This window comes from Cellulomonas cellasea (genome assembly GCF_006538745.1).
Classification (GTDB): Bacteria; Actinomycetota; Actinomycetes; order Actinomycetales; family Cellulomonadaceae; genus Cellulomonas_A; species Cellulomonas_A cellasea.
In genome coordinates, this window is the sequence record NZ_BJLR01000003.1 from 1 (window position 1) to 55800 (window position 55800).

The 55800-nt window shown below is 75.4% G+C and carries 51 protein-coding genes and 2 pseudogenes (1 of these 53 only partly in view); 13 read left to right on the top strand and 40 right to left on the bottom strand.

What is annotated here, in order from left to right; genetic code table 11:
• Positions 1-92: 92 nt before the first annotated feature.
• A complete protein-coding gene (locus CCE01nite_RS21935) occupies positions 93-335 on the bottom strand; it encodes a carbohydrate-binding module family 20 domain-containing protein (RefSeq protein ID WP_246056273.1) in 243 nt (80 codons plus the stop codon).
• 184 nt (positions 336-519) lie between these two features.
• Positions 520-1566: pseudogene (locus tag CCE01nite_RS21940) on the bottom strand (alpha amylase C-terminal domain-containing protein); the annotation flags it as partial.
• A 611-nt stretch (positions 1567-2177) separates the two neighbouring features.
• On the opposite strand from CCE01nite_RS21940, the gene rarD reads away from it, so the two are divergent.
• Entirely contained in the window at positions 2178-3248 is a 1071-nt protein-coding gene (gene rarD / locus CCE01nite_RS01575) for an EamA family transporter RarD (protein WP_246056267.1), read from the top strand.
• A gap of 132 nt (positions 3249-3380) precedes the next feature.
• Here the strand turns inward: rarD and CCE01nite_RS01580 are convergent, their stop codons facing one another.
• The 19 genes from CCE01nite_RS01580 to CCE01nite_RS01670 form a co-directional block, all read right to left on the bottom strand.
• On the bottom strand, positions 3381-4121 hold the full coding sequence (locus CCE01nite_RS01580) for a PP2C family protein-serine/threonine phosphatase (protein ID WP_141371878.1): 741 nt from the start codon (positions 4119-4121) through the stop codon (positions 3381-3383).
• Positions 4118-5740, bottom strand: coding sequence for an RDD family protein (locus CCE01nite_RS01585; protein ID WP_141371879.1), 1623 nt, complete (start codon positions 5738-5740; stop codon positions 4118-4120). Before CCE01nite_RS01585 ends, CCE01nite_RS01580 begins: the two co-directional genes overlap by 4 nt.
• Before the next feature lie 64 nt (positions 5741-5804).
• The gene (locus CCE01nite_RS01590) at positions 5805-6812 is read right to left on the bottom strand and encodes a polyprenyl synthetase family protein (RefSeq protein WP_034634554.1); all 1008 of its coding nucleotides are present in this window, start codon (positions 6810-6812) and stop codon (positions 5805-5807) included.
• 47 nt (positions 6813-6859) lie between these two features.
• The gene (gene nuoN / locus CCE01nite_RS01595) at positions 6860-8629 is read right to left on the bottom strand and encodes an NADH-quinone oxidoreductase subunit NuoN (protein ID WP_034634555.1); all 1770 of its coding nucleotides are present in this window, start codon (positions 8627-8629) and stop codon (positions 6860-6862) included.
• A complete protein-coding gene (locus CCE01nite_RS01600; RefSeq protein ID WP_141371880.1) occupies positions 8626-10170 on the bottom strand; it encodes an NADH-quinone oxidoreductase subunit M in 1545 nt (514 codons plus the stop codon). The genes nuoN and CCE01nite_RS01600 overlap by 4 nt, the downstream gene beginning before the upstream one ends.
• Before the next feature lie 15 nt (positions 10171-10185).
• The gene (gene nuoL, locus CCE01nite_RS01605; RefSeq protein ID WP_034634563.1) at positions 10186-12090 is read right to left on the bottom strand and encodes an NADH-quinone oxidoreductase subunit L; all 1905 of its coding nucleotides are present in this window, start codon (positions 12088-12090) and stop codon (positions 10186-10188) included.
• Positions 12091-12193: 103 nt separating this feature from the next.
• Positions 12194-12493: an NADH-quinone oxidoreductase subunit NuoK gene (gene nuoK, locus CCE01nite_RS01610; protein WP_034634562.1), complete on the bottom strand. Its 300-nt coding sequence runs from the start codon at positions 12491-12493 to the stop codon at positions 12194-12196.
• A complete protein-coding gene (locus CCE01nite_RS01615) occupies positions 12490-13398 on the bottom strand; it encodes an NADH-quinone oxidoreductase subunit J (RefSeq protein WP_084142944.1) in 909 nt (302 codons plus the stop codon). Before CCE01nite_RS01615 ends, nuoK begins: the two co-directional genes overlap by 4 nt.
• Positions 13395-14177: an NADH-quinone oxidoreductase subunit NuoI gene (nuoI, locus tag CCE01nite_RS01620; RefSeq protein ID WP_084142945.1), complete on the bottom strand. Its 783-nt coding sequence runs from the start codon at positions 14175-14177 to the stop codon at positions 13395-13397. Before nuoI ends, CCE01nite_RS01615 begins: the two co-directional genes overlap by 4 nt.
• Positions 14170-15555, bottom strand: a complete 1386-nt coding sequence (nuoH, locus tag CCE01nite_RS01625) for an NADH-quinone oxidoreductase subunit NuoH (protein WP_084142946.1) — start codon at positions 15553-15555, stop codon at positions 14170-14172. Before nuoH ends, nuoI begins: the two co-directional genes overlap by 8 nt.
• Complete coding sequence (locus tag CCE01nite_RS01630; protein ID WP_141371881.1) at positions 15552-18215, bottom strand: NADH-quinone oxidoreductase subunit G; 2664 nt, start codon at positions 18213-18215, stop codon at positions 15552-15554. The genes nuoH and CCE01nite_RS01630 overlap by 4 nt, the downstream gene beginning before the upstream one ends.
• On the bottom strand, positions 18212-19558 hold the full coding sequence (gene nuoF, locus CCE01nite_RS01635; RefSeq protein WP_141371882.1) for an NADH-quinone oxidoreductase subunit NuoF: 1347 nt from the start codon (positions 19556-19558) through the stop codon (positions 18212-18214). The genes CCE01nite_RS01630 and nuoF overlap by 4 nt, the downstream gene beginning before the upstream one ends.
• On the bottom strand, positions 19558-20568 hold the full coding sequence (gene nuoE / locus CCE01nite_RS01640; RefSeq protein WP_141371883.1) for an NADH-quinone oxidoreductase subunit NuoE: 1011 nt from the start codon (positions 20566-20568) through the stop codon (positions 19558-19560). Before nuoE ends, nuoF begins: the two co-directional genes overlap by 1 nt.
• Positions 20568-21926, bottom strand: coding sequence for an NADH-quinone oxidoreductase subunit D (locus tag CCE01nite_RS01645; protein ID WP_141371884.1), 1359 nt, complete (start codon positions 21924-21926; stop codon positions 20568-20570). The genes nuoE and CCE01nite_RS01645 overlap by 1 nt, the downstream gene beginning before the upstream one ends.
• Positions 21926-22687, bottom strand: a complete 762-nt coding sequence (locus CCE01nite_RS01650; protein ID WP_141371885.1) for an NADH-quinone oxidoreductase subunit C — start codon at positions 22685-22687, stop codon at positions 21926-21928. Before CCE01nite_RS01650 ends, CCE01nite_RS01645 begins: the two co-directional genes overlap by 1 nt.
• Complete coding sequence (locus tag CCE01nite_RS01655) at positions 22684-23235, bottom strand: NuoB/complex I 20 kDa subunit family protein (RefSeq protein ID WP_141371886.1); 552 nt, start codon at positions 23233-23235, stop codon at positions 22684-22686. Before CCE01nite_RS01655 ends, CCE01nite_RS01650 begins: the two co-directional genes overlap by 4 nt.
• 12 nt (positions 23236-23247) lie before the next feature.
• Positions 23248-23610: an NADH-quinone oxidoreductase subunit A gene (locus CCE01nite_RS01660; RefSeq protein WP_141371887.1), complete on the bottom strand. Its 363-nt coding sequence runs from the start codon at positions 23608-23610 to the stop codon at positions 23248-23250.
• Between the two features lie 46 nt (positions 23611-23656).
• Positions 23657-24949: a geranylgeranyl reductase family protein gene (locus CCE01nite_RS01665; protein ID WP_141371888.1), complete on the bottom strand. Its 1293-nt coding sequence runs from the start codon at positions 24947-24949 to the stop codon at positions 23657-23659.
• Positions 24950-25158: 209 nt separating this feature from the next.
• A complete protein-coding gene (locus tag CCE01nite_RS01670; RefSeq protein WP_141371889.1) occupies positions 25159-25851 on the bottom strand; it encodes a demethylmenaquinone methyltransferase in 693 nt (230 codons plus the stop codon).
• 51 nt (positions 25852-25902) lie between these two features.
• On the opposite strand from CCE01nite_RS01670, the gene CCE01nite_RS01675 reads away from it, so the two are divergent.
• The 3 genes from CCE01nite_RS01675 (at position 25903) to CCE01nite_RS01685 (ending at position 28659) form a co-directional block, all read left to right on the top strand.
• Positions 25903-27303, top strand: a complete 1401-nt coding sequence (locus tag CCE01nite_RS01675) for an isochorismate synthase (protein ID WP_141371890.1) — start codon at positions 25903-25905, stop codon at positions 27301-27303.
• Between the two features lie 166 nt (positions 27304-27469).
• Positions 27470-28153, top strand: a complete 684-nt coding sequence (locus tag CCE01nite_RS01680) for a TetR/AcrR family transcriptional regulator (RefSeq protein WP_170223924.1) — start codon at positions 27470-27472, stop codon at positions 28151-28153.
• Entirely contained in the window at positions 28150-28659 is a 510-nt protein-coding gene (locus tag CCE01nite_RS01685; protein ID WP_141371892.1) for an SRPBCC domain-containing protein, read from the top strand. Before CCE01nite_RS01680 ends, CCE01nite_RS01685 begins: the two co-directional genes overlap by 4 nt.
• Positions 28660-28919: 260 nt before the next feature.
• On the opposite strand, the gene CCE01nite_RS01690 is transcribed toward CCE01nite_RS01685, so the two are convergent.
• From CCE01nite_RS01690 to CCE01nite_RS01700, 3 genes are all read right to left on the bottom strand, one after another.
• Positions 28920-30746: a S1C family serine protease gene (locus CCE01nite_RS01690; RefSeq protein ID WP_141371893.1), complete on the bottom strand. Its 1827-nt coding sequence runs from the start codon at positions 30744-30746 to the stop codon at positions 28920-28922.
• Between the two features lie 152 nt (positions 30747-30898).
• Positions 30899-32671 (bottom strand): 2-succinyl-5-enolpyruvyl-6-hydroxy-3-cyclohexene-1-carboxylic-acid synthase, encoded by a 1773-nt coding sequence (gene menD / locus CCE01nite_RS01695; protein ID WP_141371894.1) that lies wholly within the window; start codon positions 32669-32671, stop codon positions 30899-30901.
• On the bottom strand, positions 32668-33624 hold the full coding sequence (locus CCE01nite_RS01700) for an o-succinylbenzoate synthase (RefSeq protein ID WP_141371895.1): 957 nt from the start codon (positions 33622-33624) through the stop codon (positions 32668-32670). The genes menD and CCE01nite_RS01700 overlap by 4 nt, the downstream gene beginning before the upstream one ends.
• Positions 33625-33657: 33 nt before the next feature.
• Between CCE01nite_RS01700 and CCE01nite_RS01705 the strand changes: the two genes are divergently transcribed.
• Positions 33658-34629, top strand: coding sequence for a 1,4-dihydroxy-2-naphthoyl-CoA synthase (locus CCE01nite_RS01705; RefSeq protein WP_141371896.1), 972 nt, complete (start codon positions 33658-33660; stop codon positions 34627-34629).
• Positions 34630-34651: 22 nt separating this feature from the next.
• Here the strand turns inward: CCE01nite_RS01705 and CCE01nite_RS21130 are convergent, their stop codons facing one another.
• The 3 genes from CCE01nite_RS21130 to CCE01nite_RS01715 all read right to left on the bottom strand — a co-directional run bounded on the left by CCE01nite_RS21130 (position 34652) and on the right by CCE01nite_RS01715 (position 37288).
• On the bottom strand, positions 34652-34816 hold the full coding sequence (locus CCE01nite_RS21130; RefSeq protein WP_170223925.1) for a hypothetical protein: 165 nt from the start codon (positions 34814-34816) through the stop codon (positions 34652-34654).
• Between the two features lie 242 nt (positions 34817-35058).
• Positions 35059-36180 carry a DUF3048 domain-containing protein gene (locus tag CCE01nite_RS01710; protein ID WP_246056269.1) on the bottom strand — a complete coding sequence of 374 codons (1122 nt, stop codon included), beginning with the start codon at positions 36178-36180 and terminating at the stop codon, positions 35059-35061.
• 25 nt (positions 36181-36205) lie between these two features.
• The gene (locus tag CCE01nite_RS01715) at positions 36206-37288 is read right to left on the bottom strand and encodes a DUF3048 domain-containing protein (RefSeq protein ID WP_141371897.1); all 1083 of its coding nucleotides are present in this window, start codon (positions 37286-37288) and stop codon (positions 36206-36208) included.
• A 71-nt stretch (positions 37289-37359) separates the two neighbouring features.
• Here CCE01nite_RS01715 and menE point away from each other — a divergent pair, with 71 nt between their 5' ends.
• On the top strand, positions 37360-38616 hold the full coding sequence (gene menE, locus CCE01nite_RS01720) for an o-succinylbenzoate--CoA ligase (RefSeq protein ID WP_281282361.1): 1257 nt from the start codon (positions 37360-37362) through the stop codon (positions 38614-38616).
• A 189-nt stretch (positions 38617-38805) separates the two neighbouring features.
• A complete protein-coding gene (locus tag CCE01nite_RS01725; protein WP_141371898.1) occupies positions 38806-39675 on the top strand; it encodes a 1,4-dihydroxy-2-naphthoate polyprenyltransferase in 870 nt (289 codons plus the stop codon).
• Positions 39676-39954: 279 nt separating this feature from the next.
• Here CCE01nite_RS01725 and CCE01nite_RS22320 read toward each other — a convergent pair.
• Positions 39955-40137, bottom strand: a pseudogene (locus CCE01nite_RS22320) (DUF4229 domain-containing protein); the annotation flags it as partial.
• A gap of 63 nt (positions 40138-40200) precedes the next feature.
• Here CCE01nite_RS22320 and CCE01nite_RS01735 point away from each other — a divergent pair.
• Together CCE01nite_RS01735 and CCE01nite_RS01740 are read left to right on the top strand one after the other, a co-directional pair.
• Positions 40201-40596, top strand: a complete 396-nt coding sequence (locus CCE01nite_RS01735) for a PLDc N-terminal domain-containing protein (RefSeq protein ID WP_034634609.1) — start codon at positions 40201-40203, stop codon at positions 40594-40596.
• 45 nt (positions 40597-40641) lie between these two features.
• Positions 40642-41265, top strand: coding sequence for a TetR/AcrR family transcriptional regulator (locus CCE01nite_RS01740; protein WP_034634612.1), 624 nt, complete (start codon positions 40642-40644; stop codon positions 41263-41265).
• A gap of 37 nt (positions 41266-41302) precedes the next feature.
• On the opposite strand, the gene ccsB is transcribed toward CCE01nite_RS01740, so the two are convergent.
• The 6 genes from ccsB to CCE01nite_RS01770 all read right to left on the bottom strand — a co-directional run bounded on the left by ccsB (position 41303) and on the right by CCE01nite_RS01770 (position 46997).
• Entirely contained in the window at positions 41303-42307 is a 1005-nt protein-coding gene (gene ccsB, locus CCE01nite_RS01745; RefSeq protein ID WP_034634614.1) for a c-type cytochrome biogenesis protein CcsB, read from the bottom strand.
• Positions 42304-44028, bottom strand: coding sequence for a cytochrome c biogenesis protein ResB (resB, locus tag CCE01nite_RS01750; RefSeq protein ID WP_034634615.1), 1725 nt, complete (start codon positions 44026-44028; stop codon positions 42304-42306). Before resB ends, ccsB begins: the two co-directional genes overlap by 4 nt.
• Positions 44028-44939 (bottom strand): cytochrome c biogenesis CcdA family protein, encoded by a 912-nt coding sequence (locus CCE01nite_RS01755; protein ID WP_084142954.1) that lies wholly within the window; start codon positions 44937-44939, stop codon positions 44028-44030. Before CCE01nite_RS01755 ends, resB begins: the two co-directional genes overlap by 1 nt.
• A 107-nt stretch (positions 44940-45046) precedes the next feature.
• On the bottom strand, positions 45047-45685 hold the full coding sequence (locus CCE01nite_RS01760) for a TlpA family protein disulfide reductase (RefSeq protein WP_084142951.1): 639 nt from the start codon (positions 45683-45685) through the stop codon (positions 45047-45049).
• The gene (locus CCE01nite_RS01765) at positions 45682-46338 is read right to left on the bottom strand and encodes a histidine phosphatase family protein (RefSeq protein WP_034634616.1); all 657 of its coding nucleotides are present in this window, start codon (positions 46336-46338) and stop codon (positions 45682-45684) included. Before CCE01nite_RS01765 ends, CCE01nite_RS01760 begins: the two co-directional genes overlap by 4 nt.
• Positions 46339-46442: 104 nt before the next feature.
• Positions 46443-46997: a MarR family winged helix-turn-helix transcriptional regulator gene (locus CCE01nite_RS01770; protein ID WP_052104456.1), complete on the bottom strand. Its 555-nt coding sequence runs from the start codon at positions 46995-46997 to the stop codon at positions 46443-46445.
• 184 nt (positions 46998-47181) lie between these two features.
• On the opposite strand from CCE01nite_RS01770, the gene CCE01nite_RS01775 reads away from it, so the two are divergent.
• The gene (locus CCE01nite_RS01775; RefSeq protein ID WP_034634617.1) at positions 47182-47742 is read left to right on the top strand and encodes a YceI family protein; all 561 of its coding nucleotides are present in this window, start codon (positions 47182-47184) and stop codon (positions 47740-47742) included.
• A gap of 213 nt (positions 47743-47955) precedes the next feature.
• Here the strand turns inward: CCE01nite_RS01775 and CCE01nite_RS01780 are convergent, their stop codons facing one another.
• Both CCE01nite_RS01780 and CCE01nite_RS01785 read right to left on the bottom strand, forming a co-directional pair.
• On the bottom strand, positions 47956-48654 hold the full coding sequence (locus CCE01nite_RS01780; RefSeq protein ID WP_052104457.1) for a redox-sensing transcriptional repressor Rex: 699 nt from the start codon (positions 48652-48654) through the stop codon (positions 47956-47958).
• A 32-nt stretch (positions 48655-48686) separates the two neighbouring features.
• Positions 48687-49028, bottom strand: coding sequence for a glutaredoxin family protein (locus tag CCE01nite_RS01785; RefSeq protein WP_307722705.1), 342 nt, complete (start codon positions 49026-49028; stop codon positions 48687-48689).
• Between the two features lie 174 nt (positions 49029-49202).
• On the opposite strand from CCE01nite_RS01785, the gene CCE01nite_RS01790 reads away from it, so the two are divergent.
• Both CCE01nite_RS01790 and CCE01nite_RS01795 read left to right on the top strand, forming a co-directional pair.
• Positions 49203-49988: an HAD family hydrolase gene (locus CCE01nite_RS01790; RefSeq protein WP_034634625.1), complete on the top strand. Its 786-nt coding sequence runs from the start codon at positions 49203-49205 to the stop codon at positions 49986-49988.
• Positions 49985-50554 (top strand): GNAT family N-acetyltransferase, encoded by a 570-nt coding sequence (locus CCE01nite_RS01795; RefSeq protein WP_141371899.1) that lies wholly within the window; start codon positions 49985-49987, stop codon positions 50552-50554. The genes CCE01nite_RS01790 and CCE01nite_RS01795 overlap by 4 nt, the downstream gene beginning before the upstream one ends.
• 16 nt (positions 50555-50570) lie before the next feature.
• On the opposite strand, the gene CCE01nite_RS01800 is transcribed toward CCE01nite_RS01795, so the two are convergent.
• Positions 50571-51299 (bottom strand): hypothetical protein, encoded by a 729-nt coding sequence (locus CCE01nite_RS01800; RefSeq protein WP_141371900.1) that lies wholly within the window; start codon positions 51297-51299, stop codon positions 50571-50573.
• Positions 51300-51559: 260 nt separating this feature from the next.
• On the opposite strand from CCE01nite_RS01800, the gene CCE01nite_RS01805 reads away from it, so the two are divergent.
• Entirely contained in the window at positions 51560-51811 is a 252-nt protein-coding gene (locus tag CCE01nite_RS01805; RefSeq protein ID WP_034634402.1) for a hypothetical protein, read from the top strand.
• Positions 51812-51896: 85 nt separating this feature from the next.
• Here the strand turns inward: CCE01nite_RS01805 and CCE01nite_RS01810 are convergent, their stop codons facing one another.
• The 3 genes from CCE01nite_RS01810 to CCE01nite_RS01820 form a co-directional block, all read right to left on the bottom strand.
• Positions 51897-53027, bottom strand: a complete 1131-nt coding sequence (locus CCE01nite_RS01810; RefSeq protein WP_084142928.1) for an arabinan endo-1,5-alpha-L-arabinosidase — start codon at positions 53025-53027, stop codon at positions 51897-51899.
• Positions 53027-54538, bottom strand: coding sequence for an arabinosylfuranosidase ArfA (arfA, locus tag CCE01nite_RS01815; RefSeq protein WP_034634400.1), 1512 nt, complete (start codon positions 54536-54538; stop codon positions 53027-53029). Before arfA ends, CCE01nite_RS01810 begins: the two co-directional genes overlap by 1 nt.
• Before the next feature lie 134 nt (positions 54539-54672).
• Positions 54673-55800 carry the 3' portion of a glycoside hydrolase family 27 protein gene (locus tag CCE01nite_RS01820; RefSeq protein WP_246056272.1) on the bottom strand. 183 nt of this gene lie beyond the right edge of the window, so the window shows 1128 of its 1311 coding nt (coding positions 184-1311); the start codon falls outside the window, past its right edge — the gene reads right to left on this strand; the stop codon is at positions 54673-54675.

Sequence of the window (55800 nt, forward strand, 5' to 3'; positions counted from 1 at the left end):
TCACCCGGCGGACGCGCGGCGGCTGGAAGGGGGTGGCGCCGTACACCTCCACGCGCCCGGCGCCACCCCCGGTCAGGGGTGTCGCGCTCGGCTCAGCCGCGCCACGTGTCGGTCAGCGTCAGCACGCCGCTCGCGGGCACGGTCGCGGTGCGGTTCGTGCCGCTCTCCCACGTGACGGTGCCCGACGCGTCCTTGCGGACGTACTTGTACGCGACGCTCACGCCCGCCGGGAGCGCCACCGTCGAGCGCCACACCGGGTAGGTGGCCGACGAGAGCGCCACGGCGCGCGCCGGGTCCCAGGCACCGAGCTCGGCGCGGTCGCCGACGACGAACAGGTTCTGCCCCCCACTGGGTGCTCGCCTGCACGCCGAACGAGATCCCGGCCGTCGCGCTCGTCGGGCTCGGCGTCGGGCTCGCCGTGGGCGTCGGCGTCGTGCCGGTCCCCCCGGCCCGCGCGCCCACGTGCAGGGCGACGGACCCGTTGCCGGGCACCGTGAAGGTCGCCTGGCCGGTCGACCCGACGGTGACGAGCGTCCCCGTGCAGCCCGAGGACGTGGGGGTGCCGCTGATCACGTCGCAGTACCGGCCCGCGGGCAGCGAGGTCTGGAAGGTGCGGGTCAGCGCGCCGCCCTTGTTGAGCGCGACGTAGCCCTTGTCGCCGCGCCCGTACGCGACCTGGTTGCCGCCGTTGTCCCACCACTGCACGAGGTCGGTGCCGTCGACGGCGTTGCGGAAGCCGGTCATGCGGGCGGTCTCGGCCCAGCGGTGCGCGCACGTCCACGTGCCCTGCCCGCACACGGCCTCGTCGACCTTGCCGTTCGCCTGCTGCGGCGGGCCCTGGTCGTTGCTGCCGAACGCGTAGCCCGAGTACACCGTGGGCCAGCCGTACGGGTAGGACAGCGCGAAGACGTGGGCGAGGCGGTAGTCGGACCCGTTTTTGTAGGTCAGCGTCTCGCCGTTGCGCTCGGTGTCGTGGTTGTCGACGAAGACCCCGGCCCGGTCCGAGGGCAGGAGCCACGACGCGGAGCGCAGGTCGCGGAGCTGGGCGAGGTTGCCTCCCTGGACGGCCCCCTTGAGGTGCCGGGCGTAGCTGAACTCGTGCGAGTCGCCCGAGCCGAGGTACTCGCGCGGTTGGACGGGCTCGCCCGCGGCGCCGATGACCTCGTGCACGACGTAGACGCTCTGGTCCGACAGCTTGGCGCGGATGGCCTCGAGGTCGGCTGCCGGGATGTGCTTCGCGGCGTCGACCCGGAAGCCGCGGACGCCGAGAGAGATCAGGTCGTTGAGGTAGCTCGCGATCTCCTGGCGCACGTACTCCGAGCCCGTGCGCAGGTCCTGCAGGTTGACGAGCCGGCAGTTCTGCACCTGGTACCGGTCGCCATAGTTGCTGATGTTCGTCCGACAGTCGTTGAAGTCCTGCGGGCCGTAGCCGCCCTCGGGGCCGGGGTACTGCTCGGTGGAGAAGCGCGTGCCGGCCCACCCCGTGCCGCCCGACTGGCCGCTCATGTGGTTGACGACGACGTCCGCGATGACCTGGACCCCGGCGTCGCGGCAGGTCGCGACCATCGCGGCGTACTCGGCACGCGTCCCGAGCTTGGACTCGATCCTGTAGCTGACCGGCTGGTAGGACGTCCACCACTGACCGGCCACCTGCGCGTGCTCGTTGGGCGGCGAGGTCTGGACCCAGCCGTAGCCGGCGGGGCCGAGCACGTCGGTGCACTCGCGCGCGATCGACGTCCAGGTCCACTGGAACAGGTTCACGCCGGTGCTGCGCTGCCCGGGCGGGCCGGCCTGCGCGGCGGGTGCGGTCGCGACGTCGGCCGCGGTGACCAGGCCGCCGAGCGAGAGCGCGGCGGCGAGCGCGAGGGCGGCGACGCGCGGCAGCCGACGGCGCGCGCGGGGCAAGGTGGGGCGGGATCGGGACACGGGTCGTGCTCCTCAGGTCGGCCGACGACGTCGTCGGGCATCCGGCCGCCGCGGCGCTGCGGTGGCCTCGCCGGCACGAAGCCGGCAGGTGGAGGAGGTGTCCCAGGACGGGTCCGGGGCGCGGAGCGGCTCGTCGTCGTGGCGCTCCGGAGCCTGCAAAGACCCGGAAACACCCGTTGCAACTTGCTGCAATCGGACAGTAGGCGACGCCGATGAGGTCGTCAACCGCTCGGGCGGCTTACCGTCGGGCGGTGACCACCGCGAACCCCCGGCCCGACGCGCCCGCGTCCCCCACCGAGCCCGCCCCCGGCCCCGCCCCGGCGCTCGACCGGCGCGGGCTCGTCGGCGGCATCGGCGCCTACACGCTCTGGGGGCTCCTCCCCCTGTACTTCCCGCTCATGGCGCCCGCCGGGGCCGTCGAGATCATCGCCCACCGCATCGTCTGGTCCCTCGCGTTCTGCGCGCTCCTGCTCGCGGTGACCCGCGGCTGGCGCCCCTTCCTGACCGTCCTGCGCAGCGGGCGCACGCTCGCCCTGCTCACCGCCGCGGCGCTCCTGCTCGCCGTCAACTGGCTCGTGTTCGTCTACGGCATCCTCACCGACCACGTCGTCGACGCCGCCCTCGGGTACTACATCAACCCGATCGTCGTCGTCACGCTCGCCGTCCTCGTGCTGCACGAGCGCCTCCGCCCCGCGCAGTGGGTCGCGCTCGGCTTCGGCGCGGCCGCCGTCGTCGTCATCGCGGTCGGCTACGGGCGGGTGCCGTGGATCGCGCTCACGCTCGCGAGCAGCTTCGGCGCGTACGGGCTGCTCAAGAACCGCGTCGGACGCACCGTGACCGCGATCCCCGGGCTCGCCGCCGAGACGCTCGTGCTCACGCCGCTCGCGGTCGGCTACCTCGTGTGGCTGCACGCCGCCGGGCTCGGCGCGTTCGGCGCGCACGGCACCGCGCACACGCTCGCGCTCGTCGGCTCGGGCATCGTCACGGCCGTCCCGCTCGTCCTGTTCAACACCGCCGCCCGCCGGCTGCCGCTGTCGCTCGTCGGGCTGCTGCAGTACATCGCGCCGACCCTGCAGCTCGTCATCGGGGTCGCCGTCCTGCACGAGCACATGCCCGCCGCGCGGTGGTGGGGCTTCGGGCTCGTCTGGGTCGCGCTCGTGCTCCTCGCGGTCGACGGCGCGCGGCAGGGGCACGTCGACCGGCTCGCGCGCAGGGCCGCGACCGCGGACGCGGCGGAGCGTGCCGGTGGCGGTGCCGGCGCGGGCTCGCCGGCCGGGGCTGCCGGCGACCGCGTGGGCCGGCCCGACGACGCGACCACCTGACCCGGGCACGGTCGGAGCGGCCGCGCTGCAGCCGACCGGCGGCCGCGCCCCGAGCCGCCCGTGCCCGTCCGGCGGCCGCGCCCGAGCCGCCCGCGCCCGTCCGACGCCCGTGCCCCGAGAGCCTCACGCCCGTCAGTCGGGGAGCGCCTCGACCACCAGCACCGTGATGTTGTCGTGCCCGCCGGCGACGAGCGCCGCCGCGAGCAGCCGGTCCGCGGCGTCCTGCGGGCCCGTCGCGTGCCGCAGGATCTCGGCGATGCGCGCGTCCGGCACCTCGTCGGTCAGGCCGTCCGTGCACACGACGACCTCGTCGCCCGCCGCGAGCGGCAGCGCGAAGAAGTCGGGGTCCGGCGCATCCTCGCGCCCGCCGCCGAGCACCCGGGTCACGACGTGACGACGCGGGTGCGTGCGTGCGTCCTCCGGCGTGATGATGCCGCGCGCGACGAGCTCCTCGACCTCCGAGTGGTCGACGCTCACGCGCTCGAGCGCGCCGTCCGCCCACCGGTACGTGCGGGAGTCGCCGAGGTTGACGACGAGCCAGGTCCGCCCGCGCGCCGAGTCGACCACGACGACCCCCGAGAACGTCGTCCCCGGGGGCGCCCCGGTCTCGACCGGGATCTGCCGGATCCTCGACTGCGCGTCGGCGAGCGCCGCCCGCACGTCGTCGGGCGTCACGGTGTCCGGGCCGACGAGCGCGCGCAGGGCGTCGACCGCGCACGCGCTCGCGACCTCGCCGGCCGCGTGCCCGCCCATGCCGTCCGCGACGGCGAACACCGGGTACTGCGCGAGGTGGCTGTCCTCGTTGGTCTCGCGGCGCGACCCCCGGTCGGTGGCGGTCCCCCAGCGGACGCCGTGCGACTCCCCCGCGGTCACGCGTCGAGCACCTGGAAGCGCCGGTCGCCGAACTCGACGACCGCACCGACCGGGACGCCGGTCCGCACCCCGGCCGTGAGCCGCTCGCGCGTCCCGTCGGCGTGCACGAGGACCGACCCGTTCGTCGAGCGCCGGTCGAGGACCCACAGGCCCTCGTGGTCGGTGCCGAACTCGAGGTGCGTCTTCGACACCGACCGCGCGGGGTCGTCGATGGGGACGACGTGCGAGACGACGCCGCTGTCGGCCGTCGAGGGGTTGCGCCCGACGACGCCGCGTCCCACGACCGCGAACGCCTCGCCGGTGTCGAACACGAGCCGGATCCCCCGGGGCGCCCCGGGGCCGGGAGCCGCGGTGAGCTCAGCTGCGGTGGGGTCGGTCGGGGTGGGGTCGGTCGGGGTGGGGTCGGTCGGGGTGGGCTCGGCCGCGGTGGGCTCGGTCGCGAGCGGCGCGCCGGCGGGCTCCGCCTCGGCGGGCGGCGCGGCCTTGCGCAGGCGCCGGGTCGGCGCGGTGGGCGCGTGCGGGTCGAGGGGCGCGTCGGCCGTGGCCGGCGGAGCGGCAGCGGCGGCCCACGACGGGGCCGCGGTGATGACGTCGGACGGAGCGGGCGCCGGGGTGGCGGCGGCCGGCGTCGACCATGTCGGGACGTCGATCGTCGAGACGGGCTCGGGCGCGACGGCTGAGGCCGGTCCGCGAGCGGCTGCGGGCTCCGGGTTCCGCGCGGGCGCGGCTCCGTCCGCCTGCGCGGCTGCGTCCGCCGGCATGGCTGGGGCGGGCCGGGCGGCACGGCGGAGCGACCCGCCCGACGGCGACGCGTCCTGGTGGCGGGCGGAGGCGGGGTCACGGGCGTCCTCGGTGCCGCCGGTGGACGGCGCGTCGCCGGCGTACCCCGCGTCGCCCGCGGCGCGCCCGTCCTCGGGCCGCGTCACGCCGGGGACGCTGGTGGCGACCGGGTCCGCCCCGGCCGACGCACCGGCCCGCGCCGCACGCATGAGCGAGTCCGCACCGCCCGACCCGGGGGCGCGCCGCAGCGCCGCCGCCGACGACGTCGGCACCGCCGGCGCGGTCTCGGCCGCCCGGCGGCCCGGCTCGGAGCGCGGCGCGCGGGCGGCGGTCGACCCCGCCCCGGCGCGCACCACGACGGTGCGCGCGACCTTGTCGTGCCAGCCCTGCAGCCGCCCGGCGGAGTCCCACGCCCCCGAGGCGCCGACGACGAACTGCCCGACGCCGCACACGAAGAAGCCCACGCCGAGCACGACGTTGCGGACGAAGATGCGCACGAGGCCCACCCTGAGGCCGGTGTCGGCGTCGACGGTGCGGACGCCGAGCGCGAGGCCGCCGAGGGTGCGCCCGGTGAACGCCTCCGCGACCCACTGCAGGACGCCGACGACGGCGAGCACCGCGAGCGGCAGCGCGAGGATCGCCCCGACCTCGGGCGCGACCTCGTCGCCCGGGGAGCTGCGGACCGCGTCGAGCGCGAGGCCGTACCCGAGCGAGCTCGCACCCGCGGCGAGCAGCAGCGCGACGAGCTGGTCGACCAGCAGGGCCAGGACGCGGCGGCCGGTCCCCGCGAGCGACTCCGTCGCCGGGGGCTGGGCGCGCACGCGCGGGACCGTGCTCATCGTGCTCTCCTTCGGGGTGATCGGCCGGCGGGTCGGCGGGGGCGTGAGCGCACGTGCACGGCGCTCAGGAGGCCCGGTCCACCAGCGCGTCCGCGAACGAGACGAGCGCGTCCTTCGCGGCACCTGCCGGGAGGGGCTCGAGCTCGACGACGGCCGCGCGTGCGAGGTTCGCCGCCCGCTGCCGGGTCAGCCCCACGACGTCGTGCGCGCGCAGGGCCGCGACGGCCTCGGCGAGGGTCGCGTCGCTCGTGAGGTCGCCGTCGAGCAGCGCGACGAGCGCGCGGTCCTCGTCGGTGCCCTCGGGCGAGGCGGCGCGCTGGCGCAGGAGCAGCGCGGGCATCGTCGGGACGCGCTCGCGCAGGTCGGTCCCGGGGGTCTTGCCGCTGACCGCGCCGTCGGAGGTCAGGTCCAGGACGTCGTCGGCGAGCTGGAACGCGACGCCGACCTTCTCGCCGTAGGCCGTGACGGTCCGCACGACGCTCGGGCGGCAGCCGGCGAACATCGCGCCGAACCGCGCCGAGGTGGCGATGAGCGAGCCGGTCTTGTCGGACAGCACCTGCAGGTAGTGCGCGACGGGGTCCTCCCCCGCGGCGGGCCCGACCGTCTCGTGGAGCTGGCCGAGGCACAGCCGCTCGAAGGTGGCCGCCTGGATCCGCACGGCCTCGGGGCCGAGCCCCGCGACGGTCGCGGACGCGCGCGCGAACAGCAGGTCGCCCGTGAGGATCGCGACGGAGTTGCCCCACACCTCGTGGGCCGACGGCGCCCCGCGACGCAGCGGCGCCGAGTCCATGACGTCGTCGTGGTACAGCGTCGCGAGGTGCGTGAGCTCGACGACGATCGCCGCATCGAGGACCTCGCGCCGCGACCCGTCGCCGAGCTCCGACGCGAGCAGCGTGAGGAGCGGACGGGTCCGCTTCCCGCCGGCGTTGACGAGGTGCCGCGACGCCACGTCGGCGAGCGCGTCCGCGTGGGTCACGGCGTCCCGTAGGCGCTCCTCGACGAGCGCGAGGCGCCCCGAGAGCAGCTCGGCCAGCTCGGGGTCGGCCAGCGGGAGGGAGGTCGAGGAGGTCACGGGACGAACCTAGCCGCCGCAGGCGCGTGATCGAGAACCGCGCGCCGTCACGGGAGGAGCCTCGCGGCGTCGGCGACCACGTCGAGCACCGGCCCGGGGACGACCCCGAGGACGAGGGTCAGGACCGCGCAGATCGCGACGGCGACCGTCGTGAGGCCCTCGGAGGCCACGACCGTGGTGGTGGTGCGCGCCGCCTCGAGCGTCGCGGCCACAGCCCCGCCGGTGCTCGCGCCGGCCGTGGCCGGTTCACCCGCACCCGTCGCTGCCGACGCCGCCGGAACCTGCGCGGTCGACCCACCGGACGCCGCCTCAGCACCCCGGAGACCGTCCCGATCGCGCGCGTCGGTCGCCGGGCTCGTGAAGAACATCAGCACGATGACCCGGACGTAGAAGAACGCCGCCGCGGCCGAGGCCAGCACGCCGACGACGGCGAGCGCGGTCGCGCCGCCCCCGACGGCCGCCGAGAACACCGCGAACTTCCCGGTGAAGCCCGCGGTGAGCGGGATGCCGGCGAACGAGAGCAGGAACAGCGTGAACGTGCCCGCGAGCAGCGGGTTCGTCCGGCCGAGGCCGGCCCACTGGGACAGGTGCGTGGCCTCGCCGAGCACCGAGCCGCCGGCGGCGTCCGCGCCGTCCATCCCGTCCCCCGCGACGCCCGCCGCGCCGGACCGCTCCCGCACGAGCGTCACGATCGCGAACGCCCCGATGGTCGCCGCGCCGTAGGCCAGCAGGTAGAACAGCACGGACGCGAGCCCGTCCTGCGTGAGCGCGATGATCCCGGTGAGCACGAAGCCCGCGTGCGCGATCGACGAGTACGCGAGCATGCGCTTCACGTCGGTCTGCAGCAGCGCCGCGACCGTCCCGACGACCATCGTGAGGATCGCGACCGTCCAGAGCGCCGGCGCGAGGTCCCACTGCAGGTCGGGCAGCACGACGTAGACGATCCGCACGAGCGCGCCGAACGCGGCGACCTTGGTGCACGCCGCCATGAACGCGGTGATCGGCGTCGGGGCACCCTGGTAGACGTCGGGCGTCCACGCGTGGAACGGCACGGCGCCGACCTTGAACAGCAGCCCGACGAGCACCATGACGGCGCCGGTCAGCAGCAGCCCGTCGAGCCCGACGGTCGTGGCCGTCGCCGCGGCGATCTCCTGGTAGCGCACCGAGCCGGCGAACCCGTAGAGCAGCGCGATCCCGAACAGCATCACGGCCGACGCGAACGAGCCGAGCAGGAAGTACTTCATCGCGGCCTCCTGGCTCAGGAGGCGGCGGCGGCGCGCGAGCCCGCACAGCAGGTACAGCGGGAGCGAGAGGACCTCGAGCGCGACGAAGAGGGTCAGCAGGTCGCCCGTCGCGGGGAAGATCAGCATGCCGCCGGTCGCGAACAGCACGAGCGGGTAGACCTCGGTCTGCGTGAGGCCCATGCGGCGCGCGGTGTCCTCGTAGTCGGACCCGGGGATCGCGGCGGCCTGCGGCGTGAACGCATCCTCACCGGTCTCGGTGCGGTCCGCGATGACGAGGATCGACAGCAGCGCGAACAGCGCGGTCGCGCCCTGCAGCACGAGCGTGGGGCCGTCCACGAGGAGCGAGCCGCCGAGCACGTCGACGCCGCCGCTCTCCTGGACGCCGTTCCACAGCGCGGCCACGCCGACGAGCGCGCCGGCCGTCGCGGCGAGCGCGAGCCCGAGCTGGACCGGGCGGCGCAGGCGCTGCGGGGCGAAGGCCTCGACGAGCACGCCGACGACGGCGGCGCCGAGCACCACGATCACCGGCGCGAGCTGCGCCCACTGGATGTCCGGCGCGGTGAAGGTGGTCACTTGTCGTTCCCCTCGTCCGTCGCGACCGCCGTGGTCGTGGTGGGCAGGTCACCGGCGCCGACCTGGTCGACGGTCGTCACCGCGGGCTCGCGCACGAGGTCGAGCGCGGGCGCCGGGTAGAAGCCGAGCACGAGCATGAGCCCGATCAGCGGCGCGACGACCCACCGCTCCCGGCCGCTCAGGTCGGGCGCGGTCGCGAGCTCATCGCGCACCGGTCCGGTGAAGACCCGCTGGTACGTCAGCAGGACGTAGAGCGCCGCGAGGACCACGGCGACGACCGAGACGAGCGCCGCCGCCTCGTTGCGCGCGAACGTCCCGACGAGCACGAGGAACTCGCTGACGAACGTCGACAGGCCGGGCAGCGACAGCGCCGAGAGGCCGACCACGAGGAACGTCCCGGCGAGCACCGGGGTGACCTTCTGCAGCCCGCCGAAGTCGGCGATCTGCTGCGAGCCGCGGCGCGCGACGAGGAACCCGGCGAGCAGGAACAGCGCCCCGGTCGAGAGCCCGTGGTTGACCATGTAGAACGACGAGCCGGAGACGGCGGTCGAGGTGAACGCGAAGATCCCGAGCACGATGAACCCGAAGTGCGAGACCGACGTGTACGCGATGAGGCGCATGAGGTCCTTCTGCCCGATGGCGAGCAGCGCCCCGTAGAGGATCGAGACGACCGCTAGCACGATCACGACCGGCGCGGCCCAGCGCGAGGCGTTCGGGAACAGCGGCAGGCACAGCGTGAGCATGCCGAACGTGCCGACCTTGTCGAGCACCCCGACGAGCAGCGTCGACGTCCCGGCGGGCGCCTGCTCGGCCGCGTCGGGCAGCCACGTGTGCACCGGGAACATGGGCGCCTTGATCGCGAAGGCCAGGAAGAACGCGACGAACAGCCAGCGCTCGGTCGTCACCGGCAGGTCCAGCCCCGTGAGGTTGTCGACGAGGAACCCGTCCGCACCGCCCGGGCCCTGCAGGTACAGCGCGATGACGCCGACGAGCATGATCAGGCCGCCCGCGAGCGAGAACAGCAGGAACTTCACCGCGGCGTACCGCCGGTGGGCCCCGCCGAACGCGCCGATCATGAAGTAGACCGGGATCAGCATCGCCTCGAACAGCACGTAGAACAGGAAGACGTCGCGCGCGGCGAACACCGCGACCATGAACGTCTCGAGCACGAGGACGAGCGCGAGGTAGTGCCGCAGCCGGCCGGTGTCACCGCCCTGCTCGCGCCACGCCGCCAGGACCACGAGCGGGACGAGGAGCACCGAGAGCAGCACGAGCGAGAGCCCGACGCCGTCGACCCCGACGGCGTAGCTCACCCCGAACGCCGGGATCCACGACTGGACCTCGGTGAGCTGGTGCGTGGCCGAGTCGGCGGTGTCGAACGCGAGGAGCGCGCCGACGCCCAGCAGCAGCTCGGCGAGCGCGAACCCGAGCGCCACGAGCCGCACGTGCGTGCGGGCGGAGGAGGGCAGGGCCCACACGACCGCGGCGCCGACGAGCGGCAGCACGATCAGGGCGGTCAGCCAGGGGAATCCGGATGCCATCGGTGGTGCTCTCCCTCAGATCCGGGGTGCCAGGACGGCGACGACGAGGACGACGAGACCGAGCGCCATCGTCGCGGCGTACGTACGGGCGAAGCCCGTCTGCAGCCGGCGGACGACGTCGCCGAGACCGATGGTCAGGCGCCCGAGGCCCGAGAACGCGCCGTCGACGACCTGGCGGTCCCCGAAGACGAGCGAGCGGGTCAGGTGCTGGCCGGGCTCGACGAGGACGGCGTGGTTGACGGCGTCCTGGTACAGGTCGACGCGCGCGGCGCGGGTCAGCGGGGAGCCGACGGGCGCGACGACGGGCACGGTCGACGCGGCGTACTGCCGCCACGCGAGCACGACCCCGGCGACCACGACGAGGAGCGTCAGCACGATGAGCAGCCACGGGGGCAGGACGGGCTCCTCGTGCTCGACGTGGCCGGTCACCGGCTCGAGCCAGGACGCGAAGCCGCCGCCGATCGACAGGAGCCCGCCGAGCGCGACCGAGCCGACCGCGAGCACGACCATCGGCACCGTCATGAGCTTGGGCGCCTCGTGCGGGTGCTGCGCGGAGCCGTCGGTGCGCGCGGTCCAGCGGCGCTCGCCCTCGAACGTCAGGAAGAACAGCCGCGACATGTAGAACGCGGTGATCCCCGCGCCGAGCAGCGCGACGACGCCGAAGACCCACGCCCGCCACGGCGCCCCGTCGACCGGGACGAACGCGGCCTCGATGATCTTGTCCTTGCTCCAGAAGCCGGAGAACGGCGGGATGCCCAGGATCGCGAGCCAGCCGGCCATGAACGTGATCCACGTGATCTTCATGTACCGCGCGAGCCCGCCGAACCGGCGCATGTCGACCTGGTCGTCCATGCCGTGCATGACCGAGCCCGCACCGAGGAACATCCCGGCCTTGAAGAAGCCGTGCGTCACGAGGTGGAAGATCGCGAACGCGTACCCGACGGGGCCGAGCCCGGCGGCGAGCACCATGTAGCCGATCTGCGACATCGTCGAGGCCGCGAGGGCCTTCTTGATGTCGTCCTTCGCGCAGCCGACGATCGCGCCGTAGAGCAGCGTGATCGCGCCGATCACGGCGACGACGAGCTGGGCGTCGGGCGCACCGTCGAACACCGGCGCCGAGCGCACGATGAGGTAGACGCCCGCGGTCACCATGGTCGCGGCGTGGATGAGCGCGGACACCGGCGTGGGGCCGGCCATCGCGTCGCCGAGCCACGACTGCAGCGGGAACTGCGCCGACTTGCCGCACGCGGCGAGCAGCAGCATGAGCCCGATCGCGGTGAGCGTCCCCGTGCTCGCGTCCGCGGCGCCCTCGTGCACGGTCGCGAAGTCGACGCCGCCGAACGTCGCGAACATGAGCATGAGCGCGACGAGCAGGCCGATGTCACCGACGCGGTTGGCGACGAACGCCTTCTTCGCGGCGACCGCGTACGGCGTGCGGTGGTTCCAGAAGCCGATGAGCAGGTACGACGCGAGGCCGACGCCCTCCCAGCCGACGAACAGCAGGAGGTAGCTGTCGGCGAGCACGAGCACGAGCATCGCGGCGACGAACAGGTTGAGGTACGCGAAGAACCGGCGGCGGTCCGCGTCGTGCTCCATGTACGCGACCGAGTACACGTGGATGAGCGTGCCGACGAACGTCACGAGCAGCACGAAGGTCAGCGACAGCGGGTCGAGCCGCAGCCCCGCGTCGAGGCTGAACGCGCCCGCGGGCAGCCAGGTGAACAGGTGCAGGTCGCGCACGCGGTCCTCGGCGCCCTGGCCGAGCAGCGACACGAGCAGCCCGGCGCCGACGACGAACGCACCGCCCGACGCGGCGACGCCGAGCCAGTGGCCCCACCGGTCGGCGCGGCGGCCGAGCAGCAGCAGGACCGCGGCGCTCACGAGCGGCAGCGCGACCAGCAGCCACGCGCTGGTCTGCAGCGTGCCCTCGGCGGCGGTGGCGTGCGGGACGGCCCCGTGCGCCGCGTCGGCGGCGTCACGCAGGCGCGCGGGGGCGAGGAGCAGGGTGTGCACCGTCGTCCTCTCAGCTCTTCAGCAGGTTGACGTCGTCGACCGAGGCCGACCGGCGGGTACGGAAGATCGCCACGATGATCGCGAGCCCGACGACGACCTCGGCCGCCGCGACGACCATGACGAAGAACGCCATCACCTGGCCGGTCAGGTCGCCGTGGATCCGCGCGAACGTCACGAGCGCGAGGTTCGTCGCGTTGAGCATGAGCTCGATGCCCATGAACACGATGATCGCGTTGCGGCGCAGCAGGACCGTCGAGGCCCCGATCGCGAAGAGGATCGACGAGAGGACCAGGTAGTTGGTCAGGCTCACAGGGCTGTCTCCGTCCCGCGGTCGGTCGTGATCGGCGTCGCGGGGCCGGACGTCATCCCCGGACCGGCCGCGGCGGGCAGCGGCCGGTCGCGACGCGCGCCACCGCCGGAGCCGTCCTCCACGAGCGTGCCCGGGCTCGCCGCGAACCGCTCCGTGCCGGCCTCCTGGCCGCGGATGCGCAGCACGCGCGGCACCGAGATGTCGATCGGGTTGCCCTGGGGGTCGAGCGCGGGGACGTCCATCGCGTTGTGGCGCGCGTAGACGCCGGGCGCGGGCAGCGGCGTGATGACGCCACCCGCGGCGACGCGCGCGTCGGCCCGCTCCTTCTGGCCGATCTTGCGCACGAGGCGCTGGCGGTGCGTGAGCACGAGGGCGCCGAGCGCGGCGGTCACGAGCGGCGCGCCCACGACCTCGAACGCGAACACGTACTCGCCGAAGACAAGGCGCGCGACGCCGACGGGGTTCGTGTCGGCGTTCGCCGCCTCGAGCCCGCGCGCCCGCGGGTAGGTCACGCGCGTGACGACGCCGATCAGCATCGCGGCGATCCCGGCGCCCGCGATCAGGCCGATCCAGCGCTGGCCGCGGATCGTCTCGACGAGCGAGTCCGACGCGTCGACGCCCACGAGCATGAGCACGAACAGGAACAGCATCATGACCGCGCCGGTGTACACGACGACCTGGACGACGCCGAGGAACGGCGCCTCCTGCGCGACGTACAGGAACGCGAGCGAGATCATCACCGCGACGACCGCCATCGCGGCGTGCACGGCCTTGCGGGCGAACAGCAGCCCGAGCGCGGCGAGGACCATGATCGGCGCGAGGACCCAGAACAGGGTCGCCTCGCCGCCCGAGGTCGTGCCGGCGTCGGTGATCGCGGCGGGCAGCACCGCCGTGAGGTGGCTCATCGGGTCTCCTGCCCGGCCGTGCGCATGAGCGGCTCGTGGGGGCCGTGGCCCGCGGTCGGGTGGGCGTGCGTGCCGTCGGCCCCGCCGGCCGCCGGGGCGTCGCCCTCGCTCGGCCGGTGCAGCTCGACCCAGACCTTCTGCGACTGCGTCGGGCCCGTGATCTCGCCGCGGTAGTACGCGTCGTCGGTCGTGCCCTCGACCATCGGGTGCGGCGCCGGGAGCATACCCTCGCCGAGCGGGGCGAGCAGGTCCTGCTTCTCGTAGATCAGGCCCTCGCGCGTCGGGCCCGCGAGCTCGTACTCGTTGGTCATCGTGAGCGCCCGCGTCGGGCACGCCTCGATGCACAGCCCGCAGAAGATGCAGCGCAGGTAGTTGATCTGGTAGACGCGGCCGTACCGCTCCCCCGGCGAGAACTGCGCGTCGGGCGCGTTGTCGGCGCCCTCGACGTAGATCGCGTCGGCGGGGCAGGCCCACGCGCACAGCTCGCAGCCGATGCACTTCTCGAGGCCGTCCGCGTACCGGTTGAGCTGGTGACGGCCGTGGTAGCGCGGCTTGGCCGGGACCTTCTCGAACGGGTACTGCTCGGTGACCGTCGGGCGGAACATGTTGGAGAACGTCACGCCGAAGCCGCCGACGGGCGCGAGCATCTCGCCGAGGCCCGTCCGGGGCTCGATCAGCGGGGTGTAGCCCGCGGGCGCTGCGGCGCCCACCTCGCCGCCCTGCGGGCGGGCCGTGACGTCCTTCGACGTGTCCTTGGGGCCGTTCGTGGGGTCAGCCACCGTGCACCTCCTGGGTGACCTGCGGGGTCTCGGTCGGGGCCTGGGCCGCGGCCTCGCGGGCCGCCTGCGCGCGGCGCTCCTGGCGCCGCGAGGGCGGGAGCACCTGGCCGGGCAGCGGGGGCACCGGGAAGCCGCCCGCGAACGCGTCGAACTCCTCGGGCTCGCCGCGGTCGGCCGCCGGCTCGTCCTTCTTCTCGGGGATGAGGAACGAGACCAGCACCCCGGCGAGCACGACGCCCGCGATGACGAAGAGCGTCGTGCGCAGGTCGAGGCCGGAGAACTGGCGGACGCCCTGCACGACGGCGACGCACACGACCCAGCCGAGCGCGACCGGGATGAGCACCTTCCAGCCGATCTTCATGAACTGGTCGTACCGGAAGCGCAGCACCGAGCCGCGGATCCAGACGAACAGGAACATGAACAGCCAGACCTTGGCGAGGAACCACAGGACGGGCCACCAGCCCTCGTTGAACATCCCGTCGTTGATCGCGGAGATCGGCCACGGCGCACGCCAGCCGCCGAGGAACAGCGTCGTCGCGACCGCGGAGACGTTGAGCATGTTGATGTACTCCGCGAGGAAGAACCACGCGAACTTCATCGACGAGTACTCGGTCATGTAGCCGGACACGAGCTCGCCCTCGGCCTCGGGCAGGTCGAACGGCAGGCGGTTCGTCTCGCCGACCATCGAGATCACGTAGATCACGAACGCGGGCAGCAGCGGCAGGAACCACCAGATCTGCGTCTGCGAGCTGACGATCTGCGACGTCGACATCGACCCCGCGATGATGAACACGCTGACCAGCGACAGGCCCATCGCGAGCTCGTAGGAGATCACCTGCGCGGTCGAGCGGACCGAGCCGAGCAGCGGGTACGTGGAACCCGACGCCCAGCCGCCGAGCACGATGCCGTACACGCCGACGGAGGCGCACGCGAGGATGTAGAGCGTCGCGACCGGGAAGTCGGTGAGCTGGAGCGGCGTCACGATGCCGAACAGGCTCACGGCCGGGCCGAACGGGATGACCGCGAACGTCAGCAGCGAGCAGAACACCGCGATCATCGGCGCGAGGATGTAGACGAGCTTGTCGGCCGCCTTGACGGTGATGTCCTCCTTGACCAGGAGCTTCATCGCGTCGGCGAGCGACTGGAGCAGGCCGAAGGGGCCGTGCACGTTCGGCCCGGGGCGGACCTGCATGCGCGCGACGACCTTGCGCTCGAACCAGATGGCGATGAGGACGCTCGTCAGCAGGAAGACGATGATCGCGACGGCCTTGAGCAGCCAGATCCAGAAGTTGTCGTTGCTGAAGTCCGCGGCGGCCGTGGCCCCCACGCCCCCGCCGCCCTCGACGGCGGCGGGCAGCACCGCTGTGAGCAGGCTCATGCGAGCACCTCCGTGTGCGTCGTCGCGGTGCGGTCACCGGGCACCGAGCCGCCCGCCGGGCCCGCCGTCAGGTCCTGCGAGCCCGGGGCGAGCCGGACGCGCGCGCCGGGGCCCGCGCGCAGGGTGTCACGCACGAGGCTCCCGGGCGAGGCGGTCGGCAGCCAGACCACGTGGTCGGGCATCTCGGTGACGAGCACGGGGAGCTGGATCGTGCCCGCGTCGGTCGAGACAGCGAGCAGCCCGCCGTCGACGACCCCGGCGCCCGCGGCCGTCGCCGCGGAGACCCGTGCGGCCGGGCGCTTCGCGGTGCCCGCGAGGAACGCCTCGCCGTCCTGCAGCCGGCCGGCGTCGAGCAGCTGGTGCCACGTCGCGAGGATCGCGTCACCGGGCGCGACCGACGGCGGCTCCGCGGCCTCGACCGACGGCGCCTCGACGCGCGCGCCGTCCCAGGCGCCGAGCTGGTCGATCTCGGCGTGCACCTGCGCGAGCGTGCGCAGCCCGAGGTCCGCGCCGAGCGCGTCGGCGAGCTGGTCGAGCACGCGGTGGTCGGCCATCGCGGTCGACGCCAGCGCCTGCGGGAACGGGCGCGGGCGCCCCTCCCAGGTGAGGAACGTGCCGGCCTTCTCGACGGGCGGCGCGACCGGCAGCACGACGTCGGCGAGCTCGGTGACCTCGGAGCGGCGCACCTCGAGCGAGACGAGGAACGGCACCGCGGCGAGCGCGGCCCGCGCCTTCGCGGGGTCCGGCAGGTCGCGCACGTCGACCCCGCCGACGACGAGGGCGCCGAGGCGGCCCTTGCGCGCGGCCTTGAGGATCTTCGCGGTCGAGCGGCCCGGGGTCTGCGGCAGGTGGTCGACGCCCCACACGGCGGCGACGTCCACGCGGGCCGCCGCGTCGGCGACCGGGCGTCCGCCCGGCAGGAGGCTCGGCAGCGCGCCGGCCTCGACGCCGCCACGCTCGCCCGCACGGCGCGGGACCCACGCGAGGCGGGCACCGGTGCGGCGCGCGAGGCGCAGCGCGGCGGACAGGCCGCCCTGCACGAGGCCCAGCCGCTCGCCGACGAGGATGACCGCACCGGGCGCGACGAGCGCCTCGGCGAGGTCCCGCAGGCGCACGTCGCCGGCGTCGGTGCCGACCGCGTCGAGCACCTCGGCCTCGGTCCCGGGGGCCGCGGCGAGCAGCGTGCCGTCGAGCCGCTCGAGCCCGCGGCTCGCGAGCGGGGCGATCGCGGAGACCTTCGTGGTGCCCGCGACGACGCCCTTGCGCAGGCGCAGGAACGTGATGCCCGCCTCCTCCTCGGCCTCGAGGCCGACGAGCAGCACGCTCGGCGCCCCCTCGAGGTCCGCGAAGGTCACGGACATGCCCTGCCCGGCGACGGCCGAGGCGAGGAACGCCTCCTCCTCCGGGGAGTGCGGGCGGGCGCGCAGGTCGACGTCGTTGGTGCCGAGCGTGACGCGGGCGAACTTCGCGTAGGCGTAGGCGTCCTCGATCGTGACGCGGCCGCCCGGGAGCACCCCGACGCCGCGCGGGGCGTCGGTCGTGGCCGATCCCGCGAGCGCCGCCTGCAGGCCCGCCGCCGCGACGTCGAGCGCCTCGGCCCAGCTCGCGGACCGCAGCTCGCCGGTCTCCTCGTCGCGCACGAGCGGGGTCGTCAGGCGGTCCGGCGCGGACTGCCACGTGAACGCGAAGCGGTCCTTGTCGGTGATCCACTCCTCGTTGACCGCGGGGTCCTCGCCCGCGAGGCGGCGCAGCACGACGCCGCGGCGGTGGTCGACGCGGATCGCCGAGCCGCACGAGTCGTGCTCGGAGATCCCCGGGGTCGACACGAGGTCGAACGGGCGCGAGCGGAACCGGTACGTCGCGCTCGTGAGCGCCCCGACCGGGCAGATCTGGATCGTGTTGCCCGAGAAGTACGAGGCGAACGGCCGGCCCGACTCGTCCTCGAGCGCGGTCCCCACCGGGCCGTCGCCGACGAAGCCGAGCACGCCGGTGTCGAAGCGCCCGATCTGCTGCATCGCGCCGCGCTTCTGCAGGTCGATGAACGCGTCGCCCGCGATCTCCTTGGAGAACCGGGTGCAGCGCTGGCACAGGATGCAGCGCTCGCGGTCGAGCAGGACCTGCGTCGAGATCGCGATGGGCTTGGGGAACGTGCGCTTGATGTCGACGAAGCGCGACGTGGCGCGCCCGTTGCTCATCGCCTGGTTCTGCAGCGGGCACTCGCCGCCCTTGTCGCACACCGGGCAGTCGAGCGGGTGGTTGATGAGCAGGAGCTCCATCACGCCGTGCTGCGCCTTGTCGGCCTCGGCCGAGGTGAGCTGCGTCTTGACCTGCATGCCGGGCGTGGCCTCGAGCGTGCACGACGCCTGGGGCTTGGGCATCTTCGCGAGCGCGCCGTCGCGCCCGGGGGCCCAGACCTCGACGAGGCACTGGCGGCACGCGCCGGCCGGGGCCAGCAGCGGGTGGTCGCAGAACCGCGGGATCTGGATGCCGATCTGCTCGGCGGCGCGGATCACGAGCGTGCCCTTGGGGACCGCGACCTCGACGTCGTCGATCGTGAAGGTCACCGCGTCGGGACCCTTCGGCGCCTGGGCGTCGTTGCCCGGCGACGACGGCCCGGCGCTCGGCGAACCGGGCGTGGGCTTGCCTGTCGTGATGGTCATGCGTGGACCCCCGCGAGCTGCCCCGCGCCGCGGCGCGGGGTGTAGGTGAACAGCGCGCTGCGCTCGAGCGGGAAGAGGACGTCGGCGGGCGTGTGCGTGCCCGCCTCGAACTCCTCCCGGAAGTACTGGATGGCCGACGTGATGGGGCTCGTCGCGCCGTCGCCGAGCGCGCAGAACGAGCGCCCGAGGATGTTGTCGCACAGGTCGAGCAGCAGGTCGATGTCCTCGCTCGTGCCCTGGCCGGCCTCGAGGCGCTGGAGCACCTGCGCGAGCCAGAACGTGCCCTCGCGGCACGGCGTGCACTTGCCGCACGACTCGTGCTTGTAGAACTCGGTCCACCGCGTCACGGCCCGGACCACCGACGTCGTCTCGTCGAAGATCTGCAGCGCGCGCGTGCCGAGCATCGACCCGGCCTTCTGGACCGACTCGTAGTCGAGCGGGATGTCGAGGTGCTCCGCGGTGAAGATCGGGGTCGACGAGCCGCCGGGCGTCCAGAACTTGAGCTGGTGACCCTCGCGGACCCCGCCCGCCATGTCCAGGAGCTCGCGCAGCGTGATGCCGAGCGGCGCCTCGTACTGCCCGGGCCGGGTCACGTGCCCCGACAGCGAGAACAGCCCGTGCCCCGCCGACTTCTCGGTGCCCATGCTCGTGAACCAGCCGGCGCCGCCGCGCAGGATCCCGGGGACCGACGCGATCGTCTCGACGTTGTTCACGACCGTCGGGCGGGCGTAGAGGCCCGCGACGGCGGGGAACGGCGGCTTGAGACGCGGCTGGCCGCGCAGGCCCTCGAGCGAGTCGAGCAGCGCCGTCTCCTCGCCGCAGATGTACGCGCCGGCGCCGGCGTGCACCGTCACGTCGAGGTCGTAGCCCGAGCCGAGCACGTCCTTGCCGAGGTAGCCCGCGGCGTACGCCTCCTCGACCGCGCGCAGCAGGCGGCGGTACACGTGCAGCACCTCGCCGCGCACGTAGATGAACGCGTGGTTGCAGCCGATCGCGTACGACGTGATCGCGACGCCCTCGATGAGGTGCTGCGGGCTCGCCATCATGAGCGGGATGTCCTTGCAGGTCCCCGGCTCGGACTCGTCGGCGTTGACGACGAGGTAGCGCGGACCGCCGTCGGGCGGGGGCAGGAAGCCCCACTTCATGCCCGACGGGAACCCGGCGCCGCCGCGCCCGCGCAGGCCCGAGTCCTTGACGGTCGCCACGACCGTCGCGGGGTCCTGCCGCAGGGCGGCGCGCAGGCCCTGGTAGCCCCCGTGCGCGAGGTAGGTCTGGAGGGTCCACGAGCGGTCCGCGTCCCAGATGTCGCTCAGGACCGGCGCGAGGGTGGTCGGCTCGCTCATCAGGACTCCTTGGCCTGCTCGGACTGCTGCTTCTTGTCCTGCGCGGCCGTGGAGGAGTCCGCCGGACCCTCCGGGCTGCGCTGCGCGCTCGACTGCTCGGCGCCGACCTCGGGCGTGCCCGCGGCCTTCGCGGCCTCGGGCGCCGTGCGCGTGGCCGGTGCGCCCGCGGCGGTGCGGGTGCGCGGCGTGGTGCCCGCCGGGCGCTTCGCGCGCGGCTTCGGCTCGGGCTCGGTCGTGCCGGGCGTCGCCTCGGGCTGCATGCCGGCGGTCTCGTCGGTGCCCGCGCCGCCCTCGCCGGGGAACGCGGGTGCCGTCCAGCCGTGCTCCCGGGCGAGGCGCGTGCCGCGCACGGTCGCCTCCCCCGCACCGACGCCCTCGTCGGCCCGGCCGTCCGGGAAGCCCGCGAGCACGCGGGACATCGCCTTGAACGAGCACACGCTCGACGCGCCGCGGGTCGGGGCCACCGGCTCGCCGGCGCGCAGGCGGTCGACGGTCTCGACCGCGCTCGCCGGCGTCTGGTTGTCGAAGAACTCCCAGTTGACCATCACGACCGGGGCGTAGTCGCACGCCGCGTTGCACTCGATGCGCTCGAGCGTGACCTTGCCGTCCGGCGTCGTCTCGTCGTGCCCGACCTCGAGGTGCTCGGAGAGCTCCTGCCAGATCGCGTCGCCGCCCATGACGGCGCAGAGCGTGTTGGTGCAGACCCCGACCGTGTACTCGCCGTTGGGCCGGCGCTTGTACTGCGAGTAGAACGTCGCGACCGCGGAGACCTCGGCGGTCGTCAGGCTGAGCATCTGGCCGCAGAACGCGATGCCCGCGGGCGAGACGTAGCCGTCCTCGCTCTGCACGAGGTGCAGCATCGGCAGCAGCGCCGAGCGGGCCTGCGGGTACCGGGCGATGATCTGCTCGGCGTCCGCGGCGAGGCGCGCGAACGTCGCCTCGTCGTACGCGGCGTGCCGGTGCGGCGCACGGGCGCTCACGTCGGCGTGCGTGCTGTTCTCGACGGACATCAGCGGTCCACCCCTCCCAGGACGGGGTCGAGCGAGGCCACCGCGACGACGACGTCGGCGACCTGGCCGCCCTCGCACATGAGCGAGACGGCCTGCAGGTTGGTGAACGAGGGGTCCCGGAAGTGCGCGCGGTACGGCTTGGTGCCGCCGTCCGAGACCAGGTGGACGCCGAGCTCCCCGCGGGGCTGCTCGACCGTCTGGAAGACCTGCCCGGCCGGGACCCGGAAGCCCTCGGTCACGAGCTTGAAGTGGTGGATCAGGGCCTCCATCGAGGTGCCCATGATCTCCCGGATGTGGTCGAGCGAGTTGCCCATGCCGTCCGAGCCGATCGCGAGCTGTGCGGGCCAGGCGACCTTCTTGTCGGCGACCATGACCGGCCCCGGGCCGATGGCCTGGAGGCGGTCGAGCGTCTGCTCGACGATCCGCATCGACTGGTAGCACTCCTCCATGCGCAGGATCACGCGCGACCAGGAGTCGGCTTCGGTCGAGGTCGGGACCTCGAAGTCGTAGGTCTCGTAGCCGCAGTACGGGTTTGCCTTGCGCACGTCGTACGGCAGGCCCGCGGAGCGGAGCACCGGGCCCGTGACGCCGAGCGCCATGCAGCCCGCGAGGTTGAGGTACCCGACGCCCTTGAGGCGCGCCTGCAGGATCGGGTTGGCCAGCATGAGGTCCTCGAGCTGGCGGAAGTAGTGCCGCATCGTCACGAGCGACTCGCGGATCGTGTCGAGCGCCCCCGGCGGGATGTCCTGCGCGACGCCGCCCGGGCGGATGTACGCGTGGTTCATCCGCAGGCCCGTGATGAGCTCGAAGATCTTGAGGATCTCCTCGCGCGCCGTGAAGCCGACCGTCATGATCGTCGTCGCGCCGAGCTCGTTGCCGCCGGTCGCGAGGCACACGAGGTGCGACGAGATCCGGTTGAGCTCCATCATCAGGACCCGGATCACGGTCGCCCGCTCGGGGACGTCGTCGGTGATGCCGAGCAGCTTCTCGACGGCCAGGCAGTACGCGGCCTCCTGGAACAGCGGGGCCACGTAGTCCATGCGCGTGCAGAACGTGGGGCCCTGCGACCAGGTGCGGAACTCCATGTTCTTCTCGATGCCGGTGTGCAGGTAGCCGATGCCGGCCCGCGCCTCGGTGATCGTCTCGCCGTCGATCTCGAGCATGAGCCGGAGCACGCCGTGGGTCGACGGGTGCTGGGGACCCATGTTGACGACGATGCGCTCCTCGCCGAGGCGCGCGGCCTCCTCGGCGATGTCGGACCAGTCGCCGCCGTTCGCCTCGAACGACGGGATGCCCGTCGTGTCGTCGTCGACGACGTTGCCCGTGGCGCGGGGCTGGGAAGGGGTGTGGGTGGACATCAGCTGTACGACCTCCGCTGGTCCGGGGGCGGAACGCTCGCGCCCTTGTACTCGACCGGGATCCCGCCGAGGGGGTAGTCCTTGCGCTGCGGGTGGCCGGGCCAGTCGTCCGGCATCTCGATGCGCGCGAGCGCGGGGTGACCGTCGAAGACGATCCCGAAGAAGTCCCACGTCTCGCGCTCGTGCCAGTCGTGCGTCGGGTAGACCGACACCGTCGACGGGACATGCGGGTCGGCGTCGGCCACCGCGACCTCGAGGCGGATCCGGCGGCTGTGGGTGATCGACACGAGGTGGTAGACCGCGTGCAGCTCGCGGCCCGTCTCGTGCGGGTAGTGCACGCCCGAGACCCCGAGGCTCAGCTCGAAGCGCAGGTCCTGGTCGTCCCGGAGCGCCCGGGCGACCTCGGGCAGGTGCTCGCGCGCGACGTGCAGCGTGAGCTCGTCCCGGTCCACGACCACGTACTCGACGGCGTTCGCGAAGCCGGTGCCGGACTCGTCGAGGATCTCGGCGAGGACGTCGACGACCTCGTCGAACCAGCCGCCGTACGGCCGCTCGCTCGGTCCGGGCAGCGCGACGGGCAGCACGAGGCCGCCGAAGCCGGACGTGTCGCCCGTGCCCTGGACGCCGAACATGCCCTGGCGGACGTCGACGACCTCGAGCGTCGCGCGGTCGGGCGGCAGCGGGTGCTGGGCGACCTTCTCGATCGCGTCGCCGAGCTTGCCCGGGTCGCCGGCGGTGCCGGCGGGCGTCGCGTCGCTCATGCCAGCAGCCCCTTCATGTGCGACGTCGGCGTCGCCTCGAGCGCGGCGGCCTCGGCGGCGGCCGCGGCCTCGCGGCGGTTCACGCCGAGCGGCGCGGCCTGGATCTGGTCGTGCAGCGCGAGGATCGCGTTGATCAGCATCTCCGGGCGCGGCGGGCAGCCGGGCAGGTAGATGTCGACCGGCACGACGTGGTCGACGCCCTGGACGATCGCGTAGTTGTTGAACATCCCGCCCGACGACGCGCACACGCCCATCGACAGGACCCACTTGGGCTCGGGCATCTGGTCGTAGACCTGACGCACGACGGGCGCCATCTTCTGGCTCACGCGGCCCGCGACGATCATGAGGTCGGCCTGGCGCGGCGACGCGCGGAAGACCTCCATGCCGAAGCGGGAGATGTCGTACCGCGGGGTCCCGGTCGCCATCATCTCGATCGCGCAGCACGCGAGACCGAACGTGACGGGCCAGAGCGACCCCTTGCGGAAGTACCCGACGAGGTTCTCGACCGTCGTCAGCAGGAATCCGGACGGTGCCTCTTCGATGCCCATGTCAGCTCACCCTCAGTCCCACTCGAACCCGCCGCGGCGCCACTCGTACACGAACGGCACCGTGATCAGGACGAGGAATCCCATCATCGCGACGAGCCCGAAGGTCGCGAGCTCCGTGAAGTTGACCGCCCAGGGGTAGAGGAACACCACCTCGATGTCGAAGATGATGAACGTCATGGCCACCAGGTAGTACTTGATCGGGAACCGTCCGCCGCCGATCGCGTGCGGGGTCGGCTCGATGCCGCACTCGTAGGCCTCGAGCTTGGCGCGGTTGTAGCGCTTGGGGCCGAGGATCACGCTGGCCCCGACTCCGCCGAGCGCGAGCACGGCGGCGATGCCCATCATCACGAGCAGCGGCGCGTACGGGTTGTTCATCGGTGTGCCCTCCCGGTGGGCGGCATCGTCGTGGTGGAGGTGGTGGTCATGCGGCCGGCGCCAGTCGCGTGAGGCCCGAGATGACGCGGTCGACCATGTCGCCGCCGCGCGGCTCGTAGCAGTCCGCGAGGAGCTTGAGCGTGAACCGCATGAGCAGCGGGCGCGGGAGCCCGTAGCGCGTGCAGATCCGCATGATCTGCGGGTTCTCGATGAGCCGGACGAAGACGCGGCCGAGCGTGTAGTACCCGCCGAGCTCGTCCTTCATGCGGGTCTGGTACGTCGCGAGCGCGCGCTCCCGGCCCGCGGCCGACCCCCGCGCGGCGGCCTGCACCGCGGCGTCGGCGGCGATCCGCCCGGCCTGGATCCCGTACGCGATGCCCTCGCCGTTGTACGGGCTGACCATCCCGGCCGAGTCGCCGACGAGCATGAGCCCGTTGCCGTAGAGCGGCCCGCGGTTGAAGCCCATGGGCAGCGCCGCGCCGCGCACGGGCGCGAGCTGGTTCTCGGGCGTGAACTCCCACTCCTCCGGGGCGTTCGCCATCCACTTCGCGAACAGGTCCTTGTAGTCGACCTTCGTCGCGGCGGCCGTCGAGGCGACGCTGCCGAGGCCCACGTTCGCGGTGCCGTCGCCGAGCGAGAAGATCCAGCCGTAGCCCGGCATGAGGTTCGAGCGCCCCGGGGCGCCGTCCCACAGCTCGAGGTGGCTCTCCATCCACGGGTCGTCGTGGCGCGGGGTGCGGAAGTACGTGCGGACCGCGACGCCCATCGGGCGGTCCATGCGCTTCTCGAGGCCGAGCGACGTCGCGAGCCGGGCGGCGACGCCGTCGGCGGCGATGACGACGGGCGCGCGGTAGGTGACCTCGTCGCCCGCGCGGCGGCCCGCGTCGTCGACCGGGCGCGCGGTCACGCCGACGACGCGACCCGTGCGCTCGTCGAGCACCGGGCCCGTGACGTTGGTGCGCTCGAGCAGCTTGGCGCCGGCGGCGCGCGCGTGGTCGGCGAGCAGGTGGTCGAGGCTCATGCGGCTGCGCGCCAGGCCGTAGGACGGGTAGCTCGACAGCTCGGGCCACGGGAGCTCGAGGCGGTGCCCGCCGCCGACGACGCGCAGGCCCACGTTGCGGATCCAGCCCTGGTCCTCGCGCAGGGAGACCCCCATCGCGGCGAGCTCGGCGACCGCGCGCGGGGTCAGCCCGTCGCCGCAGATCTTGTCCCGCGGGAAGGCGGCCTTCTCGAGCAGGAGGACCGACAGACCCGCGGACGCGCAGTAGTACGCGGCGCTGGACCCGGCGGGTCCAGCACCCACGACGATGACGTCAGCGTCATCGTGCACTGCGTTCATGACGGTCTCGCCTCACTTGTGAAGACGTTCACACACGACTTCCAGCGAGTGTAACCGCGGTCACAGGGGCTGTCTTGGAAGGGTTGCCTCACCTCCCGCCGCACACCTCGTGCACGGCGCGCGCACGGCGCGTGCACGACCCCGTCACGCGGGCGCGGGGCCCGGGGACGTGGGACGGCCACGCGTCGAGCGGTGCCGGGCGGCGGGGGTCAGGGGCGCGTCGCGCGGTGCAGCGCCACGACCCCGCCGGTGAGGTTCCGGTAGGCGACCCGGTCCCAGCCGGCGCGGCGCAGCGTGCGCCCGAGCTCCTTCTGGTCGGGCCACGCGCGGATCGACTCCGCGAGGTACACGTACGCGTCGGGCTCCTTCGAGACCGCGCGCGCGACCGGCGGCAGGGCCCGCATGAGGTACTCGGTGTACACCGTCCGGAACGGCTTGAGCGTGGGCGTCGAGAACTCGCACACGACGAGCCGCCCGCCCGGGCGCGTGACGCGCAGCATCTCCGCGAGCGCACCCTCGGTGTCCACGACGTTGCGCAGCCCGAACGAGATCGTCACGGCGTCGAACGACGCGTCCGCGAACGGCAGCTGCGTCGCGTTGCCGGCCACGAAGCCGAGGTCGGGCCGCCGGCGCTTGCCGACCGAGAGCATCCCGAAGGACAGGTCGCACGGCACGACGCGCACGCCCGCGTCCGCGAGCGGCTCGCTCGACGTGCCGGTGCCCGCCGCGAGGTCGAGGACGGTCTCCCCCGGCTGGGCGGCCACCGCCGCGAGGGTCGCGCGGCGCCAGGCCCGGTCCTGCCCGAGCGAGATGACGTCGTTCGTCAGGTCGTAGCGGCGCGCGACGGCGTCGAACATCGTCGCGACGTCGCGGGGGTCCTTGTCGAGGCTGGCGCGGGGCATGTGGCCATCGTCTCAGGAGATCCACATGCTGCGGACCGTACCCTGAAGGCGATGACCAGCAGCCTGCCCGACGCCGTCCCGCACCCGCTCGTCGTGCGCACGGTCCCCCTCGACGGGCTCGAGGAGCTCGGCCGGGCACGGCGCGGCGGGGGGCTCGCCGACGACCCCGACGACCACGGCAGCCGGGCGGCGACCCCGGACCCGCGGGACCTCATCGACCTGCTGCCCGCCGACGCGCCGCTCGCCTGGGTCCGCCGCGGCGACGGGCTCGTCGCGTGGGGCGAGGCCCTGCGGTTCGAGGTCGCCGGTGCGACGCGGTTCGCCGACGCCGAGGCCGCGTGGCGCGACGTCCTGGCGCAGGCGATCGTGCGCGACGAGGTCGGGGTGCCCGGCACCGGGCCGGTCGCGTTCGGGTCCTTCGCGTTCGACGACGGCTCCCCCGCGGGCGGCGTCGTCGTCGTCCCGCGCGTCGTGGTGGGGCGCCGCGGCGGGCATGCCTGGCTCACGACGATCGAGTCCGGCGGGCGCCTGCGCCCGGCCCCCTCCCTCGACGAGCTCGTGGGCGACCTCGAGCCCGCGCCGTCGCCCGGAGCGGTCGAGTACGGCGACGGCGCCGTGCCGGCCGAGCCGTGGAAGGACGTCGTGGCGCGCGCGGTCGCTGCGATCCGCGCCGGCGAGGTCGACAAGACCGTGCTCGCGCGCGACGTGTGCGCACGCACCGAGCACCCCATCGACGTGCGGTGGCCGCTCGGGCGGCTCGCCGAGCGGTACCCGTCGTGCTGGACGTTCTCGGTCGACGGCATGATCGGCGCGACCCCCGAGCTGCTCGTCCGCTCCGAGAAGGGGCTCGTGACCTCGCGCGTGCTGGCCGGGACGATCCGCCGCACCGGGGACGACGCCGCCGACCTCGGCCGCGCCGCGATCCTGGCGCACTCGTCGAAGGACCTCGAGGAGCACGAGTACGCGGTCGCGTCCGTCGGGCACGCGCTCGAGCCGTTCTGCTCGTCGATCAACGTGCCCGACGTGCCGTTCGTGCTGCACCTGCCCAACGTGCTGCACCTCGCGAGCGACGTGACCGGCGTCCTCGTCGGGGGCGCGGAGGCCTCCGCGGAGCACCCCACGAGCCTCGCGCTCGCCGCGGCGCTGCACCCGACCGCCGCGGTGTGCGGTACGCCGACGTCCGCCGCCCGCGAGCTCATCGCGCGGATCGAGGGCATGGACCGTGCGCGCTACGCCGGCCCGGTCGGGTGGTTCGGCGGCGACGGCGACGGCGAGTGGGGCATCGCGCTGCGGTCCGCGGCGCTCGACCCCGAGGACCCGCGCCGGATCCGGCTGTTCGCGGGTTGCGGCATCGTCGCCGCGTCCGACCCGGCGGCCGAGCTCGCGGAGTCCGAGGCGAAGCTCGTGCCGATGCGCGACGCGCTCGCGTCGACCGGGACACCGACGGCCTGACGCTCCCGCGGCAGTGCCCCTGGCGGGGCGTGGCGTCTCGTCGTCGCCGTTTCGATACCGCCGTTGCGTAACGCCGCACGCACCTCCTAGCCTCGGTGGCGGCGGACGCCCACCCGGACGTGCGCGACGACGGGAGCCGCGGATGGGCCGACCACGGGACGCCGGGGTGGAGCGCCGCGCTCTCGACGCCGCCGCGCGCGTGCTCGCGGACCACGGGCACGGCGCGCTGACGGTCGACGCGGTCGCCGCGCGCACCGGGATCGCGAAGACGACGCTCTACCGCCGGTGGCCGACGCGCGCGCACCTGCTCGCCACCGTCGCGCACGCCGCCCTCGCCCCGCCGTCGACCGGCGCCACGGACGACCTCGCCGCCGACCTCCGCGGCGCGCTCGGGACGCTCGCGACCGCACTCGGCCGGGCGAGCCACGCCGGGCTGCTCGCGGAGGTCGTCGCCGCCTCGGCCCACCATCCCGACCTGCGCGCCGCGCTGCACGCCCTGGGCGAGGTCCGGCGCGCCGCGACGCGGGACCGGCTGGCGCGCGCCGTGGCCGACGGGCGGCTCGCCCCCGGCACCGACGTCGAGCTCGTCCTCGACCAGCTCCTCGGCCCGGTGTACCTGCACGTGCTCGTCGTCGGCGACACCCCGACGCCCGACTACGTGCGCCGGCTCGTCGACGCGGTGCTGGCCGGGGCGGGGCACCCCGGTGGCGCGCGCTCCGGTCGCGGGGGCTCGGGTCGCGGGGACGTCGGTCACGAGGACTCGGGTCGAGGGAGCTCGGGTCGCGGGCTCCACAGCGACGGCCCGGCGGGCACGCCGCCGGCGGACACCACCTCGGAGGGCTCGCCGTGAACCCGTTCGCCTGCACCCTGCACGCCGAGCTCGACGTCGACGCCTCCGCCGAGGAGGTCTGGGCGGTGCTCGTCGACCACGCCGCCTACCCGCGCTGGAACCCCGTCGTCGTGCGTGTGCGCGGCGAGCTGCGCGTCGGGGCGCGCGCCGTCGAGACCGTGCGCACGGACCGCGGCCGGGAGCTGACGTTCCGGTCACGGGTGCTCGTCGTCGACCGGCCGCACGAGCTCGTCCGGCGCGGGCGCCTGCTGCTCCCCGGGGTGTTCACGGGGGTGCACCGCTACCGGCTCGACGCCCGCGGCGGCGGCGTGCGGGTCGTACAGAGCGAGCGCCTGACCGGCGTGCTCGTGCCGTTCCTGCGCCGGCGGCTGACGACGCAGAGCCAGGCGCAGTTCCGGGCGGTCAACGCGGCCCTCGCGCGACGCGTCGCGGAGCTGCGGGGCGCGGCGACGGATCCTGAGCCACACGTCGAGCAGCGAGCAGTCCCGGCGCCGCGCGCCGAGTAGCAGCCGGGAATCGCAGTCGCGCCTCCGGTGGCGCCGGCGTCGGAGTACGCGTGTCGGGCGGGGGCCGGCCATCGGCGTCGCGCGTCGGGTGGAGACCGGCGTCGCAGCCGCGCCTCGGGTGGGTTGTGAGTCGGCAGGGGCGGTCGGGGACGACGGACGGCCGGTGCCCGAGGGCACCGGCCGTCCGCGTAGGGCGGGACCAGCAGGGGGTCCGGTCCCGCCCCGGTCCGGGCGCGCGGGGATGCGCGACGGGGGTCCCGTCAGCCGTTCCCCTGGCCGCCGCCCTGGCCCTGCTGCTGCTGCTGGAACCACTCCCAGAGCTCCTCGGGCGTCATGTCCTCGCTGTTCTCGGGGAGCTGCGGCTGCTGGCCCTGGCCCTGGCTCGTGGTGGTCTCCTCACGCGCCGCGAGCGTCACCTCGACCTCGCGGGCCTGGTCGCCGCGCACGACCGTGAGCGTCGCCTCCTGGCCCGCGGCGCGCTCGCGCACGTACGCGGTCAGGGACTCGGCGCCCGCGACCGGGCGTCCGTCGATCGCCACGATGACGTCCTCCGCGGCCAGGTCGGCCTCGGCGGCGGGCGAGCCCGACGTCACCTCCTGGACGACCGCGCCGCGGCGGGTCACGCCGTCGGCCGTCGCGGTGCCGTCGCTCAGCGACACCCCGAGGAACGCGTGCTCCGCGGTGCCGTCCTCGACGAGCTGCGCGGCGATCTGCTTCGCCAGGTTGACCGGGATCGCGAACCCGAGGCCGATCGAGCCCGACTGGCTCGACAGCGTCGCGATCGACGACGTGATGCCGATGACGCGGCCCTGCGCGTCGAACAGCGGGCCGCCCGAGTTCCCCGGGTTGACCGCGGCGTCGATCTGGATCGCGTTGGTCACGACCGTGTCGCTGCCGCCCTGCTCGGAGGTCGAGACGGGACGGTCGAGCGCCGAGACGATGCCGGTCGTCGCCGTGTTCGCGAGGCCGAGCGGGTTGCCGACCGCGAGGACCGCCTCGCCGACCGTCACGTCGTCCGAGTCGCCGAGCGCCGCGGGCGTCAGGTCCTCCGGGGCGTCGTCGAGGCGGATGACCGCGAGGTCCGTGGTCGGGTCCGTGCCGACGATCGACGCCGCGAAGATCCGGCCGTCCGAGAGCGTGACGCGGACCTGCCCCTCGCCGGCGCCCGCGACGACGTGGTTGTTCGTCACGATGTTGCCGTCGTCGTCGATGATCACGCCCGAACCCTGCGAGCCACCCTGCTGCGTGCTGACCTCGATCGCGACGACCGACTCCTGGACGGCCGCGATGACGGCCTCCCAGTCCGGGTCGTCGGCGTCCGAGCCCTCGACCGGGACCTCGGCGTTCTGCGCCTGGCCGATCGACGTGAGCGACGCCGGCGTCGACGCGTCGTCGTCGTCGAGCGCGTCCGAGACGCCGATCGTCGTGAGCGTCGCGACGAGCGCCGCGGCCACGGCGGCGCCGGCGACGGGGAGCCAGAACGGCCGCCCGCGCTCGCGGGTCGCGACCGGGCCGTGCGGCCCGGCGGGGCCACCGGGGCCGGCCGGGCCGCCGTGCTGACCGGGCACGCCGTGCTGCGCCTCGTGCGCGGCGCGCAGGTCGGCGGGCGCGGCGGGGTGCGGGGGCAGGAACGGGTTGGTGCGGTGCGGGGCCTGGCCCTGCGCCGGGCCGGCCCCGGCGGGGTAGCCGGCACCGGGGTGTCCGACGCCCGGCTGGCCGGCACCGGGGTGGCCGGCGCCGGGCTGGCCGGCGCCCGGGACGTGGCCCGCGCCCGCCGGCTGCGGGTGCTGCGGGGCCGCAGCGGCGGGCAGCGCCTGCGTGACCGGGTGCGGCTGCGGAGCGGGGTGCGCGGGGGCCGTGGCCGGGAGCGGCTGGGTCTCGGCGTGCGGCGGCGTGGCGGGGAGCAACTGCGTCGGCGCCTCGTGCGGGCCGGGCTCGGGGCGCGCGATCGGCTGCGTGGCCGCGACCTGCGGGTGCGCGTCACCGTGCGGGTCGGTGGTCGGTGCGGGGCGCTGCTCGCCCTGCACCGGGGTGGGCCGGTCCTCGGGGCTCGGTGCGCCCGGGACGTCGGGGGTGCTGCTGCTCATGGTTCGTCCTCCTTCTCCTCCACCATGAGACCCCGCAGCCCTGTGCGCACGCTCGGGTGTTCCTGGGAGTTCGCTGCGAGTCGGCAGGCACCGCACGGGCGGTGAAGGAGGGGCGCGTCTCCCGCGGACGACGGCGACGTCCCGCCCGCGGGTCAGCCCAGCGTGCGGTCGAGCGCGTCCCGGACCTCGGACTCGATGCGCTCGCCGAGCGCCCGGCGACCGGCCCGGTCGACGCGCACCTCGACGACGCTGAGCCCCCGCCCGGGCGCCGCGAGCGCCGGCGCGAGGCCCTCGACGTCGCTCACGCGCGTGTGCCGGACCCCGTACGCCGCGCACAGGGCCGAGAGGTCGGCGCCGTGCGGGGTCGCGAAGACGCGCTCGAACACCGCGGCGTGCTCGGGTGCGCCGTGCTCGAGGGTCGCGAAGATCGAGCCGCCGTCGTCGTTCGCGACCACGACCTGCAGGTCGGCGGTGGGCTCGAGCGGGCCGCGCAGCAGCCCGCCCGCGTCGTGCAGGAAGGTCAGGTCGCCGACGAGCGCCCGCACGCGCCGCTCAGGCAGGCCGAGCGCGACCCCGATCGCGGTCGAGACGGTCCCGTCGATGCCCGCGAGCCCGCGGTTGGCGAGCACGAGCGCCGGCACGTCCCACCCGGCCATGAGGTCGAGGTCGCGCACCGGGTTGCTCGACCCGACCACGAGCACGTCGCGCTGCTGGGTCGCCCGCACGACCTCGCGCGCGAGCACGGGCCCGGTCACGCGCGTGCCGCTGCGGGACGGCGCGGTGCGCGGGCCCGGGTCGAGCACCGAGTCGATCACGGCGGCGGCGGTCTTGCCCGCGGCGCGCCAGGCGTCGAGCCACCCGGGCGGGCCCGCGCGGCCGATCAGCGCCGCGGGGACCTCGGTGTGCACGTGGGTCGCGGAGCGCCCGGCGTCGGGCCAGTCGCGCCCGTGCGGGGCGACGACGACGAGCTCGACGTCGTCGCGGGCGAGCAGGCGGGCGACCGGGCGGGACAGCGTCGGGCGCCCGAGGACGACCGCGCGCCGCACCTGCCCGCCGAGCGCGGGGTGCCCGAGCAGGAGCCGGTAGGCGGGGACGGCGTGCGCGCTGCCGAGCGCCCCGGACGACGGCTCCGCCAGCAGCGGCCAGTCGTTGGCCTCGGCGAGCAGGCGGGCGTGCGGGCCGGCCCCGTCCCCCGCGACGACGACCGTCGGGACGTCGTCGCGCCGCAGGTCGTCGGGCCCGGCGGCCACGAACGGGGCGGCCGAGCGCGCCGTCACGCGAACGAGCCCGTCCTCGGCCGGTGCGGGCCACGGTTGGGCGCCGGGCCCGAGCGGCTCCCGGTAGGCGAGGTCGAGGTGCACCGGGCCGGGGTCGGCGGTGCGGGCGCCGACCGCGGCGGCGAGCGCGCGCGAGACCACGTGGCGCAGGTCGCGGGCCTCGCCGGGGCGCCCGGTCGGGGCGGGCACGTCGGCGGCGAAGCGGACCGCCGCGCCGAACAGGCCGACCTGCTCGGTCGTCTGGTTGGCGCCCGTGCCGCGCAGCTCGTGCGGGCGGTCGGCGGTCACGAGCACGAGCGGGAGCCCGGCGTGCGCGGCCTCGAGCGCCGCGGGGTGCAGGTTCGCGGCCGCGGTCCCCGACGTCGTGACCACGGCGACCGGGCGCACGTCGCCCTGGGCGACCGCGGCCTTCGCCAGGCCGAGCGCGAGGAACGCGGCGGTGCGCTCGTCGATCCGCACGTGCAGCCGCAGCGCGGGCGCACCCGCGGGCCGCTCGCCGTCGGGCAGGGCCGCGTCGGCCAGCGCGTACGCGAGCGGCGCGCTGCGCGAGCCGGGGCAGAGCACGACGTCCCGCACGCCGAGCGCCGCGAACGCCTGCAGGAGCACGCGCGCCGACGCCGTCGCCGGGTGCGTGCTCGGGGTCGTCACCGTCCCACCGTAGACCGGGCCTCGACCTCCGCGAGGCGGGCGGACCAGCGGGCGTGCACGTCGTCGGGCGCGCGCACCGCGTCGAGCGCGGCCGGGTCGACGTCGACCCGGCGGACCTCGATCTGCCCGTCGACGGGCAGCAGCGGTGCGGTCGTGACGTCGGCGGTGAGCAGCTGGGCGGTGGCGAGGCCGCACGCGTACGGCAGGCGCGGGAGCGCCGCGGCGAGCGCGAGGCCGGCGGCGAGCCCGACCGAGCTCTCGAGCGCCGACGAGACGACGACCGGCAGCCCGGTCTCCTCCGCGAGCGCCAGGCACGCCCGCACGCCGCCGAGCGGCTGCACCTTGAGCACCGCGATGTCGGCGGCGCGGGCGCGCACGACCGCCATGGGGTCCGCCGCGCGGCGGATCGACTCGTCGGCGGCGATCGGCAGGTCGACCCCACGGCGCACCGCGGCGAGGCCCTCGACCGTCGGGACCGGCTGCTCGGCGTACTCCAGGCCGCCCGCCGCGCGGTCGAGCACCCGCAGCCGCGCGACCGCCGTCTCGACGTCCCAGCCGCCGTTGGCGTCCACCCGGATCGCGCCGCCGGGCCCGAGCGCGTCGCGGACCGCCTCGAGCCGCTCGATCTCCTGCGCCAGGGTCTGGCCGCGCTCGGCGACCTTGACCTTGGCGGTGCGGCACCCGCCCGACGAGGTCACGATGCGGTGGGCCGCCGGCCCGTCGACGGCCGGGACCGTGACGTTGACCGGGACGTGCGTGCGCACCGGGTCGGGCCAGCCCTCGTCGGCGGCCTCGCGCGCGGCGCGCAGCCACGCGACCGACTCGTCGGCGTCGTAGTCCCAGAACGGGCTGAACTCGCCCCACCCGGCCGCGCCCCGCAGCAGCACGCCGTCGCGCACGTCGAGGCCGCGGAAGCGCGTGCGCAGCGGCACGGAGTACACGTCGAGGGTCACGCCCTCACCTTATTTGCCGCCTACGCTGGCCCGGTGAGCGAGCTCCCCGCGCAGGTGTCCGAGACGTTCGACCCGACCCGCTGGCGCACCGTCGCCGGGTTCGAGGACCTCACGGACCTCACCTATCACCGCGGCGTGGCGCGTCCCTCCCCCGACGCGGGACCGGGCGCCGCCGAGCGGGACCTGCCCGTCGTGCGCGTCGCGTTCGACCGGCCCGAGGTCCGCAACGCGTTCCGCCCGCACACCGTCGACGAGCTCTACCGGGTGCTCGACCACGCCCGGATGTCGTCCGACGTCGGCACGGTCCTGCTGACCGGCAACGGCCCGAGCCCCAAGGACGGCGGCTGGGCGTTCTGCTCGGGCGGCGACCAGCGCATCCGCGGCCGCGACGGCTACCGGTACACCGGCGACCCCGACGCGCAGACCGCCGACGCGATCGACCCGGCGCGGGCCGGGCGCCTGCACATCCTCGAGGTCCAGCGACTGATCCGGACGATGCCCAAGGTCGTCGTCGCGGTCGTCGGCGGCTGGGCGGCCGGCGGCGGGCACTCGCTGCACGTCGTCGCGGACCTGACGATCGCCTCGCGCGAGCACGCGCGGTTCATGCAGACCGACGCGAACGTCGGGTCGTTCGACGGGGGCTACGGCTCGGCGCTGCTCGCGCGCCAGGTCGGCCAGAAGCGGGCGCGGGAGATCTTCTTCCTCGCGCGGGAGTACTCGGCTCAGGAGGCGTACGACTGGGGGTCGGTGAACGACGTCGTCGACCACGCGGACCTCGAGGACGCGGCGCTCGAGTACGCGCGGATCGTCGCGACCAAGTCGCCGCAGGCGATCCGCATGCTCAAGTTCGCGTTCAACCTCGCGGACGACGGGCTCGCCGGGCAGCAGGTCTTCGCGGGCGAGGCCACGCGCCTGGCCTACATGACCGACGAGGCCGTCGAGGGCCGCGACGCGTTCCTGCAGCGCCGGGACCCGGACTGGTCGGGCTTCGGGTACGCGTACTGACGGGTCGCGCGGGCTCCGGCGCTCAGCTGCCGGAGAACGCCCAGACGGCGACCTGGACGACCTGCGCGACGGCGTAGGACGCGCCGACGAGCAGCGCGGTCAGGATGGTGACGGACGCGAGGACGGCGCCCAGGGAGTGCGCGCGGTCGGCACGCTCCTCGGCGCTCTCGGACGTGATCGTGGTCATGGCACCCAGCCTGGCCGCGCGGCCCCGGCGGCGGCATCGGCCCACGGGACCGGCGTCGTCGCCCACGGTCCACCGCCGGGAGCACAACCTTTCCGCCCCCGGTCATCCCGCGGGTTGAGGCCGTCCGGGGGACGCCCGCACGTGAGGGCGCGGCGGCGGGCCGGGCGCCCGTGCGCCACCCGACGCCGGCGCCCACTCACGGCGGCGCTCCAGCCGACCGCCGGGCGACGCACCGCAGCGGGTCAGCCGACGGCGAGGCTCCCGGACCCGGCCGGCACGAGCTCGACCCAGGTGTTCCCCGGCGCGAGCGTCGCGGGCGACCCGTCGGGCAGGAACAGGCGCATCGGCTGGTCGTCGGCGTCCTTCTGCCAGCGCGCCTGCACGATCTTGCCGCCCGACGCGACGACGGCGTCCCCCGAGCCGACCAGGGTGTAGGTGGGCACCGCGGCCCCGCCCTGCGCACCGAATCCCGTCGCCGGGTGGTCCGCGGTGATCGCCACGACGTTGGTCGCCGCGAGGCGCGCGCCGCTCGCGGACACCGACGGGGTGCTGCCCTCGGAGCGCAGCCACGAGGTGCCGTCCCACGACCAGGACGGGCTCGACGCGGCCGAGAGCCGGAACGCGAGCGTGCTGACGGGCGTCCCGGCGACGACCGCGGCCGCACGGTCGAGCGAGCGGGCGAACTCGAACTGCTCGGCGGGCGCCGCCTGGTGGCCGGCGTCGGCGAGCCGCCAGAACGTCTCCGGGCTGCCGTACACGTTGTGCGGCGCCGAGCGGCCCCGGATGCGGTACATCCCCTCGACGCCCGCGTCGTGGCTCAGCGTCTGCACACCGCTCGCGGCGACGAGATCGAGGATGCCGGGCTGGCCGCCGGAGAACGCGAGCAGGCCGCGCAGGGGCGCGGTCACGGGCGGGTCCATGGGCCGGACCGAGCGGATGGGCCCGACCTCGCCCGGTACCTGCGAGTGGTACACCGCGATGAGCCGCGAGACGTCGAACTCGACGATGGTCTCCCAGACCACGTCGGCCTGCTCGAGCCCGCTCTGCGGCCGCGCGACCGCGGTGTTCTCGATCTTGACCGCGAGGGCGGGCCGCGCGGCGGGCTCCCCCGGCAGACCCGTCAGCGGCCAGGTCGGCGGCACGACCGGAGCGGGTGCGGCGGCCTTGGCGGGGTCGATCGTCGGGCTGATCGTCACGGTCTCGGGCGCCGGCGCCACCGCCTCGGGCGCGCTGCACGCCGCGAGCGCGAGCACGGCGCCGGCGAGCGCCGCCGTGACCCGGGCCGCACGCGCGCGCCCGCCCGTGGCCCGCCGCGGCGCACCCGTCCGTCCGCTCAGCACCATGTCGTCCCCCTCGTCGTCCACGTCCTGCTCCCCGTCCGCCGACGGCTCAGCCGACGGTCACCGCTCCGGTGCCGTTCGGCACGAGCTCGACCCACGTCGCCCCCGGCGCGAGCCGCACGTCCGTGCCGTCCGCGGCGACGAGCGTGAGCGGCGCGTCCGTCGAGGCCTTGGTCCACGTCGCTGCGAGCGTCTTCCCGCCCGTCGCGACGAGCGCCTCGCCCGAGCCGACCAGCTTGGTCTCGGGGACCGGGCTGCCCGCCGGGTCGACCGTCCCGGACGCCACGAGGTCCACCCGGAGCGTCACGACGTTCGTCGCCGCGAGCCGCGAGCCCGACGCCGACGTGGCCGGCGTCCCGGACTCCGAGCGCAGCCACGTGCCGTCGGCCGCGCTCCACTCCCACGACGGCCTCGAGTACGTGGACATCGTCACGGCGACCTGCGCCGCGGGAGCGCCCGCCACGGCGGCGGTCGCGAGCTCGGGGCGGCGGGCGAAGTGGAACTGCTCGGGCGGGGACGCCGCGTGCCCGGCGTCGGCCTGGGCGAGGAACGCCGCCGGGTCGCCGAAGACGTTGTGCGGCGCGGTGCGGCCCTTGGTCCGGTAGAAGCCGTCGTTGCCGGCGTCGTGGCTCACGGTCTGCAGGCCGGCCGCGGACAGCGCCTCGACGAAGCCCGGCTGGCCGCCCGAGAACGCGATCACGCCGTGCAGCGGAGCGACGATCGCGGGGTCCATCGGGCGCACCGAGCGGATGGGGCCGACCTCGGTCGGGACCTGCGAGTGGAACACCGCGACGAACCGGGTCACGCCGCCCTCGACGACCTGCTCCCAGACGACGTCCGCCTGGTCGAGGCCCGTCTGCGGGCGGACCTCCTTGGGGTTCTCGATCTTGACCGCCAGCGCCGGGCGCTCGACGGGCTCGCCCGACGCGACGCCCGTGAGCACCCAGCGCGGCGGGACGACGGGCGCGGGCGCGGCGTGCTTCGCGGGGGTGATCACCGGCGGGAGCGTCACGGGCGGCTCCGTCGGGCCGTCCCCGCCGCCCGAGCACGCACCGAGGAGCGCGACGAGCCCGAGGGCGACGGCGTGCGTGCGCGTGCGCCGGGAGGGGCGCGGGGGCGCGGGCGTGGGCACGGGCGAGCTCCTTCGGTCCCGGGAGGGCGGCCGGGTCGGCCACACTCTACGGTCCCCCCTACGCTGGCCCGGTGAGCCGTCCGGTCCGCTGCGTGCCCGTGTCGTCCGGTCCCGGCAGCACCTCCCGCACCGCGCCCGTGGCGGGCGACCCGGTGCATGACCTCCTCGCGGCGCTCGGCGCGGCGCTCGACGGGACGGGCCCCGCGGTGCTCCCCGTGCCGGCGGACGAGCCCCTCCCCGCGCAGCCCGGCGACGTGCCCGACGACGTCGCGCTCGTCGTGCGGACCTCGGGCTCGACGGGCACCCCGCGCGACGTGCTGCTCCCCGCGGCGGCGCTGCGGGCCTCGGGCGAGGCCACCGCGGCGCGGCTCGGCGGGCACGGCCGCTGGCTGCTCGCGCTCCCGCCGGTGCACGTCGCGGGGGTGCAGGTGCTGGTGCGGTCGCTGCTCGCGGGGACCGCGCCGGTCGTGCTGGCACCCGGGCCGTTCCGCGCGGAGGCGTTCACGCGCGCGGTCGGGGAGCTCGACGCGCCGGGCACGCCGGTCCGCCGCTACACCTCGCTCGTGCCGACCCAGCTGCACCGGCTGCTCGGCTCCCCCGGCGCGCTCGACGCGCTGCGCACGTTCGACGCCGTGCTCGTGGGCGGCGCGGCGACCGCGGCCCGGCTGCTCGCGGACGCCCGGGCGGCGGGCGTGCGGGTCGTGACGACCTACGGGATGTCGGAGAGCTGCGGCGGCTGCGTGTACGACGGCGTGCCGCTCGACAGCGTCTCCGTCGACCTCGACGCGACCGGGCGCGTGCTGCTCGCGGGGCCGGTGCTCGCGGCCGGGTACCGCGACCGGCCCGACCTCGACGCCGAGGCGTTCGTCGTGCGCGACGGGCGCCGGTGGCTGCGCACGGGGGACCTCGGCGAGCTCGTGCCGTCGTCGGCGGACCGGGCGGACGGCCGGGACCCGCCGGCCGGCCCTCCTGTGCTGCGGGTGCTGCGGGTGCTCGGGCGAGCCGACGACGTGCTCGTGACCGGCGGCGCCAAGGTCGCGCCGGCGGCCGTCGAGCGCGTGGTCGGGGCACTCGACGGCGTCGCGGACGTGTGCGTCGTCGGGCTGCCCGACGCCGAGTGGGGGCAGTCGGTGACCGCGGTGCTCGTCCTGCACGACGGCGCCCGCGCCCCCGCGCCCGAGGACGTGCGGACCGCCGTCGCGCGTAGCCTGGGGCACGCCGCGGCGCCGCGGGCCGTCGTCGTGGTCGACTCCCTGCCGCTGCGCGGACCAGGCAAGCCCGACCGTGCGGCGGTCGCCCAGCTGGCCGCGGACCGGCTCGGTCGCTGACCCGCTCCGGGGACCCCCGCCGCCGGACGGTCGACGGCTGCCGCACCCCGGCACCGCGCGTCCGGCACGACCCCGCACCACCGCAGTGTCCGCACCACCGCAGCCCGCACCACCGCAGTGCCCGCACCGACCGCAGTGCCCGCACGACAGCCCAGCACCGCGCACGCGGTGCGATCCGACAGGAGCACGATGGCCACGACGTCCGAGTGGATCGCCGGCGCGCGTCCGCGCACGCTGCCCGCGGCGGCCGCCCCGGTGCTCGTCGGCACCGGCGCCGCCGCGCAGCTCGACCAGGCGCACCTCGGCCGGGCGCTGCTCGCGCTCGGCGTCGCGCTCGCGCTGCAGGTCGGCGTCAACTACGCGAACGACTACTCCGACGGCGTGCGCGGCACCGACACCGAGCGGGTCGGGCCCATGCGGCTCACGGCGTCGGGCGCGGCCCGGCCGGCGCAGGTGCGGCTCGCGGCGTTCGCGGCGCTCGGGGTCGGCGCGGCGCTCGGGCTCGTGCTCGTCGTGCTCACCGGCCAGTGGTGGCTGCTCGGCGTCGGGGCGCTCGCGGTCGCGGCCGCGTGGTTCTACACCGGCGGCCGGCGGCCGTACGGGTACCGCGGGCTCGGCGAGGCCGGCGTCTTCGTGTTCTTCGGGCTCGTCGCGGTCCTCGGCACGACGTACACGCAGGCCGGCCGCATCTCGTGGGTCGCCGCGGCGGGCGCCGTCGGCGTGGGGCTGCTCGCGTGCGCGCTGCTCATGGTCAACAACCTGCGGGACATCCCGACGGACGTGCTCGTCGGCAAGCGCACGGTCGCGGTCCGGCTCGGCGACCACCGGGCGCGGCGCGCGTACGCGCTGCTCGTGACGGTCCCGCTGCTGCTCGGGGTCGTGTGCGCGTTCGCCGCGCCCGGCGCCCTGCTCGTGCTGGTGCTCGCGCTACCGGCGGGGCTCCTGGCGTCCACCGTGATCGTCGGCGCGCGCGGCATCGCGCTCGTCCCCGTGCTCGCCGGCACGGGGCTGCTCGAGCTCGGCTACGGCGTCCTGCTCGGCGTCGGCCTCGCGCTCTGACGCCGCGGCACCCGCGCCGCCCGGCGCGGCCGCCGTCCTGACCGGGGCGACCGCGGGGCCCTCGGCACCGGGCTCGTCCGTGCGGGCCGACCCGACGGCGTCCTGCGCGGCGCGCGCGTCGACCGAGGCGGCGGCGGCACCGACCGGCCGGGCCGCGACAGGCACGCCCGGGACGCCGGGACCGGTCGCAGCGAGCGCGGCGTCGACCGCGGCGTCCTCGGCGGCGTCGTCGTCCAGCTCGCGCTGCGTGCGCCCCGAGCGGGCGGCCCGTGCCTGCGCGCGCTCCGCGATCTCGAGGGCGGCGGCGTCGCGCGGGCCGGCGAGCAGCACGTACGACAGGCCCCAGGCCAGGAAGGTCGCGACGAGGAACGCGACCCAGAGGCCCGCGCCGGCCCAGTAGAGCCCGGCGAAGCACGCGCCGAGCAGCCCGAGCCGCATGAGGGAGTAGGTCAGGACGCGCACCTCCCCAGCCTAGGCGGCGCCGCTCCGGGGTCGCGAACCGCGTCGGCGAACTACGCTGGCCGGGTGCGCAACCTCCTCGCCCTCGTGGTCGTCGGTCTGATCGTGTACACGGTCATCGACGTCGTGCGCAGCGACGAGCGCGAGCGCCTGGGTCTGCACAAGGTGCTGTGGGTCGCGTTCATCGTCCTGCTCCCGGTCATCGGCTCGGTCACGTGGCTCCTCGTGCGCCGCACCCCGGGGCGTCGGCCGGGACCGGGTCCGGGCATCCGCACCGTCCCGCAGGCACCCCTCGCCCCGGACGATGACCCGGAGTTCCTCTGGCGGCTCGAGCAGGAGCGCCGCCGGCGTGAGCGCGAGGCCGGCGGGGCGGGGCCCACGAGCCGCACCGACCCGTCGGACCCGACCCCGCCCGCCGCGGGCCCGCCCGCCGACCCGGCGGACCCGACCCCGACGAGCTGACCGGCTGCGGCGGGTCCGGCGCCGGCGCTCTGGGAGGCTGTCGGGGTGAACCCGACGAAGGCCAAGCTGCTCACGGCCACCGCGCAGGTGCTGCGTGAGGACGGCTTCGCGGCGCTGTCCGCCCGCACGATCGCCACGCGCGCCGGCGTCAACCAGGCGCTCGTCTTCTACCACTTCGGCACCGTCGCCGAGCTCGTCGACGCCGCGACCCGGCAGGCCGCCGACGAGAGCGCGGACCGGTACCGGGAGGCCTTCGCCGGCGTCACGTCGGTCGGTGCGCTGCTCGCGCTGGGGCGTGAGCTGCACGAGCGGGAGCGCGCCGCGGGCAACGTCGCGATGATGGCCCAGCTGATGTCGGGCGCGCAGGGCAGCCCCGAGCTGGCGGCCGCCGCGCGGTACGCGATGGACCGCTGGACGCGCGAGATCGAGGCGGTGCTCGGGCGCGTGCTGGCCGACAACCCGCTCGCGGGCGTGCTCGACCCCGCCGGTCTCGCGCGTGCCGTGAGCGCCGGCTTCCTGGGCCTCGAGCTCTACGAGGGCGTCGACCCGGCCGGTGCCGAGCAGGCCCTCGCGACGCTCGAGCGGCTCGCGGTGGCGGTCGACGTCGTGGGCGACCTCGGCCCCGTCGCGCGCCGGGCCCTGCGCTCGCGCGTCAAGAACCTCGCCTGAGCCGCGCTCGCCCGTCGAGCCGTCGGGCGGCCCGGGTTCAGAGCCCCGAGTAGCTGTGCTTCCCGTCGACGAACAGGTTGACGACCGTGAAGTTCGCGAGCACGACGGCGTAGCCGACGAAGACGACGTACGCCGCACGGCGCCCGCTCCAGCCCCGCGTCGTGCGGGCGTGCAGGTACGCGGCGTAGACGACCCACGCGACGAACGTGCCGACCTCCTTGGGGTCCCAGCCCCAGTACCGGCCCCACGCGTGCTCGGCCCAGATCGCGCCGCCGATGAGCGTGAACGTCCACAGCACGAAGCCGATCGCGTTGAGCCGGAAGGAGAACGCCTCGAGCTCGCGCGCGGAGGGCGCCGAGCGCAGCCACGCCCACGCCGGACCGGTCACGCGCCAGCGGTGCAGCGCCCCCGGCCGCCCGGTCTCCTCTGCGGCGGCCTCCCGGCTGCTGCCGCTCTCGCGCGCGTCCTGGAGCACCTGGAGCACCGCGGCGGCGAAGCCGACGGTGAACACGCCCGTCGCGATGATCGCGACGCCGACGTGCAGCACGAGCCAGTAGCTCTGCAGCGCCGGCTGGACCGCGTCGGCCTGCACGAACAGCACGGTCAGCGCGAGCGCGAGCGCGAGCACCCCGATGCCGAGCACGAGCACGCTGAGGAACGGGATGAAGCGGCGGCGCTGGACCACGACCAGCACGACGACGGCGATGAACGTGCCCACGAGCGCGAACTCGTACATGTTCGCGGTGGGCCAGCGCCCGGCCGCGAGGCCGCGGGTGACGATCCCGGCGAGCAGCAGCGCGCCGCCGGTCAGCGACGTCGACCGCGCGATCCCGGCGGCCTTCGGGGAGCCCTCGGGGCGGACGTCCGGCGCGGGCTCCGCGGGCAGCGCGGGTCCCCCGGCGGGCGCGAGCTCACGGGCCGCCGGGACGCGGCGCGACGCCTCGGCGAGCCGGGCGAGGGCCACGGTGGACGCGACGAACGCGACGGTCAGCGCGGTCATCGCGGCCCACACGAGCAGGGAGCTGAGGTCGCCCACGGTCATGGCTTGGTCTCTTCCGACGGTGCGCGCGTGGTGGCGCGCGGGATGGGTGCGGGCTGCGCCGGGTCCGCGCCGCCCACCGGGTCGAGCGCGAGAGCGCCCACGATCTCGTCGAGCTCGGCCTGCAGGCCGACGTCGTCGCCGCGCGCGAGGGCAGCGGCACGCACCACTGTACGTCCGGGGTGCTCGGCGTCGGGTGCCGCGCGGACCCACACGCGGCGCCGCGGCGTGAACAGCGACACCGCGAGGCCCGCGAACGCGAGCAGCGAGAAGACCAGCACGAACGGCAGCGCGGGGTCGCGGCGCAGGTCGAGCGCGACGAACCGCGGGAGCTCGCGCAGCTCGAGCGTGCCGAGCCCGTCGGGCAGCTCGACGGTCTCGCCGGGGCGCACGTACAGCGTCACGGGGGTCCCGTCCGGCTGGGTCACCTGCTCCATGCCGGTGTCGTCGAGCTCGTAGACGTTCTGCGGCACGCCGTCGTCGAGCCCGAGGTCGCCCTGCCAGACGGCGAGCACGAGCACCGGGTCGGTGGGCTGCGGGTCGATCGAGCGCCAGATCGTGTCGGTGAGCTGCTGCGCGGTCGGCAGCAGCTGGCCGACGAGCCCGATCTGCGCCTGGCCGCCCGAGACGTCGGGCACCTTGATGACGCCCTGCGACGTGTACACCTCGTCCTGCGGCAGGAACGGCACGGGCCCGGAGAACGCGACCTCGCCCGCGGCGTCGCGCACCACGACGTCGGGCGCGTACCCGTTGCCCTGCAGGTAGACCTTGGCGCCGCCGGCCGTGAGCGGGTGGTTGACCTTGATCGTCTCGGCGCTCGGGTCTTCGCCGGGCTCGGTCAGCGTGACCTCGGCGAGGAAGTCGCGCGACTGGAGCGTCTCGGGGTCGAACTCCGACGTGAACCGGTCGAGCCGCAGCGTGAACGGCACGAGGCTCGCGGGGTCGAACGCGCTGCCCGCCTCGAACGTGTCGTAGTCGGTCTGCGCGTTCGCGAAGCCGCGGCCCTCGACGACGATCGCCTGCCCGCGGAAGTGCAGGAGCTGGCCGGTCGCGATCGAGATGAGCAGCCCGACGAGCGCGAGGTGGAACAGCAGGTTGCCGGACTCGCGCAGGTAGCCCCGCTCCGCGGAGACGGTCCACGTCCCGTCGGCCCCGGCGGGCTCGGCCTGCACGTCGACGCGGTACCGCGGCAGCCACGGGACCCGCCCGCGCAGCGCACCCGCCGCGGCGCGCACGACCGCCTCGGGGCCTTGCCCGGTCGTCCCCACCGCCTGGGCCGGGAAGCGGTCGAAGCGGCGGGGGGTGCGCGGCGGTCGGGCGCCGAGAGCCCGCAGGTGCGCACGCGTGCGCGGCAGGATGCAGCCGACGAGCGAGACGAACAGCAGCAGGTAGATCGCCGAGAACCAGGCGGAGGCGTAGACGTCGAACATCCCGGCGCGGTCGAGCCACGGCCCGGCGGTCGGGTGGTCGACGAGGTACTGCGCGACGCGCTCGGGCGCCTGCGAGCGCTGCGGCCACACCGAGCCCGGCACGGCGGCGACCGCGAGGAGCATGAGCAGCAGGAGCGCGACGCGCATGCTCGTGAGCTGGCGCCACGCCCAGCGCAGCCAGCCGACGGCGCCGAGCTGCGGGAGCGTCGGCGGGGCGGGCGGGCCGTCGGCCGGGTCCACCGCGTCGTCGGGGGCGTACGCGTCGTCGAGGCCCTCGGGCGTGTAGGTGCTCATCAGACGACCGGCACGAAGATGTCGGCGCCGGTCACGAGGCCCTGCAGCCACTGGGCCCACGCGCCCCACACGCCCGTGACGAGCGCGAGGCCGAGCAGCACGAGCAGCCCTCCCCCGGCGCGCATGACGGCGAGCCGGTGGCGGCGCAGGAGCTCGTGCGCCCGCCGGCTGCGGGCCGTGCCGAGCGCGAGGAGCAGGAAGGGCAGCCCGAGGCCGAGGCAGAACGCGACCGAGAGGACCGCGCCGCGCCCGGCCGAGCCGCCGTCGAGCGACAGCGCGGTGATCGCGACGAGCGTGGGGCCGATGCACGGGGTCCAGCCGAGGCCGAACACGATTCCGAGGAGCGGAGCCCCCCACAGCCCGGCGCGCGGGCTCAGGTGCGCGCGACGCTCCTGCTGCAGGAACGGCACGAACCCGAGGAACGCGAGCCCCATGACGACGACGACGGCACCGAGCACGCGGCTGACCGGGTCCTGCCACTCGCGCAGGACCCCGCCGAGCGAGCCGGCGAGCACCCCGAGCAGCACGAAGACGAGCGTGAAGCCCGCGACGAACAGCCCGACGCCCGCGAGGAGCCGGCGACGGTCGGGCGCGGGTGCGACGCCCGGCGCCGGGCGGGCCGGGGCCGAGGCGCGCCGGCTGGACGCCGTCGCACCGCCGGGACCCGCGGCGCCGGACGCCGCCGGGGACGGGGTGCCCGACGACGTGCCGCCGGCTGCGCTGCCGGACGAGGCGCCGACGGCACCGGTCACGGCGGACGCAGGCGCACCCGCGGTGATGCGGCGCGGGCCGAGCGTCGCGGCCGACATCCCGCCGAGGTAGCCGAGGTAGCCGGGCACGAGCGGCAGGACGCACGGCGACGCGAACGCCACGAAGCCCGCGACGAGCGCGACCGGCACCGCGAGCAGCATCGAGCCCGAGAACGCCGCGGTCTGGAAGGTCTCGCCGAGGTCCGCGGCGACGGCCGCCGGGGCGAGCAGGCCGTGCGCGGCCCCGAGCAGGCCCGGCGCCGCGCCGGTCACGTCGTCGCGCCCGGCTGCTCGGCGAGCACGTCGTCGAGCAGCGCGCGCAGGGTCGAGCCCTCGGCGATGCCCAGGATGCGTGCGGCGACGCGGCCCTCGCGGTCGAGCACGACGGTCGTCGGGACGGCCTGCACCGGCACGGTCCCCTGGAGGGCCGCGATCGCGGTCCCGTCGGTGTCGGCGATGCTCGGGTAGGGCACGTCGAACCTCCGCTGGAACGCCTCGGCGGCGCCCACGTCGTCGGTCCCGTTGATCCCGAGCAGGTGCACGCCCTGGTCGGCGTACTCGAGCGCGACGTCGACGAGGTCCGGCGCCTCCGCGCGGCACGGCGGGCAGTTGGCGTACCAGGTGTTGAGCACGACGACGTCGCCGCGCCACGCCGCGACGTCCTGCGTCGCCCCCGCGAAGTCGGTCCCGGCGAGCTCGACGGGCTCGGACCTGTCGGCCGCGGCCCACACCTTCTGGGAGCCGTCACCCGACTCGTACCCCTGCCCGACGACGTCGTCGGCCGCGTTGGTGTCGCCCGGCGCGCACGCCCCGAGCCCGAGCGTCAGCACGAGCCCGGCGACGACCGCGGCGCCTCCGAGGCGCCGGGGTGCGCGGGCACGGCTGCGGGCGGTCGCGCGAGCGGTCATGCGCCCGCCACCCGCGCCGCGCCGGGCAGCAGCTCGGCGGCGGGCTCGCTGTACGTCAGGCCCGCAAAGCGGTCGTCCTCGTAGTGCAGCGACGTGAGCGAGGCCAGCGAGCACTGGCGCCGGCGCGGGTCGTGCCAGAGGCGGCGGTTCTCGAACGCGAGCCGTGTGACCCAGATGGGCAGCTGGTGGCTGACGAGCACGGCCTGGTGCCCACGTGCGGCCTCGCGTGCGGCGTCGAGCGCGGCCCGCATCCGCGCGACCTGCTTCTCGTACGGCTCGCCCCACGACGGGCGGAAGGGGTTGCGCAGCAGCGGCCAGTGCTGGGGGTGGCGCAGCGAGCCGTCGCCGACCCCGAACGTCAGGCCCTGGAACTGGTTCTCGGCCTCGAGCAGGTTCTCGTCGGTGCGCACGTCGACCCCGAAGGCCGCGGCGATCGGGCCGGCGGTCTCCTGCGCGCGCTGCAGGGGCGAGGCGATGACGACCGTGACGTCGGCACGCTCGGCCCCGCGCCCGCCCGCGAGGTGGTCCGCGACGAGCGCGGCCATCGCGTGCCCGCGCTCGGAGAGGTGGTAGCCCGGCAGACGCCCGTAGAGCACGCCCGTCGGGTTGTGGACCTCACCGTGACGCAGGAGGTGCAGGGTGGTGGCGACCATGGTCCCAGTGTCGCAAACGTGGCTGTGTGCTGGGTCCGACGGGGGCGTGAGATGGGCGACGTCCGCGGCGGGAACCATCCGCCGCGCGCCGGTTCAGCGACGGGCTAGCGACGGGCGCGGCCCCCGGAGCCCCCGGCCGACGACCGCGGGCCGCCCGCGCTGCGCAGGTGCTCGATGACGACGCCCATCGCCTCGCCGAGCGCCGCGAGCTGCGCGGGGGTCAGGACGTCGACGAGGTTGGCCCGCACCGCCTCGACGTGACCGGGCGCGGCGTCGACGATCCGCTGCCAGCCGGCGTCGGTCATCGTGCAGTTGACGCCGCGCGCGTCCTCGGCGCACGGCGTGCGTGCGACGAGGCCGTCGCTCTCCATGCGCCGGATCGTGTGCGTGAGGCGGCTGCGCGAGTGCGCGAGCTCCCCGGCGAGCTCGGACATGCGCAGCGTGCGGTCCGGCGCCTCCGACAGCCGGACGAGGACCTCGTACTCACCGAGCGAGAGGCCGCTGTCGTCGTCGAGCTCGCGGCCGAGCACGTCGAGCAGCAGGGCGGTGCCGTCGCGGAAGGCCCGCCAGTGCGTCTGCTCCTCGGCTGAGAGCCAGCGCACGTCGGTGCTCGCCGCTCGCCTGCTCGCGCGCTCGGTCGGGGCGTCGGTGCTGGTCATGGGGGTCTCCGGGTCGGGCTCGGGGTGCTCGTGCGCGTGGCGGCGCGGGGGTGGGGCGCACCGGGCGGGCGTCGGGGGGTCGAGAGGCCCACGCTAGGGGCTTGCGCGCCTCGACTCAGTGTAGTAGAAATGTCAACTAACGGATTCTTGACGGTTCAAGTAAACGCCTCCCGAGGAGATCACCATGAGCAGCACCACCACCGCCCTCCCCACCGGCCTCACCACGGGCACCTGGGCCGTCGACGCCTCGCACACCGAGGCCGCCTTCACGGTCCGCCACGCCGGCATCTCCAAGGTCCGCGGGACCGTCGCCGTCACGTCCGGCACCGTCGTCGTCGGCGAGGACCTCGACTCGACGTCCGTCACCGTGTCGCTCGACCCCGCGACGATCAGCACTGGCGACGCCGGCCGCGACGGCCACCTCAAGACGGCCGACTTCTTCGACGTCGAGAAGTTCGGCGAGTGGAGCTTCGCCTCGACCGCGGTGCGCCCGACCGGCTCGGGCTACGTCATCGTCGGCGACCTCACGATCCACGGCGTGACGCGCGAGGTCGAGCTCGCGACCGAGTTCAACGGCTCCGCGGTCGACCCGTTCGGCAACACGCGCGCCGGGTTCGAGGCCACGACGACGATCTCGCGCAAGGACTTCGGGCTCACCTGGAACGCGGCCCTCGAGGCCGGCGGCGTGCTCGTCAGCGACAAGGTCGTCATCACGATCGACGCCTCGGTCATCAAGCAGGCGTGACACCCGCCTGACCCCGCTCCACCGGGCCTGCAGGGCCCCGCGCACCCACGTGCGCACCGCAGCCTCCTCGGGCGTTGCGACCGTCCCCCCGGTCGCCGCGCCCGAGGTCCGTCACCGCCCGGCCACGACCTCGGTCGTCGTGGGCCGGCCAGGCTCGCGCGGCCGCCCCGCGCGACACACGCCCCGGCCGCCCGCGGGACCACCGCAGGCGGCTCAGGACATCGACCGCGCCTGGTCGTGGAACGCGAGGATCTGCAGCTCCGAGCCGAGGTCGACCGAGCGCACGTCGACGCCGTCCGGCACCTGGAGCGCGCGCGGCGCGAAGTTGAGGATCCCCCGCACGCCCGCCGCGACGAGCCGGTCGCACACGTCCTGCGCCGCGCCGGCCGGGACCGTGATGACCGCCATCGTCGCGCCGCCCTCCCGCACGACGTCCGCGAGCCGCTCGGCGGGCTCGACCCGCAGCCCGGCGACCTGGGTGCCCACGACGTGCGGGTCGGCGTCCACGAGCCCCACGACGACGAAGCCCCGCTCGGTGAAGCCCGGGTAGTTCGCGAGCGCGTGCCCGAGGTTCCCGAGCCCCACGATGACGACCGGGCGCTGGCGCGTGAGCCCGAGGACCACGCCGATCTGCCCGCGCAGGTGCGCGACGTCGTAGCCCACCCCGCGCGTGCCGTGCGAGCCGAGGAACGACAGGTCCTTGCGCAGCTGCGCGGGGCTCACGCCGGCGACGTCCGCGAGCGCGTCCGACGACGCCGTCCGGACCCCCTGGGCCTCGACCTCGGCGAGCGCGCGCAGGTACCCGGGGAGCCGGGCGACCGTCGAGGGCGGCACGGTGCGCGCCGCGGGGCGCACGAGCGGCGCGGCGTCGCGCGGCGGTGCGTCGGTGGAGCCGGGCGGAGGGGCGCCCATCACTGACCTCCCGAGGTGGTCCTCGGGTCAGGTTAGGACGTCGGGGCCCCCGCAGCGAGAGCCGTGCGGACGCGGTCGGCGTCGATGCGCCAGTAGCCCTGGCGGACGCCGTCGACCTCGACGACCGGCACGAGCTCGCCGTACGCGTCGAGCACCGCCTCGCCGTTCGCGAGCGGCGGCGCGCCCGGCTCGTCGACGTCGACCTCGCGCCAGCCGTCGCCCGACTCCGCGCACACGCGGCGCACGAGCTCGCGGGCCTCGTCGCACAGGTGGCAGCCCGCGCGGCCGTAGAGCACGACGCGCGCGGGCACCGGAGCCCCGGGGGCGCGTGGAGCGGCGCCGGGGGCGGTCTCGGACGGGTCGACGGGGTGCACGTCCCCCACCCTAGGACGGCTCGTTAGAGTGACGGGGTGCCCGAGCCGACAACGCCCGACGAGGTCGCCGCCGCCGGTGCGGCCGTCGTCCCGCACATCGTGGCGGCGCCCGACGCCCCACCTCGAGCCGCCGGGCGCGCGCACCCCGCGACCCCGGACGCGGGCGCCGAGGAGGTGGACGCCGGGACCCGGCCCCGGGTCGGCGCGTTCTTCGACGTCGACAACACGATCATCCGCGGTGCGAGCGCCTTCCACCTCGCCGTGGGCCTGTACCGCCGCGGGTTCTTCCGCAAGCGCGACCTGCTCTCGTTCGGGCTGCACCAGTCCCGCTACCAGCTCTTCGGGGAGAACCTCGGCCAGATCGACGAGGTGCGCTCGCGCGCGCTGTCGATCATGACCGGGCACTCGGTCGCCGAGGTCACGGCCATCGCCGAGGACGTGTACGACGAGGTGCTGTGCCTGCGGATCTACCCGGGCACGCAGAAGCTCCTCGACGAGCACATCGCCGCCGGGCACCAGGTGTGGCTCGTCACGGCCACCCCGGTCGAGGTCGGCGAGCTCATCGCGCGCCGGCTCGGCGTGACCGGCGCGCTCGGCACGATCGCCGAGCACAAGGACGGCTTCTACACCGGCTACCTCGTCGGCGACCTGCTGCACGGCGAGGCCAAGGCCTGCGCGGTGCGGACGCTCGCGGAGCGCGACGGGCTCGACCTCACGCAGTCGTACGCGTACGGCGACTCGACGAACGACGTGCCGATCCTCTCCGAGGTCGGCTTCCCGTGCGCGATCAACCCGGACGGGCGCCTGCGCCGGCACGCGCGCGAGGTCGGCTGGCCGATCCGCGAGTTCCGGGGCCGCCGGCGCGCGGCGCGGCGCGGCGTCAACGCGGCGAGCCTGGCCGGGCTCGCGTGGGTCGGCGGCCTGGTGTTCCGGGCGATCCGGCGGGCGGTGCGCCCGTGAGCGCGCGCGTGCGCCGCGCGGTGCCGGACGACGGCGACGCGCTCGCCGCCCTGGCCGCGATCACGTTCCCGCTCGCGTGCCCGCCGGGGTCGACCCGCGAGTCGCAGCAGGCGTTCATCGCGACGGTCCTGTCCCCCGAGCGGTTCGCGGAGTACCTCGCCGACCCGGCGCGCACCCTGCTCGTCGCGCACGACGACGCGGTTCCCCAGCCCGTCGGCTACACGATGCTCGTCGAGGGCGAGCCCGCCGACGCCGACGTGCGCGCGGCCGTCCGCCTGCACCCGACCGTCGAGCTGTCCAAGTGCTACGTGCTGCCGGGCCACCACGGGCAGGGCATCGCGACGCTGCTCATGGCCGCGACGATCGACGCCGCCCGGCGCACCGGGGCGGCGGGCGTGTGGCTCGGCGTCAACCAGCTGAACCTGCGCGCGCAGGCGTTCTACCGGCGGGCGGGGTTCGAGGTCGTCGGGACCAAGCAGTTCCTCGTCGGCGACCGGCTCGAGGACGACTTCGTGCTCGAGCGCGCGCTGCGGCGCGAGGCGGCGACCGGCACGGCCGACGCCTGAGCGGTGGCGCCGCGGGTCAGCCCGCGAGCCCGCGCACGAGGTCGAGGACCGTGAGCGCGATCCACGGCGCGAGCGAGCCCGCGAAGGCGAGCGCGGCCCGGCGCTGGTCCCGCGCGGTGCGCGAGCGCCGGGTCGCGATGACGTACGTGGCGAGCCCGGCACCGCACACGCTGAGGAGCATCGCGACGCTGAGCAGCGTCCCGGCGAGCCCCTCGGCGGCCGCACGGTCCTGCTCCTCGAGCGCGTAGCCGACGAGCGCGGCCGCGGTGAGCGCGAGGCACACGGCCGCGACCCCGGAGGCGGCCGCGAGCGTGCGCGACGGGGACGGTGGGCGCGCCGCGGTCTCCGTCGCGTCGCCCTCGTCGAGCGACCGGGGCAGCACCCAGTCGGTCGGCGGGCGCGACCCGGCCGGCCCACCGGGGCCGGCCGGCGCCGGCTCCCCCGGGCGGTCGGGCGGTCCGGGCTGGTCGGCGCGGCCGGGCTCGGGCTCGCGACCTCCCGTGCCGGGGCGACCCGGTCCGTCGACGTCGCCCCCGACGTCCGGCCGGCCCGGACGGTCCCCCGGTCGGGCGCCCGCTCCCCCGCGCCCGTCACCGACGACGGCATCGCCCGGCGCGGCTCCGCCGGCCCCACCGGCCGCGCGCGCGGCCCTGCTCTCGCGCCACTGCGCGACCGCGACCCACGCGCTCACCGCGGCGGCGGTGGCGCTGACCACGGCGGTGAGCAGCGTGACGACCTCGACCATGTCGCCAGTATGGTCGCCGCCCCTGACGCCCGCCCCGCCGCGCCGCGTCACACCGTGTGGTGGCACGCCGCGGCGTCGCCGTCCGGCTCCGCGCCCTCCGCGGAGGCCGGACGCGTCACGACCGCCGCCTGACCCTCGACGCCGTCCCGCCGCCGGCCCTAGCCTTCTCGCACACCGGGGCGTCGGGCCGCGGGCGGCGACGGTGCCGCGGTCGCGCCGGTCCTGCGGGCCGGACGTCCTGCCGGACGGAGGGAGCGGTCATGGAGCTCACGCTGTTTCTCGTGTTCGTCGGTGCGGTCGTGCTGGTGTCCGTGATCGGGACCGCGGTGTCGCGCGGGAGCCGCGCCGGGGGCGGTCGGCCGCGCTCGGGATCGGCCCGGCGTGACGCGTCGTGGATCGGCGGCGCCGGGGCCGGCGCCTGGTACGGCTCGGCGGGCGACGCCGGGTCCGGCTGGGGCGGCGGCGACTTCGGCGGTGGTGGCGGCGGCGGGGGCGACGGCGGCGGCTGCTGAGGCGCCGCTCCCCCGGTCCGCCGGGTCACGGGTCGCCGCGTCGCGACCCGCCACCCGGGCAGTCCCCGGTGCGGTCAGCCCCGCATCACCCCTCGTCCGCGCCCGCGGCGTCTGCTGCCTGCTCCTCGGCGGTCGTCGCGACCGGCCACCCCTCGTCGTCCCATGCGAGCTCGCGGATCGCGAGCTGCGGCTCCCCGCCGAGGCTCGCGTCGTAGTAGTGGAACGCCAGGTGCCCGGCCGAGACGGACTGCCCGCCGGGGCCGACCATGTCGCCGCGCGTCGCGAGCAGCGGGGTCCCGCCGTCGTCGAGCAGGTCCGTGCCGTCGCGGTCGACGTAGGGCCCGGTGATCTCGCGCGAGCGCCCGACCGCCATGTTGTACGTCGAGTCCGTGCCCTGGCAGCACGCGTCGCGCGAGACGAACAGGTAGTACCAGCCGTCGCGCGCGACGAGGTACGGCGCCTCGATCTGGTTCGGCTGCCCGCTGCGCGACGCGATGGGGACCGGCTCGGCGGCGGGGTCGGCCGGCTTGCCGCTCGGCCAGGACAGCTCGACGAGCTGGATGCCGCCCCAGAAGGAGCCGAACGCCATCCACGGCGTGCCGTCGGCGTCCTCGACGATCCCCGCGTCGATCGCGTTGTAGTCGGTCTCCCCGGGCGTCGAGCGCCAGACCTCGCCCTGGTCGACCCACGCGTAGGCCGGGTCGGCGGGGTCGAGCGTCGTGTTCGTGTAGAGCCCGATGAGCGAGCGGTTCGAGCCGAACGTCGACGCCGAGTAGTAGAGGTACCAGGTGCCGTCGTTCTCGACGAGCTCGGGCGCCCAGAAGTTGCTCACGCCCGGGATCTGCTCGTACACCCACTCCGGCCGGGTCGACGCCTTCCAGACCGTGCCGGCCTCGGCCCACTCGCGGCCGTCGGGCGACGTGCGGACCTGGATCGAGCCGAGCCCGACGCGCTGGTCGCCCGTCGAGAACACGTACCAGGGCTCGCCGTCCTCGCCGGCGACGAGCGCCGGGTCGTGCGTGCGCAGGTCGCCCGTGAGCTCGAGCGCCGTCGCCGCCGGCCCGGTCGGCGTGGGTGCGGGCACGGACCCGTCGCCGCCCGGCGTGCACGCGACCAGCCCGGTCGCGAGCGCGAGCGCGGCGGCGGTCCCGGCGAGCCGACGCACGACGCTCCGGACGGCGGCCCCGCCGCCGGGCCGGGTCGCGTGCCGGTCCATCAGATGCCCAGCCGGACGGTGTTCCACGACACCGGCGGGACCTCGACGGTCAGCGTCCCGGAGTCGAGCTTGACGCTCGGATTCGTGCGCGGGAGCACGCTCGTCGAGTCGTCCGCCGTGGCCTGCCACGTGTGGTCCGGGTTGGACAGCGAGGTCGCGTCGACGACCCGGGTCAGGCCGGGCAGCGAGCGCACGTCGACCGTCATCTCGACGGTGTCGGTGGTCGAGCGGTTGACCGCGAACAGCGCGAGCGCGCCGGTCTCGGCGTCCCACGTCGCGACGGCGTCGGCCACGGGCACGTCGCCGAACTTCGCGGTCTCGTACGTCGGGGCCTCGATCGCGACCCGGAGCACCTCGCCGGACGCGAACGCCGACGCCTGGGCGAAGGGGTGGAAGATCGTCTGGCGCCACGACCGCCCGCCGGGCTCGGTCATGATCGGCGCGATCGCGTTGACGAGCTGCGCGAGGCTCGCGGAGTGCACGCGGTCGGTGTGCCGCAGCAGCGAGATGAGCAGGTTGCCGACCACGACGGCGTCGGCGACGTTGTACCGGTCCTCGAGCAGCACCGGGGCGACCGGCCAGTCGTCGCCCGTCGGCGGGCGGGACTCGGCGCGGTCCTGGTACCAGACGTTCCACTCGTCGAACGAGATGTGCACGCGCTTGGCGACCTTCTTGTGCGCGCGCACCGAGTCGGCGGTCGCGGTCACGGACTCCACGAAGTGGTCCATGTCGACCGCGCTCGCGAGGAACGACCCGAGGTCGCCGTCCTCCTCCCAGTAGTACGCGTGGGCCGAGATGTAGTCGACCTGCTCGTACGCCTCCTGCAGCACTATGCGCTCCCACTCGCCGAACGTCGGCATCACGACGCCCGACGAGCCGCACGCGACGAGCTCGATGTTCGGGTCGATCATCCGCATCCCGGCCGCGGTGCGCGCCGCGAGCCGGCCGTACTCGTACGCGGACATCTGCCCGAGCTGCCACGGCCCGTCCATCTCGTTGCCGAGGCACCACATCGTCACGCGGTACGGGTCGGGTGCGCCGTTGGCCCGGCGCAGGTCCGACAAGCGGGTGCCACCGGGGACGTTGCAGTACTCGAGCAGGTCCATGGCCTCCTGGATCCCGCGCGTACCGAGGTTGACCGCCATCATCGCCTCGGTGCCGGACTTCTTCGTCCAGCGCATGAACTCGTCGACGCCCACGAGGTTCGGGTCCGACGAGTGCCACGCGACGTCGAGTCGCGTCGGGCGCTGGTCGCGCGGGCCGATGCCGTCCTCCCAGCGGTACCCGGACACGAAGTTGCCGCCCGGGTAGCGCACGGTCGAGATGCCGAGCTCGCGCGTGAGCGCGATGACGTCGCCGCGGAACCCGTCCTCGTCGGCGGTCGGGTGCCCCGGGTCGTGGATGCCGGTGTACACGCACCGGCCCAGGTGCTCGACGAAGGACCCGAAGGTCCGGCGCCGGACGGGGCCGACCCGGAAGGCCGGGTCGACGGTCAGAGAGACGGGCAGCATGCGTGCTCCTTGTCGGGTCGGGGGTCGTGCGTGCGGCGAGGGACGCCGGTCGGGGCGTGCGGGTCGTGCGGTGCGTGGGGTGGGCGCGGTCGTGGGTGCGCGCGGTCGTGCCCCGCGGGCCCCGGTTCCCCGGGTCAGCCCGCGTCGAGCGCGAGCCAGCGCACGCCGTGCGGGGGCAGGTCGAGGTCCAGGTCGTCGTCGGCGGGGCACGTCGCGTGCGGCACCGGGCGCTCGCCCAGGTCCCACAGGTCGCGCACGGTCCACGTCGCGGGCGCCGGCGGGTGCCCGACGACCGACGCGAGCGGCAGTGCGTGCCGCCGCGGCGCGCTCCCCGTCCAGAACACGGCGACGTAGCGGGTGCGGGTCGTCGGCGCGTGCGCGGACCACACGACGAGCTCGCCGTCGCCGAGGTCCTCTCGCAGCAGCTCGCGGCCGTCCTGCCCGGTCCGCAGCACGTGCCCGACGGCGGGGTTCGCGAGCAGCGCGACCGTGGCGGGGTCGCTCGTGGGCAGGTCGCCGCCCATCATGAGCGGCGAGCGCGCCATGACCCAGAGCGTCAGGAGCGTGCGCTGCTCGTCGGGGGTCAGCCGGCTCTGGCGGTCCTCGCCGCGCTCGGCGCGGATGCCGATGCGCCCGAGCGGCAGCATGTCGGCGTCGGCCCACGCCCCGGGGCGCTGGTGCGGGGCCCACCGGGCGAGGCGCGTGAGCTGGGCGTGCACGTCCTCCCAGCGGTCCCACAGGTCGTCGGAGATCCGCCACATCTGCGCGCGGCCGCGCAGGTGGTCGAGGTGCGCGGTCGACAGGTGGGTGCCCGGCGAGAGCGACAGCACGATGTCCCGGCCGCTCCGCTCGATCGCCGTCGCCCACGCCTCGATCGCACGCGAGTGGTAGGGCGCGAGCATGTCGTCGACCTTGACGAGGTCGACGCCCCAGCCGGCGAGCTGCGCGACCTGCCCGTCGAGGTAGGCCTGGGCCGCCGGGTGGTCGTGGTCGAGCCCGTAGTTGTCGGGGTTCCACGCGCACGTCGAGCTCGTGTCGGCGGCGTCGCGCGCGGTCCACGTGGTGCCGTGCACGGGCAGGTCGCGCTCGACCGCGAGGCGCGGGATGCCGCGCATGACGTGCACGCCGAAGCGCAGGTCGAGCGCGTGCAGCGCGTCGGCGAGCGGCCGGAACCCGTGGCCGCCGGCGGCGGACGGGAACCGGTTCTCGGCGGGGAGCTGGCGGCCGTGCGCGTCGAGCGCGAGCGGGGCGCCGGCGTTGTA

Excerpts from the sequence above, each read along its gene's own strand:
- CCE01nite_RS01585 (WP_141371879.1), bottom strand. The coding sequence starts at position 5,740 with ATGAGCACGGTCCCGCGCGTGCGCGCCCAGCCCCCGGCGACGGAGTCG.
- CCE01nite_RS01600 (WP_141371880.1), bottom strand. The coding sequence starts at position 10,170 with ATGGCATCCGGATTCCCCTGGCTGACCGCCCTGATCGTGCTGCCGCTC.
- CCE01nite_RS01615 (WP_084142944.1), bottom strand. The coding sequence starts at position 13,398 with ATGAGCCACCTCACGGCGGTGCTGCCCGCCGCGATCACCGACGCCGGC.
- nuoH (WP_084142946.1), bottom strand. The coding sequence starts at position 15,555 with ATGAGCCTGCTCACAGCGGTGCTGCCCGCCGCCGTCGAGGGCGGCGGG.
- CCE01nite_RS01630 (WP_141371881.1), bottom strand. The coding sequence starts at position 18,215 with ATGACCATCACGACAGGCAAGCCCACGCCCGGTTCGCCGAGCGCCGGG.
- nuoF (WP_141371882.1), bottom strand. The coding sequence starts at position 19,558 with ATGAGCGAGCCGACCACCCTCGCGCCGGTCCTGAGCGACATCTGGGAC.
- nuoE (WP_141371883.1), bottom strand. The coding sequence starts at position 20,568 with ATGTCCGTCGAGAACAGCACGCACGCCGACGTGAGCGCCCGTGCGCCG.
- CCE01nite_RS01645 (WP_141371884.1), bottom strand. The coding sequence starts at position 21,926 with ATGTCCACCCACACCCCTTCCCAGCCCCGCGCCACGGGCAACGTCGTC.
- CCE01nite_RS01650 (WP_141371885.1), bottom strand. The coding sequence starts at position 22,687 with ATGAGCGACGCGACGCCCGCCGGCACCGCCGGCGACCCGGGCAAGCTC.
- CCE01nite_RS01655 (WP_141371886.1), bottom strand. The coding sequence starts at position 23,235 with ATGGGCATCGAAGAGGCACCGTCCGGATTCCTGCTGACGACGGTCGAG.
- CCE01nite_RS01660 (WP_141371887.1), bottom strand. The coding sequence starts at position 23,610 with ATGAACAACCCGTACGCGCCGCTGCTCGTGATGATGGGCATCGCCGCC.
- CCE01nite_RS01665 (WP_141371888.1), bottom strand. The coding sequence starts at position 24,949 with ATGAACGCAGTGCACGATGACGCTGACGTCATCGTCGTGGGTGCTGGA.
- CCE01nite_RS01670 (WP_141371889.1), bottom strand. The coding sequence starts at position 25,851 with ATGCCCCGCGCCAGCCTCGACAAGGACCCCCGCGACGTCGCGACGATG.
- CCE01nite_RS01675 (WP_141371890.1), top strand. The coding sequence starts at position 25,903 with ATGACCAGCAGCCTGCCCGACGCCGTCCCGCACCCGCTCGTCGTGCGC.
- CCE01nite_RS01690 (WP_141371893.1), bottom strand. The coding sequence starts at position 30,746 with ATGAGCAGCAGCACCCCCGACGTCCCGGGCGCACCGAGCCCCGAGGAC.
- CCE01nite_RS21130 (WP_170223925.1), bottom strand. The coding sequence starts at position 34,816 with ATGACCACGATCACGTCCGAGAGCGCCGAGGAGCGTGCCGACCGCGCG.
- CCE01nite_RS01725 (WP_141371898.1), top strand. The coding sequence starts at position 38,806 with ATGGCCACGACGTCCGAGTGGATCGCCGGCGCGCGTCCGCGCACGCTG.
- ccsB (WP_034634614.1), bottom strand. The coding sequence starts at position 42,307 with ATGACCGTGGGCGACCTCAGCTCCCTGCTCGTGTGGGCCGCGATGACC.
- resB (WP_034634615.1), bottom strand. The coding sequence starts at position 44,028 with ATGAGCACCTACACGCCCGAGGGCCTCGACGACGCGTACGCCCCCGAC.
- CCE01nite_RS01755 (WP_084142954.1), bottom strand. The coding sequence starts at position 44,939 with ATGCTGCTCGCGGTGCCGGTCGCGCTCGTCGCGGGCTTCGTGGCGTTC.
- CCE01nite_RS01760 (WP_084142951.1), bottom strand. The coding sequence starts at position 45,685 with ATGACCGCTCGCGCGACCGCCCGCAGCCGTGCCCGCGCACCCCGGCGC.
- CCE01nite_RS01765 (WP_034634616.1), bottom strand. The coding sequence starts at position 46,338 with ATGGTCGCCACCACCCTGCACCTCCTGCGTCACGGTGAGGTCCACAAC.
- CCE01nite_RS01770 (WP_052104456.1), bottom strand. The coding sequence starts at position 46,997 with ATGACCAGCACCGACGCCCCGACCGAGCGCGCGAGCAGGCGAGCGGCG.
- CCE01nite_RS01775 (WP_034634617.1), top strand. The coding sequence starts at position 47,182 with ATGAGCAGCACCACCACCGCCCTCCCCACCGGCCTCACCACGGGCACC.
- CCE01nite_RS01780 (WP_052104457.1), bottom strand. The coding sequence starts at position 48,654 with ATGGGCGCCCCTCCGCCCGGCTCCACCGACGCACCGCCGCGCGACGCC.
- CCE01nite_RS01800 (WP_141371900.1), bottom strand. The coding sequence starts at position 51,299 with ATGGTCGAGGTCGTCACGCTGCTCACCGCCGTGGTCAGCGCCACCGCC.
- CCE01nite_RS01805 (WP_034634402.1), top strand. The coding sequence starts at position 51,560 with ATGGAGCTCACGCTGTTTCTCGTGTTCGTCGGTGCGGTCGTGCTGGTG.
- CCE01nite_RS01810 (WP_084142928.1), bottom strand. The coding sequence starts at position 53,027 with ATGGACCGGCACGCGACCCGGCCCGGCGGCGGGGCCGCCGTCCGGAGC.
- arfA (WP_034634400.1), bottom strand. The coding sequence starts at position 54,538 with ATGCTGCCCGTCTCTCTGACCGTCGACCCGGCCTTCCGGGTCGGCCCC.